Annotated in this window: 55 protein-coding genes, 2 tRNA genes and 1 rRNA gene; 4 read left to right on the forward strand and 54 right to left on the reverse strand. The window is 43.5% G+C overall.

What is annotated here, in order from left to right:
* Nucleotides 1-366 precede the first annotated feature (366 nt).
* The 15 genes from lysS to spoIIE form a co-directional block, all read right to left on the reverse strand.
* Nucleotides 367-1854: a lysine--tRNA ligase gene (gene lysS / locus P6709_RS18905; protein WP_278242470.1), complete on the reverse strand. Its 1488-nt coding sequence runs from the start codon at nt 1852-1854 to the stop codon at nt 367-369.
* 425 nt (nt 1855-2279) lie between these two features.
* On the reverse strand, nt 2280-2801 hold the full coding sequence (gene folK / locus P6709_RS18910; RefSeq protein ID WP_278242471.1) for a 2-amino-4-hydroxy-6-hydroxymethyldihydropteridine diphosphokinase: 522 nt from the start codon (nt 2799-2801) through the stop codon (nt 2280-2282).
* Between the two features lies 1 nt (nt 2802).
* Nucleotides 2803-3165: a dihydroneopterin aldolase gene (gene folB, locus P6709_RS18915; RefSeq protein WP_278242472.1), complete on the reverse strand. Its 363-nt coding sequence runs from the start codon at nt 3163-3165 to the stop codon at nt 2803-2805.
* Nucleotides 3158-3985, reverse strand: a complete 828-nt coding sequence (folP, locus tag P6709_RS18920) for a dihydropteroate synthase (protein WP_278242473.1) — start codon at nt 3983-3985, stop codon at nt 3158-3160. The genes folB and folP overlap by 8 nt, the downstream gene beginning before the upstream one ends.
* A gap of 2 nt (nt 3986-3987) precedes the next feature.
* Nucleotides 3988-4848 carry an aminodeoxychorismate lyase gene (gene pabC / locus P6709_RS18925; protein ID WP_278242474.1) on the reverse strand — a complete coding sequence of 287 codons (861 nt, stop codon included), beginning with the start codon at nt 4846-4848 and terminating at the stop codon, nt 3988-3990.
* Complete coding sequence (pabA, locus tag P6709_RS18930; protein WP_278242475.1) at nt 4845-5441, reverse strand: aminodeoxychorismate/anthranilate synthase component II; 597 nt, start codon at nt 5439-5441, stop codon at nt 4845-4847. Before pabA ends, pabC begins: the two co-directional genes overlap by 4 nt.
* Nucleotides 5438-6856: an anthranilate synthase component I family protein gene (locus P6709_RS18935; protein WP_278242476.1), complete on the reverse strand. Its 1419-nt coding sequence runs from the start codon at nt 6854-6856 to the stop codon at nt 5438-5440. The genes pabA and P6709_RS18935 overlap by 4 nt, the downstream gene beginning before the upstream one ends.
* A gap of 204 nt (nt 6857-7060) precedes the next feature.
* Nucleotides 7061-7987: a cysteine synthase A gene (gene cysK, locus P6709_RS18940; protein WP_278242477.1), complete on the reverse strand. Its 927-nt coding sequence runs from the start codon at nt 7985-7987 to the stop codon at nt 7061-7063.
* Nucleotides 7988-8152: 165 nt separating this feature from the next.
* Nucleotides 8153-9061 carry a peptidyl-prolyl cis-trans isomerase gene (locus P6709_RS18945; protein WP_278242478.1) on the reverse strand — a complete coding sequence of 303 codons (909 nt, stop codon included), beginning with the start codon at nt 9059-9061 and terminating at the stop codon, nt 8153-8155.
* 2 nt (nt 9062-9063) lie between these two features.
* On the reverse strand, nt 9064-9942 hold the full coding sequence (gene hslO / locus P6709_RS18950) for an Hsp33 family molecular chaperone HslO (RefSeq protein WP_278242479.1): 879 nt from the start codon (nt 9940-9942) through the stop codon (nt 9064-9066).
* The gene (locus P6709_RS18955; protein ID WP_278242480.1) at nt 9939-10727 is read right to left on the reverse strand and encodes a type III pantothenate kinase; all 789 of its coding nucleotides are present in this window, start codon (nt 10725-10727) and stop codon (nt 9939-9941) included. Before P6709_RS18955 ends, hslO begins: the two co-directional genes overlap by 4 nt.
* A 346-nt stretch (nt 10728-11073) precedes the next feature.
* Complete coding sequence (gene ftsH / locus P6709_RS18960) at nt 11074-13107, reverse strand: ATP-dependent zinc metalloprotease FtsH (RefSeq protein WP_278242481.1); 2034 nt, start codon at nt 13105-13107, stop codon at nt 11074-11076.
* Between the two features lie 123 nt (nt 13108-13230).
* Nucleotides 13231-13779 carry a hypoxanthine phosphoribosyltransferase gene (gene hpt, locus P6709_RS18965; protein ID WP_278242482.1) on the reverse strand — a complete coding sequence of 183 codons (549 nt, stop codon included), beginning with the start codon at nt 13777-13779 and terminating at the stop codon, nt 13231-13233.
* A complete protein-coding gene (gene tilS / locus P6709_RS18970) occupies nt 13773-15191 on the reverse strand; it encodes a tRNA lysidine(34) synthetase TilS (protein ID WP_278242483.1) in 1419 nt (472 codons plus the stop codon). Before tilS ends, hpt begins: the two co-directional genes overlap by 7 nt.
* A gap of 93 nt (nt 15192-15284) precedes the next feature.
* The gene (spoIIE, locus tag P6709_RS18975; protein WP_278242484.1) at nt 15285-17732 is read right to left on the reverse strand and encodes a stage II sporulation protein E; all 2448 of its coding nucleotides are present in this window, start codon (nt 17730-17732) and stop codon (nt 15285-15287) included.
* Between the two features lie 582 nt (nt 17733-18314).
* Here spoIIE and P6709_RS18980 point away from each other — a divergent pair.
* Both P6709_RS18980 and P6709_RS18985 read left to right on the forward strand, forming a co-directional pair.
* Nucleotides 18315-18391: transfer RNA gene (locus P6709_RS18980), tRNA-Met, on the forward strand.
* Between the two features lie 4 nt (nt 18392-18395).
* A tRNA-Glu gene (locus P6709_RS18985) sits at nt 18396-18467 on the forward strand.
* Between the two features lie 34 nt (nt 18468-18501).
* Here P6709_RS18985 and P6709_RS18990 read toward each other — a convergent pair.
* From P6709_RS18990 to ispE, 20 genes are all read right to left on the reverse strand, one after another.
* Nucleotides 18502-18732: a hypothetical protein gene (locus P6709_RS18990; RefSeq protein ID WP_278242485.1), complete on the reverse strand. Its 231-nt coding sequence runs from the start codon at nt 18730-18732 to the stop codon at nt 18502-18504.
* A gap of 25 nt (nt 18733-18757) precedes the next feature.
* Entirely contained in the window at nt 18758-18970 is a 213-nt protein-coding gene (locus P6709_RS18995) for a hypothetical protein (RefSeq protein ID WP_278242486.1), read from the reverse strand.
* 426 nt (nt 18971-19396) lie between these two features.
* Nucleotides 19397-19843, reverse strand: a complete 447-nt coding sequence (locus P6709_RS19000) for a S1 domain-containing RNA-binding protein (protein ID WP_278242487.1) — start codon at nt 19841-19843, stop codon at nt 19397-19399.
* Nucleotides 19844-19950: 107 nt separating this feature from the next.
* Nucleotides 19951-20370 carry an FtsB family cell division protein gene (locus P6709_RS19005; protein ID WP_278242488.1) on the reverse strand — a complete coding sequence of 140 codons (420 nt, stop codon included), beginning with the start codon at nt 20368-20370 and terminating at the stop codon, nt 19951-19953.
* Between the two features lie 58 nt (nt 20371-20428).
* Nucleotides 20429-20977 carry a spore cortex biosynthesis protein YabQ gene (gene yabQ, locus P6709_RS19010; protein ID WP_278242489.1) on the reverse strand — a complete coding sequence of 183 codons (549 nt, stop codon included), beginning with the start codon at nt 20975-20977 and terminating at the stop codon, nt 20429-20431.
* Nucleotides 20974-21255 (reverse strand): sporulation protein YabP, encoded by a 282-nt coding sequence (gene yabP / locus P6709_RS19015; protein ID WP_278242521.1) that lies wholly within the window; start codon nt 21253-21255, stop codon nt 20974-20976. The genes yabQ and yabP overlap by 4 nt, the downstream gene beginning before the upstream one ends.
* 103 nt (nt 21256-21358) lie before the next feature.
* Complete coding sequence (locus P6709_RS19020) at nt 21359-21625, reverse strand: RNA-binding S4 domain-containing protein (protein ID WP_278242490.1); 267 nt, start codon at nt 21623-21625, stop codon at nt 21359-21361.
* Nucleotides 21626-21640: 15 nt separating this feature from the next.
* Complete coding sequence (mazG, locus tag P6709_RS19025; RefSeq protein WP_278242491.1) at nt 21641-23104, reverse strand: nucleoside triphosphate pyrophosphohydrolase; 1464 nt, start codon at nt 23102-23104, stop codon at nt 21641-21643.
* A gap of 34 nt (nt 23105-23138) precedes the next feature.
* Nucleotides 23139-24722: a putative polysaccharide biosynthesis protein gene (locus P6709_RS19030; protein WP_278242492.1), complete on the reverse strand. Its 1584-nt coding sequence runs from the start codon at nt 24720-24722 to the stop codon at nt 23139-23141.
* A gap of 182 nt (nt 24723-24904) precedes the next feature.
* Nucleotides 24905-25441 carry a stage V sporulation protein T gene (gene spoVT / locus P6709_RS19035; RefSeq protein ID WP_278242493.1) on the reverse strand — a complete coding sequence of 179 codons (537 nt, stop codon included), beginning with the start codon at nt 25439-25441 and terminating at the stop codon, nt 24905-24907.
* Nucleotides 25442-25871: 430 nt separating this feature from the next.
* On the reverse strand, nt 25872-29420 hold the full coding sequence (mfd, locus tag P6709_RS19040) for a transcription-repair coupling factor (protein WP_278242494.1): 3549 nt from the start codon (nt 29418-29420) through the stop codon (nt 25872-25874).
* Between the two features lie 411 nt (nt 29421-29831).
* On the reverse strand, nt 29832-30062 hold the full coding sequence (locus P6709_RS19045; protein ID WP_278242495.1) for an anti-sigma-F factor Fin family protein: 231 nt from the start codon (nt 30060-30062) through the stop codon (nt 29832-29834).
* 61 nt (nt 30063-30123) lie between these two features.
* Complete coding sequence (gene pth, locus P6709_RS19050; protein ID WP_278242496.1) at nt 30124-30690, reverse strand: aminoacyl-tRNA hydrolase; 567 nt, start codon at nt 30688-30690, stop codon at nt 30124-30126.
* 102 nt (nt 30691-30792) lie between these two features.
* A complete protein-coding gene (locus tag P6709_RS19055; protein ID WP_278242497.1) occupies nt 30793-31431 on the reverse strand; it encodes a 50S ribosomal protein L25/general stress protein Ctc in 639 nt (212 codons plus the stop codon).
* A 262-nt stretch (nt 31432-31693) separates the two neighbouring features.
* Nucleotides 31694-32653, reverse strand: coding sequence for a ribose-phosphate diphosphokinase (locus P6709_RS19060; protein ID WP_278242498.1), 960 nt, complete (start codon nt 32651-32653; stop codon nt 31694-31696).
* Nucleotides 32654-32664: 11 nt separating this feature from the next.
* Nucleotides 32665-34038, reverse strand: coding sequence for a bifunctional UDP-N-acetylglucosamine diphosphorylase/glucosamine-1-phosphate N-acetyltransferase GlmU (glmU, locus tag P6709_RS19065; protein WP_278242499.1), 1374 nt, complete (start codon nt 34036-34038; stop codon nt 32665-32667).
* A gap of 244 nt (nt 34039-34282) precedes the next feature.
* Nucleotides 34283-34573, reverse strand: a complete 291-nt coding sequence (gene spoVG, locus P6709_RS19070) for a septation regulator SpoVG (protein ID WP_041054567.1) — start codon at nt 34571-34573, stop codon at nt 34283-34285.
* A gap of 290 nt (nt 34574-34863) precedes the next feature.
* Nucleotides 34864-35241 (reverse strand): RidA family protein, encoded by a 378-nt coding sequence (locus tag P6709_RS19075; RefSeq protein WP_278242500.1) that lies wholly within the window; start codon nt 35239-35241, stop codon nt 34864-34866.
* A gap of 21 nt (nt 35242-35262) precedes the next feature.
* A complete protein-coding gene (gene purR / locus P6709_RS19080; RefSeq protein WP_278242501.1) occupies nt 35263-36111 on the reverse strand; it encodes a pur operon repressor in 849 nt (282 codons plus the stop codon).
* Nucleotides 36112-36173: 62 nt separating this feature from the next.
* Nucleotides 36174-37043, reverse strand: coding sequence for a 4-(cytidine 5'-diphospho)-2-C-methyl-D-erythritol kinase (gene ispE / locus P6709_RS19085; protein ID WP_278242502.1), 870 nt, complete (start codon nt 37041-37043; stop codon nt 36174-36176).
* Between the two features lie 141 nt (nt 37044-37184).
* Here ispE and P6709_RS19090 point away from each other — a divergent pair, with 141 nt between their 5' ends.
* The gene (locus P6709_RS19090; protein ID WP_278242503.1) at nt 37185-37571 is read left to right on the forward strand and encodes a hypothetical protein; all 387 of its coding nucleotides are present in this window, start codon (nt 37185-37187) and stop codon (nt 37569-37571) included.
* On the opposite strand, the gene P6709_RS19095 is transcribed toward P6709_RS19090, so the two are convergent.
* The 8 genes from P6709_RS19095 to metG form a co-directional block, all read right to left on the reverse strand.
* The gene (locus P6709_RS19095) at nt 37554-37730 is read right to left on the reverse strand and encodes a small, acid-soluble spore protein, alpha/beta type (protein ID WP_278242504.1); all 177 of its coding nucleotides are present in this window, start codon (nt 37728-37730) and stop codon (nt 37554-37556) included. The genes P6709_RS19090 and P6709_RS19095 overlap by 18 nt on opposite strands.
* Before the next feature lie 105 nt (nt 37731-37835).
* The gene (veg, locus tag P6709_RS19100; RefSeq protein ID WP_278242505.1) at nt 37836-38099 is read right to left on the reverse strand and encodes a biofilm formation stimulator Veg; all 264 of its coding nucleotides are present in this window, start codon (nt 38097-38099) and stop codon (nt 37836-37838) included.
* Nucleotides 38100-38245: 146 nt separating this feature from the next.
* Complete coding sequence (gene yabG / locus P6709_RS19105) at nt 38246-39103, reverse strand: sporulation peptidase YabG (protein ID WP_278242506.1); 858 nt, start codon at nt 39101-39103, stop codon at nt 38246-38248.
* A 266-nt stretch (nt 39104-39369) separates the two neighbouring features.
* On the reverse strand, nt 39370-40254 hold the full coding sequence (gene rsmA, locus P6709_RS19110; RefSeq protein WP_278242507.1) for a 16S rRNA (adenine(1518)-N(6)/adenine(1519)-N(6))-dimethyltransferase RsmA: 885 nt from the start codon (nt 40252-40254) through the stop codon (nt 39370-39372).
* Nucleotides 40247-40807 carry a ribonuclease M5 gene (gene rnmV, locus P6709_RS19115; RefSeq protein ID WP_278242508.1) on the reverse strand — a complete coding sequence of 187 codons (561 nt, stop codon included), beginning with the start codon at nt 40805-40807 and terminating at the stop codon, nt 40247-40249. The genes rsmA and rnmV overlap by 8 nt, the downstream gene beginning before the upstream one ends.
* Nucleotides 40808-40942: 135 nt before the next feature.
* On the reverse strand, nt 40943-42268 hold the full coding sequence (locus P6709_RS19120; protein ID WP_278242509.1) for a G5 and 3D domain-containing protein: 1326 nt from the start codon (nt 42266-42268) through the stop codon (nt 40943-40945).
* Between the two features lie 245 nt (nt 42269-42513).
* Nucleotides 42514-43278 (reverse strand): TatD family hydrolase, encoded by a 765-nt coding sequence (locus P6709_RS19125; protein WP_278242510.1) that lies wholly within the window; start codon nt 43276-43278, stop codon nt 42514-42516.
* A 435-nt stretch (nt 43279-43713) separates the two neighbouring features.
* Nucleotides 43714-45699, reverse strand: coding sequence for a methionine--tRNA ligase (gene metG / locus P6709_RS19130; RefSeq protein ID WP_278242511.1), 1986 nt, complete (start codon nt 45697-45699; stop codon nt 43714-43716).
* Nucleotides 45700-46275: 576 nt separating this feature from the next.
* Between metG and P6709_RS19135 the strand changes: the two genes are divergently transcribed.
* The gene (locus tag P6709_RS19135) at nt 46276-46563 is read left to right on the forward strand and encodes an AbrB/MazE/SpoVT family DNA-binding domain-containing protein (protein ID WP_278242522.1); all 288 of its coding nucleotides are present in this window, start codon (nt 46276-46278) and stop codon (nt 46561-46563) included.
* Between the two features lie 86 nt (nt 46564-46649).
* On the opposite strand, the gene rsmI is transcribed toward P6709_RS19135, so the two are convergent.
* The 11 genes from rsmI to rrf form a co-directional block, all read right to left on the reverse strand.
* On the reverse strand, nt 46650-47540 hold the full coding sequence (rsmI, locus tag P6709_RS19140; protein WP_442905373.1) for a 16S rRNA (cytidine(1402)-2'-O)-methyltransferase: 891 nt from the start codon (nt 47538-47540) through the stop codon (nt 46650-46652).
* The gene (locus tag P6709_RS19145) at nt 47518-47808 is read right to left on the reverse strand and encodes a GIY-YIG nuclease family protein (protein WP_278242513.1); all 291 of its coding nucleotides are present in this window, start codon (nt 47806-47808) and stop codon (nt 47518-47520) included. Before P6709_RS19145 ends, rsmI begins: the two co-directional genes overlap by 23 nt.
* Nucleotides 47792-48535 carry a tRNA1(Val) (adenine(37)-N6)-methyltransferase gene (locus P6709_RS19150; protein ID WP_278242514.1) on the reverse strand — a complete coding sequence of 248 codons (744 nt, stop codon included), beginning with the start codon at nt 48533-48535 and terminating at the stop codon, nt 47792-47794. The genes P6709_RS19145 and P6709_RS19150 overlap by 17 nt, the downstream gene beginning before the upstream one ends.
* Nucleotides 48536-48655: 120 nt before the next feature.
* The gene (yabA, locus tag P6709_RS19155; RefSeq protein ID WP_278242515.1) at nt 48656-49027 is read right to left on the reverse strand and encodes a DNA replication initiation control protein YabA; all 372 of its coding nucleotides are present in this window, start codon (nt 49025-49027) and stop codon (nt 48656-48658) included.
* Between the two features lie 13 nt (nt 49028-49040).
* Nucleotides 49041-49868 (reverse strand): PSP1 domain-containing protein, encoded by an 828-nt coding sequence (locus P6709_RS19160; RefSeq protein WP_278242516.1) that lies wholly within the window; start codon nt 49866-49868, stop codon nt 49041-49043.
* Nucleotides 49861-50865 carry a DNA polymerase III subunit delta' gene (gene holB / locus P6709_RS19165; protein ID WP_278242517.1) on the reverse strand — a complete coding sequence of 335 codons (1005 nt, stop codon included), beginning with the start codon at nt 50863-50865 and terminating at the stop codon, nt 49861-49863. Before holB ends, P6709_RS19160 begins: the two co-directional genes overlap by 8 nt.
* Nucleotides 50866-50896: 31 nt before the next feature.
* Nucleotides 50897-51226, reverse strand: a complete 330-nt coding sequence (locus P6709_RS19170) for a cyclic-di-AMP receptor (RefSeq protein WP_278242518.1) — start codon at nt 51224-51226, stop codon at nt 50897-50899.
* 103 nt (nt 51227-51329) lie between these two features.
* A complete protein-coding gene (gene tmk, locus P6709_RS19175; RefSeq protein ID WP_278242519.1) occupies nt 51330-51971 on the reverse strand; it encodes a dTMP kinase in 642 nt (213 codons plus the stop codon).
* Nucleotides 51964-53400 (reverse strand): aminotransferase class I/II-fold pyridoxal phosphate-dependent enzyme, encoded by a 1437-nt coding sequence (locus tag P6709_RS19180; RefSeq protein WP_278242520.1) that lies wholly within the window; start codon nt 53398-53400, stop codon nt 51964-51966. The genes tmk and P6709_RS19180 overlap by 8 nt, the downstream gene beginning before the upstream one ends.
* Before the next feature lie 119 nt (nt 53401-53519).
* Nucleotides 53520-53681 (reverse strand): sigma factor G inhibitor Gin, encoded by a 162-nt coding sequence (locus P6709_RS20585; RefSeq protein ID WP_426873455.1) that lies wholly within the window; start codon nt 53679-53681, stop codon nt 53520-53522.
* Between the two features lie 207 nt (nt 53682-53888).
* Nucleotides 53889-53957 (reverse strand): 5S ribosomal RNA (gene rrf / locus P6709_RS20590); the annotation flags it as partial.

A 53957-nucleotide genomic window follows, 5' to 3' on the forward strand; every position in this document is an offset into this window, starting at 1 on the left:
TTGATAAAGCTCATTGTGTTTCTTGTAATTCTTGTACTAACGTTGACGTTTTTGGTTGTTTAGTTTTCAAGGTTCAAAGTGTTTCGTTTGTGTGTTGCTCTCTCAAGCGACTAGATCATCTTACCATTATTTCAGTATCGATGTCAACAACTTTTTTAAATTGTTTTTTGTTCGCGTTGTTTTTCTTAGCAACGAATAATAATATAACATGCGGCAAACAGCGTGACAATAGTTTTTTTAAAAAAACTAGAATTAATTTTAAAAGCCTTGTAAACCTTTTGTAAATCTCACTATAAATTCTTTGTTCTATGATTCTGCCAGATCGAAAAAAAAGAGGGCCGCCACTTGGGCAGCCTTTTTTTTGTCTTAATCCCGATGACGCATAAGAGGAAATAACAGAACATCGCGAATCGATGGTGAATTGGTCAGCAGCATCACCAGGCGATCCACTCCAATTCCTAATCCGCCTGTTGGAGGCATACCATACTCCAGCGCTTCAACAAAATCATCGTCCATTTCATGTGCTTCATCATTTCCAGCAGCTTTTTCTGCAAGCTGAGCTTCAAAACGCTCACGCTGATCGATCGGATCATTTAGCTCCGTGAAAGCATTCGCGTACTCGCGGCCTACAATGAATAGCTCAAAACGGTCGGTAAAGCGTGGATCTTCAGGATTTTTCTTAGCCAGTGGAGAGATCTCAACCGGATGGCCGTAGATAAAGGTTGGCTGAACAAGTGTTTCTTCTACCTTTTGTTCAAAGAACTCATTTACAATGTGGCCGTATTCCATAGATTCCTTTACTTCGATGCCATGTTCTTTCGCAAGAGCATGCGCTTCTTCTGCAGTCATTTCGCTCCAGAAGTCAACGCCAGTTACTTCTTTAATCGCATCTACCATGTGAAGACGGGTCCATTTTGGAGTAAGATCCACATCGTGGCCGCCATATGGTACTACGGTAGTGCCAAGCACTTCTTTCGCTACATGTGCTACAAGGTTCTCTGTCAGGTTCATAATGTCATGGAAATCAGCGTACGCTTCATACAATTCAATCATTGTAAACTCAGGGTTGTGTCGGGTAGAGACCCCTTCGTTACGGAAGACACGGCCAATTTCATAGACTTTTTCCATTCCTCCGACAATCAGACGCTTTAAATGCAGTTCGATCGCGATACGCAGATAAAGCTCCATATCTAATGCATTGTGATGGGTAATGAATGGACGGGCTGCTGCTCCCCCTGCTACTGAATGAAGCATAGGTGTTTCCACTTCCAGATATCCATTGTCATCCAGGTATCGGCGCATGGACTGAATAATCCGGCTTCGCGCGATAAATGTGTTTTTGCTTTCTTCACTCGTGATAAGATCCAGGTAACGCTGGCGGTAGCGCTGCTCAACGTCTTTTAAGCCATGAAATTTTTCCGGAAGCGGACGAAGAGCCTTGGATAGGAGCTCAAAGCTTGTTACTTTTATGGATAGCTCTCCTACCTTGGTTTTGAAAACTGTTCCGCTTACTCCAACAATGTCTCCTAAATCCGATGTATTAAAAAGCTCATAGGCTTCTTCACCAATTGCATCTTTTCGAACATATAACTGAATTTGACCCTGTAAATCCTGGATATGGGCAAAACCTGCTTTACCTTTTCCGCGCTTGGTCATGATGCGGCCTGCTGCTGAAACCGTTACTGGAGTTTCATCGAGCTGCTCTTTTGTAAACTCACTGTATTGAGTTTTTATATCATTTGAACCGTGCGATCGGTCAAAGCGTTTGCCGAATGGATCGTTTCCTTTTTCACGGATCGATTCCATTTTTTCGCGGCGTACGCGAAATTGGTCATTCATTTCTTCGTGACTCATTCCGTTCACTCCTCATTTTTATTTTCTATGGATCAAGGTCTTAGACCGGATTCACAACTACTTGTCTATTTTACACAATATGCAGAGTGGGTACACCCCTAAAGTCTCTTTTGGTGAATCTCTGTGTCGAAAAGAATGAGAGATGAACCCAGTAACAAAACAAATTCTTGGTTTTTTCGACAAATCTCTTCTATATAAAGAGGCTGGGACAAAAAAGTGTCTCAGCCTCTTTGACCGGCTCGGTTCGCTGCGCTTCAGGTGGACGCTTTCTGCAGGGACGGCTGGAGTCGCCGCCCTCCGCTCCGTTCACCTCTTACTATTTATAGACACTACCTCGTTCTTTAAAATTGAGCTTTGACCCAAGCTCTTTCAGAAACCTTTAATTGCAAGTCTTGAACTTTTCTACCTTCATTTCATTATGCACATTAAAGCAGTTCTTCTAAAAGAAGGCTGTGATTCTTTTTCCAAAGCCTTACTCCCGCATGATCAGAGAGTGTTTGCTGCTGTTGCTTTAACGACTTTTTTAAACCTGGGTGAACCAAATTCGGGCTGATTTCAAGCAAAGGAATTAAAACAAAGCTGCGTTCATGCATTCGCGGGTGGGGGATCGTCAGCCGGTCTGATTGGATCATGTCTGCATTAAACAAAAGGATATCAAGATCAATGGTCCGTGGGCCCCACCTAACCAGCCGTTTACGCCCGAGATTCTCTTCTATTAGCTGACACAGGTTTAATAATTCTTCAGGGTTCTTATCTGTTTCAATTTCAGCAGCAAGATTTAAAAACGCGTTTTGCTCTGTTACGCCGACCGGATCTGTTTCATAAATGGAAGAAACCCGCGATACCTGAATTCCTTTTGACGTTTGCAATTGACTTAGTGCCTCTTTCAGATTAAGAAAGGGCTCACCCTGATTTGAACCTAATGATAAGTAAGCAATCGATGTCATGTCAGCCTCTGCTCCTGGTGATTTCAACCGCAACAGATTGATAGTGACCGCGTATTGGCGGATCCGGCTTAATCACTTCAATCGTACATTGAACCAGTTTTTCAAATTGTCCCAGCAAACCCGATGCAATACGGTCTGCTACAGACTCAATCAGCTGATAGGGCTCCCCTTCGACTACCTCTTTGCATAAAGTGTAAACCTCTCCATAATTAATGGAGTCCTCCACATGGTCTGAGTGTCCCGGCTTTCGCAAGTCGAGTTCCAATATTACATTGACCCGGAACCGCTGTCCCAGTTTATTTTCCTCAGGAAACACACCATGATAGCCGTAAAATTCCATCTCATTTACTTTGATTTTATCCATTGCTTTCACCCTTTCCCATCAATGCATCCATCACTTTAGCCATTCTTGCAATTTCTTTTACATCGTGAACCCGCATAATATGGCATCCTTTTTGAATACCGAAACAGACTGTTGCTCCCGTTCCTTCCATCCGCTCAGATGCCGGCAGGTCGAGGATATTTCCAATCATGGATTTGCGGGAGGTTCCGAGCAGCACCGGGAACCCCATCTCTACTAACCGGTCCAGATTTCTCATCATCTCAATATTTTGCTTATGGGATTTAACAAAGCCGATGCCGGGGTCCAAAACAATTTGGCTGTCCTGCACTCCGGCGTGCCTGGCGATCAGAATGCTTTCATTTAAGTCCTCCCATGCTTCTTTTAGAAATGAGTCGTACTGGCGATTGGTGCGGTTATGCATCAGGACGATCGGCACCTGGTGCTGTGCAGCTACAGCTGCGATTTCCGGATCCCGCTTAGCTCCCCATACATCGTTGATGATTGAAGCACCGGCTTCGACCGCCGCTTTTGCAGTGGACGCCTTGTAGGTATCAATGGAAATAGGCACATCCACTTCTTTCACGATGGCCCGAATCATTGGAACCACACGTGCGATTTCTTCTTCAGCAGAAACCGGCTCATGTCCAGGACGTGTGGACTCGCCGCCGATATCAATCATATCCGCACCCTGCTGTACCATTTCTTTCGCTCTTGCGACCGCTCTTTCCCGTTCATCAAATTGTCCGCCATCTGAAAAGGAGTCTGGTGTGACATTCAAGATTCCCATTATGGCGGTTTTTTGAGATAGATCGAGTGTTTTATTTCTGCAGTGTAAAATCATGCTCATCCCTCCTTTCCTAAATCCTCTATGCGTATCAGGGAAGATGTCTGGTTTTGATACTCTCGCTTTAAATAGACAGTCCATTTTCTTGCTGATCTAGGAAATGAAGTATGATCAATTGCGTGCAGCGGGACAATTTCCTGAATAGAGTTCGTCACAAATACTTCATCCGCCTTCAGCACATCTTCTTTCCTGTAAAAGCCCTCTTCCACCTTGAGCCCTGCGTGTTTTGCAATCGCGATAACCGTTGCTCTCGTAATTCCGGCTAAAATACCGGTTGCAAGAGAGGGCGTAAACAGGGTCTTTTGAGTAATCCAGAACAAATTGGAGGTCACGCCTTCTGCTGCAAAGCCATCAGCTGTTAAAAAAAGGCCTTCAGCCCCATCGCTTACCTCTCTCCTTGCTGCAATATTATTAAAATAATGATGGGACTTTAATCGCTGCGACGTTTCCGGAGTATTACGGGAAATCGTCAGCCATTCGCCTTTTTTCTCCGTCACTCCACTAACAGGAAGCTGCTTTTGAAAGAGGATAATGGCCGGTCTTTTATAAGGGTCCGGAAAAAGACCGATATCACGGACTCCCGCTGATACATTAAGACGAAAATAGCCGTCTTCTCCCCCGTTTGCTTCCCTGAGTGCTGTAACCATTTGCATCACTTCATCAATAGTAAAGGAATCGTCGATCTGCATTTCCTTTAACGCGAGGTTTAGCCGGTCCACGTGGTCGCCAATCAAAAAAGGATGTCCCTCATACGTACGGAACGTTTCGAAAACGCCCATTCCATAGAGAAACCCATGGTCAAAGGGAGAAATTCTTGCGTCTTCCGCTTCTAAAATGGTTCCGTTTTGCCATATTTTCATGTGGCATCCACTCTCGGTTTGAACGATTTGTAGGCAGTCAGGAAATTGCGCAGCAAAACCTTTCCATGCTCCGTCATAATCGATTCCGGATGATATTGCACCCCTTCTACAGCAAGAGTACGATGGCGAAGCCCCATGATCTCCCCTTTATCTGTCCACGCTGTGACGATTAATTCTTCAGGGACCGAGGATTTTTCAACAATCAAAGAGTGATAGCGGGTGGCAGTAAACGGGTTGGGCAGCTTTTGATAAACGGTTTGATTATCATGATAAATAAGAGAGGTCTTCCCGTGCATTAACCGCTCTGCCTGAACCACATTTCCGCCAAACACCTGGGCAATCGACTGATGGCCAAGGCATACACCAAAGATCGGAATAATTCCGGCAAACGTATGGATTGCCTCAAGGCTGATCCCTGCTTCATTCGGGCTGCATGGCCCCGGAGAAATCATTAAATAACTGGGGTTCATTTCGGAAATGTCTGCAATCGAAATCTCGTCATTTCTCCGCACGACCAGTTCTTCTCCAAGCTCTCCTAAAAATTGCACCAGGTTATACGTAAATGAATCGTAGTTATCAATCATTAAGATCATGTTGTCATCTCCTTGCCTTCTGCCAGATCGTTTGCATGCCATAGTGCCTGCGCCTTCTTTAACGATTCTTTATATTCACGCTTCGGATGGGAATCTATGACCACACCCGCTCCAGCTTGCACATGCCCGACTCCATTTTGAGCAAGCATCGTACGGATCACGATATTTAATTCCATATCTCCATTAAAACCAATCCAGCCAATCGATCCGGTGTAAAGACCTCTTCTGACTGGCTCAAGCTCTTCAATAATTTCCATTGTTCTAACCTTTGGCGCACCCGTAATGGTGCCTCCAGGAAAAACGGCTCTGATTACATCGGCTTCATTGTAGGAAGGATCAAGCTGTCCACGTACATTCGATACAATGTGCATGACATGTGAATACCGCTCAATGACCATAAATTCATTTACTTCCACCGTCCCGTACCGGCTGACACGGCCGAGGTCATTCCGTTCAAGATCAACAAGCATGACATGTTCCGCCCGTTCCTTTTCGTTTTGAATTAGTTCATTCGCGAGTCTCTGGTCTTCTTCTTGATTTTCCCCTCTTGAACGGGTGCCGGCGATCGGTCTTGTACTAAGTTCAGTTCCTGATTTTTTAATTAATAGCTCCGGAGAAGCTGAGACGATTTGCTCATCCGGCATATGAACATAAGACATATACGGTGAAGGATTAAAGGTACGCAATTCCTGGTAAATGGAGAGCGGCTCTGCAATCAGTTTTTTGGACTGGCGGACCGATAAGTTCACCTGGAACACGTCTCCTTGCGCAATATATGTTCGAATGGCTTCCGCCGCTTGACTGAATCGGCCTTCATCCATTGAAAACTCGAGTGGTGATGACTTTTCTTCCCCCACGTTTCCGCCTGCCTTACCCCTGTTTTCCTGATTTATTCCTTCTTGCCATGAAGCAACCCATTGGTCAAGCATTGTATCCCGGCCCTCACCTTCTTTATGCAGCACCATAAAATACAGGAGGTTGGTTTGATGGTCGAACACAAGCCATTGATCAAAAATCATAAAATAAAGATCCGGCAAGCCATGGTCGTTAACTGCGATTTCAGGCAGCTGCTCGATCGAACGGACATAATCATAGGAAATGTACCCCATAGCCCCTCCTTGAAAATCTGGCAGAGAAGGTACAGGCTCATGCTTATAGGGCTTCATCCAGTCAATAAGGAGGTGAAGCGGGTCTCCTTCAAGTGTTTGTTCGGTTCCCTGCTCATATACGGTTAATTCGTTTTTTTCTCCCCTTGCCCAGGCAAACGGACGGATGCCTGCCATGCTGTAGCGGCCTCCTCTTCCGCTTTCTAAAAAAATATGCCGATCTTCTTCAGAAGACTGACAGGTATATGTAGTAAAAAACGCTTCGTGCGTAGTGTGTATGGTTCGGTACGATAAAGTAAATGCACTCATTTTTGTGTCACTCCTAAAGTCTGGTCTATCTTTTATCATACACGATCCAGGCGATTCAATCACCGGAAACCTCATGAAACGAGACGATCTGAGATGAATGTACATGGAGATATTTTGATTTTTCCATACAAAAAAACAGGCCATGCTATACGGCCTGTTTTTGTCACATCTATATAGTCAGATCCAGCTTGCTCTCAGGATCCTTTATTCCTCAAATTGATACAAAGGTGTGCTTAAATAACGCTCTCCATTACTTGGGATAATCGCCAGCACTTTTTTGCCTTTTCCTAATTCCTTCGCTACTTTAAGCGCTGCATATATAGCGGCTCCAGATGAAATACCACCAAGAATCCCTTCCTGACGTGCAGCTTTTCTCGCTGTTTCAAAGGATTGTTCGTTCGAAACCTGGATGACTTCATTGTACATGTCTGTGTTAAGGATATCGGGAACAAATCCTGCTCCAATTCCCTGAATCTTATGAGGGCCTGGCTTTCCTCCTGATAAAACAGGTGAGTCCGTTGGCTCTACGGCGTAAATTTTAATGTTCTCATATTTTTCACGAAGCACTTGCCCTGCTCCTGTAATCGTTCCGCCTGTGCCAATCCCTAAAACAAAAGCATCCAGCTGGTCACCCATTTGTTCAACAATTTCTTTACCTGTTGTACGGCGGTGCACTTCAGGGTTTGCTTCGTTTTTAAATTGCTGCGGCATAAAGTATCCTTTTTCATTGGCTACTTCCTCCGCTTTGGCAATGGCGCCCTTCATTCCCTCAGGTCCCGGTGTCAGCACAAGCTCTGCACCATACGCCCGGAGAAGGTTGCGGCGTTCCATACTCATCGTTTCAGGCATAACGAGTACGGTACGGTAGCCCTTTGCAGCTGCAATCATCGCAAGTCCAATTCCGGTATTTCCGCTTGTAGGCTCAATAATTGTGTCGCCGGCCTTGAGATCGCCTTTTTCTTCTGCTGCTTCAATCATAGCAAGCGCAATCCGATCCTTTACACTGCTGCCTGGATTCATATACTCCAGCTTTAGATAAATCTCAGCTGAATTGTCATCTGTCATTCTGTTTAACTTCACAATAGGTGTTTGTCCTACGAGTTCAGAAATATTATTTGCAATGCGTACCATATCCACACTCCTAATCCCTAGTAATATAATCGGCATTTCGTTATGTTCCAAATTTACCAACTTTTCAGAATGATTTCAACTATTATGTACTAATTATTTTTCGCCCTAGTCACAATATGCTAAAAAACACAGAGATAGAAGCACTCAGCCTCTATTCTGTGTTTTTTATTCAGTGGGACCGTAAAACCATGTGATCGGCATTTCGTCCCAAAAAGATTCTGCCGTTACCGGAATATTTAATTGTTCAAGTGCAAGTTGCCGTTCAATACGGTCTTCCACTTCCTCAAAAGTAAAGGACACTCCTTCGGTGGTTTCATGTAAATACACAATGACATAACCCTGATCCGTTTGAATCGGACTTGACCACTCTCCCTGGTCCAGCGAACCAGCTGCCTGAATGATTCCTTCATCTACAGAGGTCGAATCCTCAGGAATATATCCATACATGCCCCCCTGGCTTGCAGTCGCAGCATCAATGGAGCGTTCTCTGGCCAATGCCTCAAAGGAAGAATCGTTCGACAGTTCCTGCATTACCTGCTGCGCTTCCTCTTCCGTTGCGACGACAATTTGAGAAAGACGGTACATCACAGGGACTGAGAAAAGAGACTGATTTTCATCAAAATACTCTCTTCGCTCTTCCTCGGAAAATTGCACTTCAGAAGTAATCAATTTTTCTAAGATCAGCTCCGTTTTAAGCTGTTCCTTCAACACTTCTTCATTTGGCAGAGAAGCCTGATCATTCATATTTAAAACAGAACGCAGCAGGGAAAACTCCTGATCCAGTTCTTCCTGTGAAATGGAGATATCGTATTTTTCCGCAGATTGCTCCATAACACGCTGATTAATTAATTGCTGGAGAACTTCTTTTCCATACCGCAGTTCAATGGCATGCAGCCATTCCTGTCTTGAAATTTCTTCTCCATCAACCGTCGCAACCGTTTCAGAAAGGGAATCCGAGTCAGGAGCTGTCATTAAAATGATCAATGTAATGATATTAGTTAAAAGTAAAAATCCAATAATATAAACGAGTGGCTTTGCTTTAAGACGCCTGTTTCGCAGATCGGATTTACTCACAGTTATTTTGCCTCTGCTAAAAAGCCTTCTAATTCCTGTTTGTCGTAGAGATATGTTTCATGGCAAAAGTGACATTGCGCTTCTGCTTGACCGTCTTCTTCAATCATATCCTGAATTTCATCTTTTCCAAGACTGATGATCGCGGTTCCGAAGCGTTCTTTTGAGCATTTGCATGAAAAAGAAACAGGCATTTCATCGAGTACACGTACATTTCCTTCTCCAAGTACAGTATCGAGGATTTCTTCAGGCGACAGCCCTTCCTGTATCATTTTAGAGACAGGAGGAATTGAATTAAGTCTTTTTTCAATGGTTTCAATTGTTGATTCATCTGCTCCCGGCATTAACTGAATGATAAAACCGCCTGAAGCTAAAATCGTGTTGTCCGGATTCACTAAAACCCCTACCCCAACTGAGGATGGGACTTGTTCAGACGTCGCAAAATAATACGTAAAATCTTCGCCAAGTTCACCGGAAACAAGCGGCACCTGACCTGTAAAATTTTCACGCATGCCTAAATCCTTGACCACTGTTAGTGATCCTTCCGTTCCCACTGCACCCCGTACATCCAGTTTTCCTTGAGGATTTAAATCCAGATGGGTTTGAGGATTGGTCACATAGCCTCTTACCTGACCTTTTGCATTACTGTCAACAAGGATCAAGCCGATCGGACCGTTTCCTTCCACTTTTACGGTGAGGTTATTATCACCCTTCAGCATTGCACCCATCATGACACCTGCTGTCATTGCACGTCCGAGTGCTGCAGAAGCGGTTGGCCAGGTGTAATGGCGTTCCTGAGCCTCCTGTACAGTCGCTGTTGTATTTACTGCATATGCGCGGACATGATCGTTATAAGCTAATGCCCTTACCATATAATCTCTCATTTTGCATTCTCCTTTCCATCTTCCATATTCCGTTTATATATTAATTGCAGCCCTTTAAGCGTTAAAAAAGGATCTACATGATCAATCACATCAGATTCCTTAGAAATTAAAGAAGCAAGTCCTCCTGTCGCGATGACTTTTACCGGTCCGGATGCTTCTTTTTTCATGCGGGAAACAATTCCTTCCACCTGCCCCACATACCCGTAGACGATTCCCGCCTGCATCGCTGTCACTGTGCTTTTCCCTATAACATGATCAGGACGGGCAATTTCAATACGCGGAAGTTTCGCAGCCTTTGCATACAGGGCCTCAGTAGAAATACCGATTCCAGGAGCAATGACTCCCCCCATATACTGACGGTTTTCATTTATATAACAATAGGTGGTGGCTGTCCCAAAATCAACAATAATGAGTGAGCCGCCGTGATCCTGAATGCCTGCAACTGCATTCACAATCCTGTCCGCGCCCACTTCTTTGGGATTATCATATTTGATATTCAACCCTGTTTTCATACCAGGGCCCACCACTAATGGCTTAAGATCGAAGTATTTCTGGGACATTCTTTCAAGAGGGAACATAATAGGCGGGACTACAGAGGATATGATAATTCCATCAAATTCCTCAAATGAAAGTCCTACATGTTCAAATAGATTTTTTACAAGCATTCCATATTCATCTTCCGTCTTATGACGATTTGTTTCAATTCGCCAATGATAAAGAAGCTGATCATCCTTATATACACCCAATACCGTGTTTGTATTCCCAACATCCAATACAAATATCATGTTTTTCACCATTCCTACAGAATTATTAACACTTCAAATATCATACCATAATTCGATGTGAAATCTATTGAAGTGCACTGAATTGGCTATGAAAGACGGTCGTGTTCATTCAACAAAAAACGGGGCTGGGACAATTGTGCCTCAACCGAGCTGTACGCTATTCAGTGAAGAAGGTTTCCCCACAGATATTCAATTTTTGTGTCGAAACACCGGATTTCTGCCTTTTTGTCACATCCTGTTGAAATGAAGGTAACTCAAAATAGCAGCCATTCAACAAAATTGGCCGTCTTTGCTTTAGTGTTTTTAACTAAAAAACAGACGCCGTAGGTACGGCGCCTGTTACATATTACTCTTTATCTTTTCGTTCTTCTGTCGGACCTGGGTTCTTTGGAGGTTTAACATCTTCCTCAGTAGGCTGATTCCCTCTAAATTCCTTTGGTCCTTTTGAATCTTTTAATAGTTCTTCTGATGATTTTTCAGCAGGCGTTTCCGCTGTATCATCTTTTGAACCTGTCGATTCGTTTTGATCATCTTCATTTCCATAGTCACGCACAGGAAGCGTTCCATGATCAACAAGATGTTTAATTTGACCTGCATCAAGAGTTTCAACTTCCAGTAATGTTTCCGCGATTAACTCCAGTTTATCGCGATTTTCTGTAAGTATGGTCTTCGCACGGTCGTAACACTCTTTTATGATGGATTGAATTTCAATATCAATCTCATAGGCAATGCGATCCGAATAGTTTTGTTCGCTGTTAAAGTCACGGCCAAGGAATACCTGTCCTTGAGACTGACCAAATTGCAGAGTACCGAGTTTTTCACTCATACCAAATTCAGTAACCATTCGGCGTGCAATTCCTGTTGCCCGCTGGAAGTCATTCGAGGCACCTGTTGATGCTTCACCAAAAATGATATCCTCCGCAACGCGTCCGCCAAGAAGGCCTGTGATTTTATCCAGAAGCTCAGGACGTGTCATAAAGTAACGGTCTTCTTTTGGAAGCATAACGGCATAGCCGCCTGCCTGTCCCCGGGGAACGATTGTTACTTTGTGAACCATATCCGCTTCGTCAAGCACAACCCCAATAATGGTATGGCCTGATTCATGGAAAGCCACAATTTTTCGCTCTTTTTGAGAGATGACGCGGCTTTTCTTAGCCGGACCTGCGATCACCCGGTCTGTTGCTTCATCAATATCTGCCATATCGATGGACTTTTTATCGCGTCTTGCGGCAACAAGCGCTGCTTCATTCAGAAGATTCTCAAGATCTGCCCCTGAAAAACCTGGTGTACGCTGCGCAATCGCTTTTAAGTCGATATTATCGCTTAACGGTTTATTTCGTGCATGTACTTTTAAGACTGCTTCACGACCTCCAAGGTCCGGACGGTCAACGGTAATTTGACGGTCAAAACGACCTGGACGAAGAAGGGCAGGGTCAAGGATATCCGGACGGTTTGTTGCAGCAATCATGATGATGCCTTCATTTCCGCCGAAGCCATCCATTTCTACAAGCAGCTGATTCAGCGTCTGTTCACGCTCGTCATGTCCGCCGCCCAGTCCTGCTCCACGCTGACGTCCCACTGCATCAATCTCATCAATAAAGATAATACACGGAGCATTCTTTTTCGCGTTTTCAAATAAATCACGTACACGGGATGCACCCACACCGACAAACATCTCAACGAAATCAGAACCTGAAATCGAGAAGAACGGTACACCGGCTTCACCGGCTGCTGCACGGGCAAGCAATGTTTTACCTGTACCCGGAGGACCTACTAAAAGGATCCCTTTAGGTATACGTGCGCCGACATCCGTAAATTTGCGCGGGTCTTTAAGGAAATCGACCACTTCCACAAGCTCCTGCTTTTCTTCATCGGCACCCGCTACATCTTTAAAGCGGACTTTTTTCTTTTCTTCTGTATAAAGCTTGGCTTTACTTTTACCAAAATTCATGACGCGGCCGCCGCCGCCTCCTTGTGCCTGGTTCAATAAAAAGAAGAAAAGGATAAAAATGATAACGAAAGGAATAATTGTCGTAAGAAAAGTGACCCATCCGCTCGTTTCCGGTGCTTCAAGTACATTAACGTCGGTCGTTCCTGCTGCTACCTCGTCAATGGTTTCAAGCACGCTGCTTTCTAATGGAATGTTGGTAACGAAATACTCGTCTTCCGCATATCCACTTTTTTGTCCGACTACGTTATAAACGCTCCGGTTCGGTTGAATATCAATTTCTGTAATCTCACCATTTTCTAGTGAGTTGATGAATTCACCGTATGTGAGTTCCTGGTCGGGCTGGTTTCCACTGTTGAATAAACCAACAATCCCAATGATTACCAGGAATACTAATAGATAAAATATCGTGTTACGAAATATCCGGTTCATCCCTTACCTCCTCCCCACGGTTAAAGAAACTAATACCAATAGTACCATAGTGAAATAAAGCATGACAACCATTATGACCCGTGGCTGCACACTTTGCATACGGCGCTTTCGGATGAGAACTCATCACTCAGCATCCGTATAAATTTCTGGCTTTAAAATACCGATATATGGGAGGTTTCGGTAGCGTTCCGCATAATCAAGTCCGTATCCTACAACAAAAGCATCCGGCACAATAAAACCAACATAATCAGCTTTGATATCTGCAACACGGCCTGATGGCTTATCGAGCAGTGTCACAATTTTAATTGACTTTGCCTTGCGGTATTTAAACAGATCGACTAAATAGCTCAGCGTAAGACCGCTGTCGATAATATCCTCAAGGATGAGAATGTCCCTGCCCTCTACCTTCGTATTTAAATCCTTAATGATCTTAACTTCTCCGGAAGAAACAGTAGAGTTTCCGTAGCTGGATACATCCATGAAATCCATCTCCAGATAGACATCCATACGTTTAATCAAATCTGCCATAAATGGAAGAGCGCCCTTTAAAACGCCGACAGCAAGCGGATAGGAATCTTTATATTCCTCTGTCAGCTCGCTTCCAAGCTCTTTAATTTTTTCCTGAAGCTGCTCTTCTGTATACAATACTTCTTCAATATCCTGATTCAACACGAACTATGTCCCCCTAGAAGATCCTTATAATGAATTAAAGTACATGCACGGTTTCCGTTTGACGGCTTCTCAACACCTTGTGCAGTGCGCAGCCCCGGAATCCAAAGCACCCTTCCGCAAGCATCTGTAACAATTGGCCATTGGCCGCGCAGATCCAGCGGTATTTTTTCGTCGATGAATATTTTTTTGATTTTTTTTGAACCATTCATCCCTTTGAGATGGATGCGGTCGCCGTCTTTTTTAGTGCGGACGGTCAACGGCCACTCTACCTCTGAGGGGTTCAGCCAGCAAAAATCAGCGGTTTCATCTAAGTCTTCCACCAAACCTTCTTTTGCAATCACTTTTCCTCCTCCCGGAAGAACAATTGCTTCATTTTGATCCAATCGATAGCAATAAGGCAAAGCTTGAGCGGATGGAACAAAATGAAAGGTTACAGTTGAATACGACCGTTGAACCAGCAAGCCTTTGGGCAAATGGAGCTCTCCGGATGGATGCTTTTGCTCCATTAGCTTTCTGACAGAAGCCGTATGGGCGGAAGATAATGACGTGGGTACTTTTGCATAAAGATAATTCAATATTAGATGAATCATTCTCCTTTGTAAAGGAGGAGCTTCCTTACACCAATTCTTTCGCTCTATCTTCATAAATTGAACCTGCTGTTCAATAATTCGTTTTTGCAATCGGTCTTCTGCCTGCTGTAAAAGCCAGTCCTCATCCTCTTTTACCTCTTCAGTGTAGCGTTTAATCTGCTCATTAAGAGAAGGGTTTTCTTCTTTTAATAATGGAATAATATGATGTCTGATACGATTTCTTGTGTAGGAATCCTTTGCATTGCTCGGATCGATCCGATACTCGATGCGATAGTGTTCACAATATTGTTCTATTTCTGCTTTCGTTAGAGCAAGCAGCGGTCTTACAAGAACTCCACCTGCAAAATTGCGTTTTGCCGCAATGCCTGCACGCCCTTTCATCGTAGATCCGCGAACCAGGCGAAACAGGACGGTTTCTGCCTGGTCATCCCCATGGTGCCCAAGGACCAGCTTGGATGCGCGGATTTCTGTCATGACCTCCTTTAGGTAGTCGTAACGGACGGCTCGTGCCGCTTCTTGCAACCCTGTGCCCTCCATCTCCATTTTTTTCTTTACGTCCAAAGAAGCACGGTGGCAGGGAATTCCCTGCTGCTCGCAATATGCTTCTACGAAATCAGCATCTTTTTTTGATTCCTCTCCTCTCAGCATATGGTCCACATGCGCCACTTCTATGTTGAGGCGTTTTTTTGCATGATGAAGCAAATAATGGAGAAGAGCCATCGAGTCCGGCCCCCCTGAAATCGCCGCGATGACTTTATCTCCATCACTAAATAGCTGATGCTCTTCTATATAGGAATGAATTTTATTTAAAATGTCTTTCATACGCTTTCACCTTTTCCGGTCCTCTTCAACGAGTTCTCTCTCTATTGTATCAATTTTCCCCTATCACCTCCTACTGATTCAATTTTTCTCATTTTATCCCGTCTTAATAACGGCAGGGATCGCCGCCCATTTTGGCAATTCATGCTGGAGCTGTGCGACCATTATCGTCATATCATCCTCGATCTCCCCTCCGGATGTTCGCACGGCAGCCTCCATTAAAATATCCGCCACTTCCTGTGGATCGCTTGTTCTCAGCTCTGAAATTTGCCGTTTGATCCATCTTTCCGGATTTTCTATAAAGCGGGGACCATCCAGCACCCCGTCACTTAGCATAATCAATAGATCTCCTGCTTTTAACTGGTCTTCTAGCACTTCCATATCCAGTTCACTGAAGAATCCCATCGGAAGATTGCTGGCTTCAATCGTTTTCACTGTTTTCCCCCTCTTAATATAGCTTGGCACAGAGCCTACTTTTAAAAATTTCGTCTTCGCATTTTGCAAATCAATCATCGCCAGATCCACTGTAGAATACATATCACCGGTGCGTTTTACAGTTAAAATAGAATTAACGGATTTGATCGCAAGCTCCTCCTCTATTCCTGCCTGCAGCATCTGCCGCAGCAATTGGATGGTTTCATCGCTTTCCATTCTTGCTTTTTCTCCATTCCCCATTCCATCACTGATGGCTATTGCATATTTCCCCCCATGTAAATGAACTGCGGCGTGGCTGTCACCTGAAATGAGCCCTCCTCCATGAGCTGCATGAGCGATCCCCACACTCACCTTAAATGCTTTAGACGATCTGAATGTCACCACCATTCCCTCATACGGGGAAGGGATCTCGACTTTTTGATGAACGACAATGGTTTCTTTTAAAATGGATGATAGCATCGGGGCAATGAGCTTTTCGCATTCCCCGTGCTTTTCTACAAAAGGCAGCATCACATCCACATCAATATGACCATAATCCAAACTGTGAATGTCCACATTATCTACATGTATGCCAAATTCAATCAGGGCATGAAGCATTTCCTCCTCCTGCTGGTCATGTTTTTGCGTTTCCCGCTGAAGATCTGACGCGAAATCCTTCATAACAGCCGCCAGTCCCTGGAGCTGATTGGACACGAATTGGTTGCTTTCCATCATTTGTTTTTTCATTTGCAGTTTTGCCGCCCGGTCCGCATACTCCTCCTCAAAAGCCAGCTCAACCTGTTCTGCTTTTACACAAAAGCCCTGCCATTGCTGCGGCGGCTTATGATCATCAGGATTCGCTAATTCCTTCATCCAGTCGTAGGTTCGATCAAAGTGGGTGGACCAGCAATAATCCTTCTTAAAGCACTTTTGACAGGTGCTTTCTGTCACTCTGCTTAATGTATTATCAAGAGAAACAGCGGTAACGGCTGTTTCGGGATCTTTTTCTGCACACTCAAAGCTTTTGGCCAGCATTTCAAACATTCCTGAAAATTTTTCTACTTTTTCAGCAGTCGCATCCCGCACATTCCGCGCATACAGCTGCTGATCGAGCTCATGTTCGACCGACCCGGGGATATTCCGGGAAATCGCAAAGACAAAACGCTTTGGCGTTAAAAAGACGGCAATGGCCGCAATGGCCGACTCATATAATGAAAATTCAAGCTGCGCCCCCTGGTTCATAAAGAGTCCCATTAATAAGGTAGCCATCATTAATCCAAGAACCACACCGGTCCCTTTTCCGCTTTTCATTAGCCCGCCTAATAAACCGGCAACAGCCAGGACGGCCACCTCAGGCAAATGAGCCACAGAGGATAAACAAAAAACCAGTCCTGTTACGATGCCGACTGTGGAGCCTACCATTGCCCCGGCGGCCAGAGCTGCAATAATCACAATATATCGCGTCAGGATATGATCCATAGCGAGACCGCCTACAGTGAAACCAATTAGCCCGGTGGCGACGGATGCCACGACTATAGCAATCGCCACCATTTCTTCCGGGGCGTATGTTCTTTTACGGGTTTTTGTAAGCAGCTGGTATCCCTGTAAAAATACGAGCGTCAGGATTCCGGCAAGTACCGCTTCAAATGCCACCATCACCCCGTCCACCCAGGTGAAAACTTCAGGAAGCTCTATACTTAAGTAAATACTCCTCGCTACAATGACGGAACTTGCCACCGTTCCTGCAAGAATATAGCGGTTGGTTTTCATTTTTTGCCTGACTGCCAAAGAAGCAAGATAGAACAGCATAATGGTAGATAGTGTGTAAACCCCCTGCCAGATCCCAAGGGATGAAGCACCTGCTACCAGACCAAGCATGACGATGATTGATTTTTCCTTGCTCACTGCAAATATGACAGCGAACATCGGCAAGGCGAAAGGAGTAAACTGTGACAGAAACAATGCTCGTCCAAGTAAAAGACTGACTAAGATATGAAGGATGCCTTTGTGAACCATCCAATGAACGAACAGCAGGCTGATTGTGTTCTTCCACTTCGGTATTTTTCGTTTGGCCTGCATTAAAGAAATTGAATTCGTCACTTTCATGTTTACCTCATGTACATTCTCCATTTACTCCACTCCCTAATATTTCGTTGTTGTTGCGAGTAATTATAAAAGACAAAATGAAGAATAGTTTGTCAAAATACAGAGGCGATTTTAAAGTTTCTTTCGACTTATTTTGAAAAAAACTAGCTATTCGGGAATCATTTCTGCCTTTCGCCTATTAATTTTCTGAAAGCAAGTCGAAGGCTCGTTCTTTTTCTCGGAAAGTCAGGGATAATATATTTACAAATTGGGGTTGCGCCGGCAGAAAAATGAGTATAGTAAACGTTAGCTGGTTTTCGTCCATCCATTGTGAAGTTTTCTTGCTGATTCTTCTTTGAGAAGCAGTCTGCTGAAACCCGCTGCTATTTAAGCTTTTGTCCACAAAGAACCCTACAATGGGTAACATGCTCTGTTAGGTGACCAAAACCATAGGTCCGTTTTGTGGAGCGAATGAAGCGGCAGTAGCGTAATTCATCTCTGAGCCCGGATTTGAGCAAAATAATTCAAAAAAACATTGACACTTTTTCAAGCGCTATGTATTATATAACTTGTGCTTCATTTTGCTTTCTGTGTTTATCAACACAGTAAAAAGCATGTTTATCCAATGGCGGCGTAGCTCAGCTGGCTAGAGCGTACGGTTCATACCCGTGAGGTCGGGGGTTCGATCCCCTCTGCCGCCACCATATAGGCCCGTTGGTCAAGCGGTTAAGACACCGCCCTTTCACGGCGGTAACACGGGTTCGAATCCCGTACGGGTCATAAAAAAACACATCAGCCTTTGGCTGATGTGTTTTTATTTGGTTGAAATGGTTTTTGGAAGCTTATGATGCTCTAATTCTACTTTTAATTTTTCAGTCTCCAGCAAAAAGTTTTCGTGCCGCAGCTTTTCTAATTCAATCTCTCCTTCAAGAATGGACTTTTTGATTACAGATTGACGTTGGAAATAATATCCAACAATTACAACGATGGGAATAGAAAGCGACATCACAACAGCGACTAAATCTGTTAAAGCATCTGCATTCATAGTATTCCTCCTTTATTCCGGGTGTTTAAGACAACCTTTTGTGATCAGAATCAGAATGATGGCGATGATCTAATTGAAGTCTCAGCTTTTCTGTTTCAAGCAGAAAGTTTTCATGCTTTAGTTTTTCCAGTTCATATTCTTCCTTTATGGCTTTTCGTTTATTTTTAGCTTGTTTCTGTAAGTGATCTGTAATGATTCCGGTAATCGCAACAGCTCCAATAATCATAAAAAAAGTCAACTTCTTTATCCTCCTTCCAAAACGAATAGAAAATCCTAAATCAGCAGTGTCGATTATGTTTTATCCCATATACGTATAGCAGCACCATTTGGTTTCGGATATTATCACTATTTTCAGAAATCTACTCGGACTGTCAGGTCTCAGCCCTTCTATTCAATCTAGCAGCTCTTTCTTCAACGTACTCACTTATGTACATAAATACAACAGAGATGCGCAATATTCCTTCTTTATATTGGGTTCAGCAAATCCATCGTGCTTACACGACCTCCACTTGCCACTCAAAACAGGTCGATTGAAGCGGAGTCTTCCAGTATTTTTTTCATAAAAAAAAAGAAGCCGGCTCGGCGCCGGCTTCCTGGTTCGCATTGTATTGTATCGACAGATCAAGATTATTGATGCCATCTACCATACGAATTTGACAGCTAATTATCCTTTTTTTGCACCTTTTCCGCCTCGTTTTGATTCTGTGTGACGCTTCAAAGATGTCAGGCGATCCTCACTATCCTTCAGGAAGCGAGCCATTTTCTGCTCAAATGTTTCTCTTCCTACAGGTCCGCCGCTATTGCTGCTGCGGCCGCCTCGCTGGTCATTTCCACGGTTGGGTCTTGGACGTTGCTGTGTTTGCTGCTGCGGTGGTTGATCCTTTGCTTTACGGATGGACAAACCAATCTTGCCGTCCTTTTCAACATTTAAGATCTTCACTTCTACTTCGTCGCCTACTTTAAGATGTTCGTTGATATCCTTGACATAGTTATCCGCAACTTCACTGATATGCACAAGTCCTGTTGAACCCCCAGGTAATTCAACGAAAGCCCCGAAATGAGTGATGCCTGTCACTTTACCTTGTACCTTGCTGCCTACTTCGATTGACATAAAAAAAATGATCCTCCTTAGAAAAATAAAAAATAGACCTTACTTATCATTATAGCCAACATAAAAAAAGAGTGTCAACATAGCGACACCCTATATTGTAAATTATTCTATTCAGAATCTTCTCCATTTGCTCCATTATCCATACCAGACGTGCCTTTGGAGTCTTCTGGAATATTAAAAATTATTTCTCCTTCATCCGATAAAAAATAGTCCCGTCTGGCTAACTTGGCTATGTAATCATCGTCATTTAGCTTTTCGATCTCTTTATTGAGCTTTGTTTCATCCTTTTTCAGCTGAACAACCTGCTCTTCTAATTGCACCTTTTCTGCTTTCTTTTCATCGAGAACATTTGCCCGTGTCACCATGGATGAAATAAGAAGCCCGCCAAAGACCACCGCAAATACTATGAAAAATGATAAGCGTCTCATTAGTCTTTTTTTGTGCATGACTCTGCGCTGCTCAGAGTGTTTTTGCTCGGCTGCATATTGATTCTCAAGTGATGTTACATTTTTGCGTGGGTTTCCCATAAGCGGATGCCTTCCTCCTTCTGTTCATCTCGTGCACATTGTGACGGATCCTGTTTCTTTATTCCCTATTATATAACAGATTAAGCCACTTTTTTATCTTTTTTGCAAAAAAAGATTGTTTATTTTTCAAAAATTGGATAAATGGCTGAAAAGGTCTTGTCAAAATCTTTCCGATTACCAAGAAAATTCGACATATTCCGGAAAAGAGTGTTTGAAAAATGGCCCGTATTAATTTAACTATCCAAAAAATCGGAGTGAAGATCAAAGCCCCAATGATCAGCGTCAGCATCCGCACAATCCACTTCACGATCCGGTCGATAAACGAAAGGATCGCGACAAATGATTTTTTAATTAATGCTTCGTAGCCTGCAAATCCGCAAATGATGGAGAGCAGTACGTAAAATCTCCACTCTCCTCCATTGACGTTAAACAATAGCAGGAAAACGAGTAAAGCTTGTACACACCAAAAAACGCCATCTGTCAGCCACCTGAGTCCGCCTGTTTTTCTTCGAACAATATACCGGTCGTAGAGTGTCAGGTTCAGACCGATCACCAGGCCGGCTGCCAGCATCGTCGACATGACCTGAAGCTGAAGATCCAGAATCATCGAAACAGCTTACTGAACAGCCCTTTCGCTTCCTGCGGGCCTGGTTCATCAATATAAAGTAAGTCGTCAATTTTTCCTTTTAAAGAAACATGACCTTTGTCTACATCAAGATTCACCATCTGCAGATTTTTTCCCTTGATTGATAAGAACCCTTGCACCGTTTCAAGTAAAAATTCCTCATTATCAAAGCTCTCCACTTGTCTTACCCCAGTGATTGAAAGAGTCTGCCTCTTGCTCATTATAATTTCATGCTCGGGCTTATCCACCCTCGGTTCCATTGAATAAGACACTCCATCCACCCCGCTTTTAAGTTCAAACTGTTACTTAGCACATTTTATGCGCGGTTGACGGGATGTATGACGCTCATTCGGAATTCTTTTTTTATTCAGCAGATCCGACTTTTTCTTCTTTGAGAATGGTGTACATCATCGCTGCTTCTTCTTTGCGGGTTGTTTCCTGGAGGCGGTCAACGGAAACCATTACGACCCGCTGTCCAAAACGAATCATCATTTCGTCCCCGGGTTTCACTGTTGAGCTTGCTTTTGCAGGCTGGCCGTTTACTAAAATACGCCCCTGATCTGCCACTTCTTTAGCAAGCGTTCTGCGTTTAATTAATCGGGATACTTTTAAAAATTTATCTACTCTCATTTTTTCCCCTGCTTTCTATAACCCTAGATTTTTCGCTTCTTTCCAGTACTCGTCTAGCTCAGCTAAAGTATAGGAATTAAATGTTCTGCCTGATTCGAGAACTTTTTTTTCAACGAAAGAAAATCTGGAAATAAATTTTTGATTTGCACTCACCAGCGCCTCTTCAGGATAGATGTCGTGGAAGCGGGATACATTGACCAGGGCAAAAAGGACATCCCCGAATTCTTTAAAACTCGCTTCTTTGTTTCCATTCGCTACCTCTTCCTGAAACTCCTGCCACTCTTCTTCAAGTTTATCCCAGGCACCTGAGCGGTCATCCCAGTCAAACCCTGCTTTAGCTGCTGCTTTTTGCAGTTCAACCGCCTGCATAAGTGCCGGCATTCCAGAGCCTTTGCCTTTTAAAAGAGATGGAGCTTCCTGCTGCGTGCCTTTTTCCTGCTGTTTGATGGAATGCCAATTTGATCTGACATCATCAGCCGTTTTGGCTTCTATGTCTCCGAATACATGCGGATGACGACGGATCATTTTTTCTGTAAGCGTTCGGATGACATCCTGAATCGTAAAGTACCCGTCGTCCTCTCCAATTTGAGCATGCAGCATCACCTGCAGCAGCACATCACCAAGCTCTTCTGTGATATGATCAATATCTTTTTGATCTATCGCTTCCAACAACTCGTATGCTTCCTCAATTAAGTGTTTCTTTAATGATTCATGCGTTTGCTCACGGTCCCATGGACAACCATCCGGACTTCTTAGAACCGCAATGATCTGGCGAAGCTTGAAGAATTCTCCATAGGTTTGCTCCTCTTTCACCGGTGCAACATAAAGACTCGTTAAATTGCTCAGTTCCATGCCATGATCGAGTTCATACAGCGGGACTGTTTTTACATTCTGACTGCTGCTCCCTGCTGCTGTTACGATCGTTACCGGATAGTCGTCCGGGTATTTTTCCATTAACGTCAGTTTTACTTCAGACGCCATAAAGGCATCGTACACCTGACCGATGATGATGTGCTGATCCATATGGAGGTCGTCCGATTTTAACGCGGTGCCGTCAAGCAGCTGAAATCCTTCAATGGGGTCGATGCCGACTGCGGTGAACAGCGGATCCAGAAAACTTTGTCCTCCAAGCACCTCTACTGTCAGTACGCCTTGTTTTTGCAAATCGAGTAAAAGCTGAACCGTCTGCTCAGCTACAAAAGGATGACCCGGCACCGCATAAAGCACCGGCTCATTTTGCGCTTCTTCCACGAGGCGGTTGACGATGTCCTTATACACTTCCTCAAATTGATCATGAGCCTCATACACATGGTCAAATGACGAAAAACGGACTCCCTCTGCTAAGAGATCATTAATGACAGGATGATCCATCGTCCTCGCCATCACTATTCCTGCGTTTGTCAGCTTTTTATAGATACCCAGGGGCAATTGATCCAGATCTCCTGCTCCCAGTCCGATAATCGTAATTGGATTTGGCATATGCACTGTCTCCTTCTTTTAAAAAAGTTCTATTTTACGGCAGGGGACCAAAAACTCGTTCAAGCTTGCTGCCGAGCGGGATTTGCCGAACTTCCGCTGCAGTAAAAAGTCCCTTCCTCCATACAATTTTGAAAAACAGCCAGACTCCCGCTGATACAGTAATCAGGCAGGCGAGGGAGGCCATTGACCGGCTTCCTGTCCAATCTAAAGGCAGAAGCAGGATAAGTTGAATTCCGGCAGACATGCCAGCCAGACCTGCGATGAGCCTTTTATAAAATACAGGGTACAATAAAGGACCTACACGTCTGCGAATTTGCCGGATCACGACTGTCATGACAAACACCAAAGAAAGAACGGTTGCAGCCGATGCTCCAAGCGTCCCAAAGGACGGGATGAGCAGCTGATTAAGTCCGTATTTAATGACTAAGCTTAAAACAATCGACCAGGCGGCTACATGCACGTCGCCCATCCCCTGCAAAATAGCACTAATCGTTAAAATAACCGATGCAAGCAGGACGGATACCATATAAAGCGCCAGCACCCGGGAACCTTCCGCATCCTGAAAAAGCATCGTATTGAGCGGCTGAATAATATTTATCAATCCCGCAGCAGCTGCAGCTCCAAATAACAGACCCACTTTAACCGACAGTCTCGCCTGCTCCTTCACTTCTTCTGTCCTTTTCGACTCATAGGCAGATGCAATAATTGGGACAATGGCAAGAGAGAGTGAGGTCGCCACCACCACACCCATTTGCAGCATCGGCTGTCCTCTGTCATAGATGCCCTTCAATCCCTTAGCGGCTTGTTCTCCGATTCCGCTTTGAACCAGCAAAGAATAGACATTTAGAGCGTCCATCAGCTGATACAGCACCAGCATCATGCTGCCCATGCCAATGGCTGTGCCCGTTACAGTAAGCTGACGGATGATGCTTCGATCGCTTTTTTGAAAACCAATCCATTTAAAAGAGCTCCAGCTGACCCCTTGCTTACGCAGAAAGAACAGAAGAACAAAAACACCTGTCGCAGCTCCAGCCAGGGATCCGAGGACCGCCGCTTTTCCTATCGTATATAAAGAGGCTTCCATTGCCATCAAAATGATCGATAATCCTAAAATAAACAGGACCCGGACAAGCTGTTCCGCCGTTTGCGAGAAGGCCGGCGGCACCATATAATAGTTTGCTTGAAACCACCCTTTTGACACGGATAACAGAGGCATGAGCAAAAAAGGGTAGCTCATGAAAGCAATCAGCCCAGACAGCAAAGGATCGCCCATCCATCCTGCAATCAGCCCTGCGCCGGCACGAAGCAGTGTAAAAAAAACAAGCCCGACTAACGTTAAATAAAGAAAAGAGATGTGGATCACACGCTGCACTTCACCTGGAGACGAGCGTTCCCGCCGCTCTGCGATCATTTTCGATATCATAACAGGAAATGCATATGTACACAAAGCAAGCAAAATGCCGTAAAACGGATAAACCTGCTGAAAAATATAAAAACCGGTGTCACCTACAATATTTTGAAAGGGCACGCGATATAAAGCACTTAGTATTTTCGTGAAAATGGCTGCCAGCGTTAAAATGGCCGCTCCTTTCATCATATCGCTTGAAGAATGATTCATTCTCGTGGCCACTGCCTTTCTGTTTCAATTCCCATACCGTTCATTATACCAAAATCCGTGAATATTGTCGTTTACCAGAAATCGCCTCTTCAAGCGGATCCACCCTTAACACAACAAAAAAAGCACAATGAAATCTGTGCTTTTTGGTACACGCATACCTGCTTTTTCATAAAGGGTTTGCTTTAGTTTTCCATCTGACGACCGAGGAAGCTTGCGGCTGTCTCAGAGGATTTCTTTTCAACTTCTCCAAGAGTTCCTTCTTTAGAGAAGATAATCACCGCACCGATCGGATCTCCTGACGAAACAATCGGAGCAATGGCATAAGATGCCGATTCTTCATCCTGATGTTCGATTACGGCAAGCTTTGTTTGTTTTTCAGACAAAATGCTTTTGCGAGCAGACATGACTTCTTCGATTCCTGTTCCAATCCGACGATTCAGGTACTCTTTTTTCGATACACCTGAAATGGCCACAACATTATCGCGGTCACAAATCAAAACCGGGTGACCCAGGCTGTCATGCAGCGCCTCTGCATATTCTTTCGCAAAATTGCCTAATTCATTAATAGGTGAATATTTCTTTAAGATGACTTCTCCTTCGCGGTCGACAAAAATTTCGAGGGGATCTCCTTCTCTAATGCGAAGCGTTCTTCTAATTTCTTTCGGGATAACCACCCGTCCTAAGTCGTCAATCCGTCTGACGATTCCAGTTGCTTTCATACATGGTGCCTCTCTTCCTCTTAGCGAATTTTGATTGTCCTTTATTCCACTCATTGGTACTTGCTGTTAGTATTAAATAAACGGACAAATTTATACCGGTTCCACACAATTTCTCCAAAAAAAGTATTTCTTTCGGGGTAAAACAAATTGTGCAGTATCGCCTATTATTTCCAATAACTCGAAACTTAAAACATAAAGAAAGAGCTTGAGACAAAAGTGTCTCAAGCTCTTTGACCGGTTCGGCTGCGCTTCATGCGGACGCTTTCCGCATGGACGGCGCTTGGCCTCTCAAGGCCTTTGCCCTGGTAGTCTCAAGCAACCGTCGAATCCTGCAGGAGTCGCCACCTTCCGCTCCGCTCAATCCTCGTTTTTAAACTTTTTTGAGTTTAGTCCCAGCCTCTATATGACCAATAGTAGCAATACTCCTCATTTAAGCTGTTTCTTTTATCGCTTCCGGCAGACGGCAGATTATGTCGTGAATCATATTCACCCATTGATCCGGTTTTTTATTACGAAGCTGTAGACTGACGGTTAACTTGTTGTCATTCATGCCGAGTCCTACATCTCTGCCATGGCGATTGCCGATCTCAAACGCTTTTGCTCCATCAATCTGGGCAGTCCCTGCTTCACTTATTTCAAGCTTCACAGACTCCTTTGTCTGATGGATGGCCTCTAAACCAATTAACTGGCCGTAGGCTTTAATTTCTGCGATTTGAAACAAGGTATGAACCTCTGTGGGATAATCTCCAAACCGGTCAATCATTTCATCTTTTAACTCTGATACTTCGTCCACTGTAGAAGCGCCTCTGAATTTTTTGTACATCTCTATCTTTTGATGGCCATCCGGAATATACGAGGACGGAATGTAGGCGTCCTGCTTTACATCCAGATCAAGCTCCACTGCTGGTTTTTGACGCTTTTCTTCATGAGAGAAAGCAGGAAGCTGCTCTTTACGCTCCTCGATTGCTTCTTTCAGCATTTGAGAATACAAGTCAAACCCAACAGAATCGATAAATCCGTGCTGCTGAGAGCCAAGCAGATTGCCAGCTCCCCTAATGGTCAGGTCACGCATGGCTATTTTAAATCCGGAACCAAGCTCCGTGAACTCTTTAATGGATTGAAGACGTTTTTCCGCCACTTCAGTGAGCACTTTATCTTTGCGATACGTAAAATACGAATAGGCAACCCGATTGGAACGGCCGACTCGTCCGCGAAGCTGATAAAGCTGTGACAGTCCCATTCGATCCGCATCAAATACAATTAGTGTATTTACGTTTGGAATGTCGACGCCTGTTTCAATAATGGTTGTAGTCACCAGCACATCATATTCTCCCTCGAGAAACTGAAGGATGACAGACTCAAGCTCCGTTTCCGTCATTTGACCGTGTGCAACGGCAACTCTGGCATCTGGGACAAGCGTTTGGATTTCATCCGCTTTTTTCGTGATATCCTCAACCCGGTTGTATAGGAAGTAAATTTGACCGTCTCTGGCAAGCTCACGCTCTATGGCTTCGCGAATCAGCGGCCCGTTATATTCCATTACATAGGTTTGCACTGGGAACCTGTTTTCCGGTGGTGTTTCGATAACTGATAAGTCCCGTACGCCGAGCATCGACATATGAAGGGTACGCGGAATTGGAGTCGCCGTCAGTGTTAACACATCGATATTCGTTTTCAGCTGTTTGATTTTCTCTTTGTGCGTTACGCCAAAACGCTGCTCTTCATCGATAATCAGCAGTCCGATATCACGATACTTAATATCCTTAGAAAGCAAGCGGTGTGTCCCAACTACTACATCTATAGTTCCTGCCTGCAGCCCTTTCATGGTTTCCTGCTGCTGCTTTCGTGTTCTAAAACGGCTTAACAGCCCAATATTAATCGGAAAATCCTGCATTCTCTCCATCATCGTTTCATAATGCTGCTGGGCAAGAATCGTCGTTGGAACGAGGATAGCCACTTGTTTGCCATCCATTATCGCTTTAAACGCTGCACGGATTGCGACTTCTGTTTTCCCATATCCAACATCTCCGCACAACAGCCTGTCCATCGGACGCTCTCTTTGCATATCTTTTTTGATTTCTTCAATTGATCGCAGCTGATCGTCCGTTTCCTGATAAGGGAAAGCCGATTCAAATTCCTGCTGCTCATTTGTATCTTCTGTAAACGCATAGCCTTTTGCCGTTTCGCGTTCAGCATACAGCTTGATCAAATCGTCTGCAATATCTGCCACTGAAGACTGAACCTTGCTTTTTACTCTCTTCCATTCCGTACCGCCGAGTTTATACAGCTTAGGTTCTTTTCCTTCAGAACCTACGTACTTTTGGACAAGCTCTATTTGATCAACCGGAACATAGAGCTGATCATTTCCCTGGTAGCGGACGTTTAAATAGTCCTTGTGAAGGCCATTAATTTCAAGTGTTTCAATCCCCAGATACTTTCCGATCCCGTGATTTACGTGAACGACATAGTCGCCTACCTTCAGTTCGGAATAGCTTTTAATCCGTTCCGCATTTGAAAGCTTTTGCTGGCGCTTTTTCTTTCTGGTTTTCTGTCTGAAAAGCTCTTCTTCTGTCATGACTGCAAGCTTATGCATGGGCAGTTCGAAGCCTGACTGAAGAGTGCCGCTGACAATTTGCACTGCTTGCGGAATCAGCGGCTGACCATCTTGAACAATCGCTGCGTCAATTTCATAATCAGCGAGCACCCGCTCAAACTTCTGCAGCCGCTGGCCATCCGGAGCAAGCAGGACAACCGTATACTTACTGTTCTTCCAACGTTCCAGCTCTGCTTTTAACACATGCATCTGCCCATGAAAGCTTTGCATTGGCTTACAGGAGAACGTATGAATCTTTTTAGGATGAATAATCGGAATTTGACGGGTGAACAACGAAAAGTACACTTTTTTCAGATTGCTTTTTGCAAGAATCTGAGCAAGACTATGGGAAACGGATACATCATGCAGAATCTTTCCCTCTTCAAGCAAAGAAACATACCAATCCATTTCTTCTTTTTCTAATGTCTCATCCATTTCATAAATCCTGCTTATTTCATCAAATAGCACTAAGCCGTCATCAGGCATGTAATCTAGCAAACTGGCTTCTTCTTCATAGGCCAGAGAATGATATTTAAATAATTCATCCGGCTTTTGACCATTCTTAAGCATACCCGCTTCATACTCGACCTGCTCTGCCATCGCTTCCTGAATAGAAGGTTTTTTCACCTTTTTCAAGCTGGCTTTTAACCGGGCCGATAATTCAGCTGCCACACGCTGCAGATCCTCTTTTTCCATAATGACCTCAGTCGCCGGACCAATTGTTACATCATCGAGGTTTTTAATTGAACGCTGATCCTCTGCAGAAAACGTTCGGATCGAGTCAATTTCTGTATCAAATAACTCAATTCGGACAGGATCAGGCGAAGTTAATGGGTAAATATCGATTATTCCTCCGCGAACACTGAATTCCCCGGGACGCCCGACCATATCAGCTCGCTCGTAGCCCATTTTTAATAGCGCAGAAAGAGTAGAGTTCACTTCAATTTCATTTCCCAGAGACAACGTAAACTGGCTCATTGTCCACTTGTTTTTCGGAGGAACAATCTTACGAAGACCCGCCATCGGCACAATGTACAGCCCCGTGCCTTTTGCAGCGAGATGATTCATCGCATCCAGCCGCTGTGCGAGAAGCTCCGGACTGGCAATACTCATCTCTGCAGCAATCAATTCATTCGCAGGATATAAGAAGACCTCATCCTCAGCGATAAACTGAAGCATATCCTCATACAAACGCTGCGCCTGAAGTAAATTATGCGTCACGACCATCACAGGCCGGTTCAGCTCCTTAAACGCCCCCGCCATAAACGAACTTCGAGCCGACCCCGACAAACCGGAAATCAGCTGCTCACGTGCACCCGTATCTATATCATCAATCACAGACCTTATCTCAGAATCATTCAACAACCCACTCAACAAAGCACTCAAAAAGCCTCTCCTCCTATTAATAAAAGCGTAAGGCGCTCGTTCAGCTCCGACAAGCATAAGGCGCGGTGGCCAAGCAGGCATGAACTTTGCCTGCTGGGACAGCGTGACTTATGACCTCGAGGAGCTAGCGCCTGAAGCTGGATAATATAAAAGCGTAAGCAGGCGTCTAGGGGCGACAAGCATAAGATGTCCTGCACCATAGGCGATCTTTGCCTATTGGGCTGGGCAGCTTATGACCTCGAGACCCTGCCTGCTGGAGCTGGATAAAGTAAAAGCGTAAGGCTCCTGCAAAGCAAAATGATCTATCAAACATGACCTTCGCCTCTCGGTCATAGCCTGAAAAGTATCTTATCCTTTACTAGCTTCCTGTCAGACAGTGAAAACGCCTTGGATGCGCCCATCCAAAGCTGCTTACTGTATAAATGAATCCAATTCGTGGTAATCAGGATTTCGTTCAAGGGACTCCTGACAGTCTTCACAAATTGTCTGAATCTCTACATGACCTTCTTTTGTATAGGATACCATGCTCTGTCTTTCTTCATTTGACAACTTATGAATGCCAAGCTGTTCTGAGTTAACGGAGTGAGTATCCAATTTCCCGACTGAATTTCCACAATGCCGGCACTGATAGTGAATCGCCACTTTTTTCAGCTCCCTTCATGCAACCTTATATTGTAGTATAAGCCGCATGGAGAGGAGATATTCATTCGGTTCGATTAAATTCATTCATCACTTCTAGAAAAGGTTTGTCCAGCCACTTTTCACATGCATCCGCACTTTTTGTCACGGCTTCTTGAATAGCAGGCCATTCCTCAGCTGAAAATTTGCTTAGGACATAATCAGGTACTTTCATTCCTTGAGGCGGCCGGCTGATGCCCATACGGATTCTGTTAAAATTTTGCGTGCCTAAATGGGCGATTGTACTCTTAATTCCATTATGACCTCCAGCGCTTCCTTTTTGCCGGAGACGCAGGGATCCTGTTGGCAGATCGAGGTCATCATAGATCACCAAAAGATCTTCAAGCGGTATATCATAATAATCCATAAGTGGACGAATGCTTTCGCCTGATAAATTCATGTAGGTAAGTGGTTTAAGCAGTATGATTCTTTCACCATTTCGGTGAACAGTGGAAAATGCACCTTTGAATTTACTTTGCAAAAGAGGGGCATTCCAACGGGAGGAAAGCTCATCAATTACTTCAAAGCCTATATTATGCTTCGTTTTATCGTACGTTTTTCCCGGGTTTCCCAGGCCAACAATCAATTTCATCTTTGAAACACCTCATCAATAAGTACAGTCAAAAAACCTGCTCACACCTATCATAAACCATTTTGGGCGTAACCTCCAAGAAAGGTTACGCCCCAAAATAGATTATTCTGCTGATTGCTGCTCTGGTGATTCCTCTGATTCGTCAGTAGAAGTCTCTTCGCCTTCTTCTGATGCCTCTTCAGGCTCTTCCTCTACTCGAGGTGCCAATACAGAAGCGATTGCTTCGTCATCTTCATGGTTGATGGTTACATTGTAGTTTGAACGGATATCCCCTACTGAAACGGCATCGCCAATTTCCAGCTTGCTGATATCTACTTCAATATATTCAGGAATATCGCTAGGTTTAGCTGAAATAGACAATTCATGAAGTGTTGTTTGGACAACTCCGCCTTCATTGGTTCCTGCTGCCTCACCTGTCAAATGAACCGTAACGTCTACGTCTAGCTCGGAAGACATATTAACAGCCAGGAAGTCAGCGTGGATGATTTCATCTTTTAAGAAATCGGATTGGTAGTCACTTAATACTACCTTCTGCTTGTTTCCTTCGATATCCAAATCAATAATTCCGTTACGTCCAACTTCACGGATCGTCTTAACTAAGTCAATTTCATCTACGTAAACAGATGTATTCTCAACTTTATATCCGTACACGACAGCTGGAAGCTTGCCTGCATTTCGTAATTCTGTGATGTCTGATTTTTTAAAACCGCTGCGTTTAGTCGCTTTTAATACTGAGCTCATAATTAATCACCTTTCAGTTTGTAGTATCGTATGGATTAACCTATTCTTAAAGTTACCCCTGTTAGCGTCCTCTTAAACCTTAACCTAAGTAATGAGATGCGTTTTATTATATAAACCTTTACTAAACTTCATTAATTTTTTGATTAGTGATAAAACCTAACGAATATGGAATTTTTTTATATAAAAATATTATGCCCTTTTTAACAAAAATAAAAACTTCAGGAAAACCGGCTTTAGACCGATTTCCTGAAGTTTCTCTTTTTTAATCAAAAAGCATGCTGACGGATTGCTCCTCATACACACGAATAATGGCTTCTGCAAGCAGGTTGGCAACAGATAGCTCAACAATCTTGCCGCCTTTTTTCTCTTCGCTTAAGGCAATGGAATTTGTGACAATTAATTCTTTTATTGGGGAGTTGTTAATCCGCTCAATTGCAGGGCCTGAAAGTACAGGGTGTGTACAGCTTGCATACACTTCCTTTGCCCCGCTTTCCATTAAAGCGTTAGCAGCAAGTGTAATAGTGCCTGCTGTATCGATAATGTCATCAATTAAAATCGCCGTTTTCCCTTCTACGCTTCCGACAATATTCATGATTTCAGCCACATTTGGTTTCGGGCGGCGTTTATCAATGATGGCGATCGGCGCTTTCAGGCGCTCCGCTAATTTACGCGTACGTGTTACACCGCCATGGTCAGGAGAGACAATGACAATTTCATCGGGATTGAAATTCTTTGCGATAAAATAATCAGCAATGATTGGCACTCCGCGAAGATGGTCAATTAAGATATCAAAGAAGCCTTGAATTTGCGGCGCATGCAAGTCCAGGGTGATGACACGTGTAGCACCGGCAGTCTCGAGAAGATTCGCAATAAGCTTTGCTGTAATTGGCTCTCTTGCCCGGGCTTTGCGGTCCTGACGAGCATAGCCATAGTATGGCATAACAATATTTATGGTTTTAGCGGAAGCCCGCTTTAACGCATCTACCATAATCAGCAATTCCATCAGGTTTTCGTTTACAGGAGTTGAGGTGGATTGAACGACAAAAACATCGCATCCACGAATACTTTCTTCAATATTAATTTGAATTTCTCCATCACTAAAACTTGTTACCGAGCATTTTCCAAGCTTTGTTCCAACTGCAGCTGCAATATCTTTTGCCAATTCCTCGTTGGAGTTCAAGGAAAAAATCTTCAATTTTGAATCTTTATATTCTCTAGACATGATAGCCTCCATTAATTTTTTGAGTGAATTTTGCCCGCATAGCCTTCTTTGTTTTCCTGACGCGCTCTTGCAATGGACAGCGCTTCACCAGGTACATCCTTTGTAATCGTTGAACCGGCAGCGACATAGGCGCCTTTGCCTATCTTCACCGGTGCTACAAGATTTGAATTGCAGCCGACGAAAACGTTGTCCTCGATTGTAGTCAGGTGTTTCTTTTTCCCATCGTAATTCACTGTAATGGAGCCGCAGCCTATGTTCACATCAGAACCGACTTCCGCATCTCCAATATAGCTTAAATGAGAAGCTTTACTTGCTTTACCGAATGAGGCCTTTTTGATCTCGACAAAGTTTCCGATCTTCACTTCATCGCCAATCGATGACTGAGGACGGATGTGGGCGAAAGGACCAATTGTTACATCAGATCCAACTGCACTGTCGTGTACGACAGACTGCTTAATCGAAGTCCGGTCTCCAATTGAACTGTCCTTAAATTCACTGCCAGGTCCCACTACGCAATCTTCACCAATTGTCGTTTCACCCAAAATAACCGTACCCGGGTAAATCACTGTGTCCCGGCCAATTACCGCTTCATTTGAGATGTATGTGTTTCCAGGATCTATAATGGAAACACCGCTGCGCATATGCTTTTCGTTAATCCGTGCTCTCATAAGCCCTTCTGCCTGAGAAAGCGCGACACGGTCATTCACTCCAAGCGTTTCACTTGCCTCGGCAGTTTGAAATGCGCCGATTGTTTCTCCTTCGGTCTGAAGAATTTCAATGACATCTGGCAAATAGTATTCCCCTTGCACATTATCATTCGATACATTTTCAAGCGCTTTAAATAATGCACGATTATCAAAGCAATACGTTCCTGTGTTGACTTCTTTGACGCTTCGTTCTGATTCATTGGCGTCTTTATGCTCCACAATCCGTTTTACAAGACCGTTTTCATCCCGGATAATCCGGCCATAGCCATCCGGCTTTTCCTGATGAGCTGTCAAAATGGTCGCTTTCGCCTGTTGCTCCTCATGATGCTGAATTAGAGAAGACATCGTTTCAGCCGTAATCAACGGCGTGTCCCCGCATACGACCAAAGTGATTCCATCTTTATTTTGTAAACGATCTTTCGCCTGCATTACGGCATGAGCGGTTCCGAGCTGCTCTGCCTGCAAGACAAATTCTGAACGATCGCCAAGCTGAGCTTGAACGAGTTCAGCACCATGACCAACAACGGTTACAATTTCATTCATATTTGCATGTTGTACTTGCTCCAATACATGCTCCACCATAGGCTTTCCGCATACTGGATGCAACACTTTATATAACTTAGATTTCATACGGGTACCTTGACCCGCAGCTAAAATTACCGCATATCGATTCGACATTGTCGGTCCTCCAGTCAACATTTTTCCACTTCGAATATATATTAAAAACGCCTTTATTTCAAGGAAAGCAGCGATTTCAGAACAATCTGTCATTCTTTTGTCATATAATCTGGTCAATCTGGTGAATTAATCTAGTGAATATGCCTTTTTACTGTCTTTTAGTATTTTGTTCCGCCATAAAAAACTGCACCAAAATGACAGAAGCAGGTCCAGTCATCCCGGTGCAGTTTATTTAGCTTGTTATTTATGCTCCAGCCTCTTCTAACTGAGCTTCCTCTGCTTCACCCACACGCAAGTATTCTTCAAGAACAGATTCCTGAATCATTTCTCTTGTTCCGGAATTAATTGGGTGTGCAATGTCACGAAATTCACCATCAGGCGTTCTTTTGCTCGGCATGGCAACAAACAAACCATTGTTGCCGTCAATTACCCGAATATCATGAACCACAAATTCATTATCAAGAGTTATGGAGGCAATGGCTCTCATTCGGCTGTCTGTTTTAACACGTCGTAATCTCACATCTGTCACTTCCACTAATTACCACCACCTTTCTCCTTATATGACGCACTATTCATTAATTCTTCATAATACTGTCATTTTCCTACTTAAAAATGAAAAAAGTAGAAAATATTTTCAGATCTAGGTGCTTTTTATCGTGCATCTTATAATTGGGTTGAATCATAAAGGAAGCTTTCGACAATATAAGATGGTTGAATGATACATCAATATACAGCATGGACTCTGTAAAATTTGCATAGAAAAAAGAGGCTTGGACAGGTGTCTAAGCCTCTTTGACCGGTTTCTCTTCGTTTAAAAAACGATGTTTACTGCTTTACTAATGCTACGACCTCAATTTCAATGTCAGCGCCTTTAGGAAGCTTAGAAACCTCTACACACGATCTTGCCGGACGATGATCTTGAAAGTATTCACTGTAAATTTCATTCACCGCTGTGAAATTTTCAAGGTTTGTTAAAAAGACGGTCGTTTTTACAACCGTAGAAAATGTTGCACCTGCTTCTTCAAGAACCGCACGAAGGTTACTAAAAACCTGATGGGTCTGCTCTTCAATCGTTCCTTCGACTAACGTTCCTTCCGCTGTGAGCGGGATCTGCCCTGAGCTGTAAAAAAGATTATTTACAATAACACCTTGAGAATACGGACCAATAGCCGCTGGAGCTTGATTTGTCTGAACAAACTTCATTTCAATTCCTCCTAATCCATTCTATTCCTTTTTTTCACCTAAAAAGGATGGAACCTGATCAAAATAATTGCCTGTTTCTACTCCAATCGTTTTCCCTTTTTCATCTACACCAGTCAGATTCAATAAGGAAATCCAATTATCAATAAGCCGCTCTTCACCGTATTCAGATTCAATAAAGATTCCTACGCCTGCTACTGTGGCTGAAAATTCCTCTAAAAGATTTTTCATTCCTGCAGCTGTACCGCCTGCACGCATAAAGTCATCCACAATCAAAACGCGGGAGCCTTGAGCCAGGCTTCTTTTGGACAGCACCATGGTCTGAATTCTCTTGGAAGACCCTGAGACGTAATTTATGCTGACAGTTGAACCTTCTGTAACTTTACTGTCACGCCTAACGACGACGACCGGCACCCCGAGATACCTTGCTACCGCGTGAGCGATCCCGATCCCTTTTGTAGCAACCGTCATAATCACGTCAATTTTCTGGTCTGCAAAAGCAGCTGCAAAGAGCTTGCCGACATGATTCATTAAATGAATATCTCCAAGAATATCCGTCATATATAAATACCCGCCAGGCAGCAGACGATTCGAATGAGACACGTGGGTGCGTAAAGATTCAATCAACTCTTTTGCGTACTCTCGTTTAATGCCAGGGATGTACTTTACACCACCCGCTGCACCAGGTACGGTTTGAAGCGTTCCCACACCGCGCAGTTCAAACGTGTCTTTCACAATGACTAAATCCTCACTTATAGAAGATTTAGCCGACTGAAATCGATCTGCAAAAAATGTTAGTGATACAAGTTCTCTTGGATGTTCCATTAAGTAATGAGTCATATCAATAAGCCGTTCACTGCGTTTGACCTTCATTGCCGTTTACTACCTCCCAAAACCCGAATAATGTATAGTAACTATATCATTATTATACGGATTCAAGCAAGGGGGTTCCGTTCACCCAATAAGCGGACAGCAAAAACCTGATCGCAAAATCCGCGAAGGCCATTGTAAACCCTCTGGACCTTTGATTCATACTCCACAATCCCAAATACCGTAGGCCCACTTCCGCTCATTAAGACCGCATCAGCCCCGAAGCGCTCCATTTGATCTTTAATATGTGCTACTTCAGGATGCATGTTTAATGTAACAGCCTCAAGCGCATTGCCTAAATTGGCACACATCGCTTTAAAGTCCTGATCATAAATCGCCTGCACCATGGCCTTTGTATCCGGGTGTTCAATCCGATCCGTCTTTAAATTCCGATATACATCAGCTGTCGAAACCCCGATAGACGGTTTCGCCAGAATCACCCAGCATTTAGGGGGACAAGGAAGCTCCTGAATGATCTCTCCTCTTCCGGTCGCAAGCGCCGTTCCTCCATAAACACAAAATGATACGTCTGACCCGATTTCCGACCCAATTTCAGCCAGTTCATCAAGCGTTAAATTCAATGACCACAGCTGATTTAAACCGCGCAGCGTCGCCGCCGCATCACTGCTTCCTCCTGCCAGGCCGGCTGCAACAGGAATTTGCTTTTGAATCGTAATCGAAACACCCTGCTTTACCTTATACCGCCGCTGCAATAAATCTGCCGCCTTATATGCAAGGTTACGGTGATCGCCAGGAACAAACCGATCATGAGACAAAATAAAAATTGAGCCATCCCGTACAATCTCCAATTCAATCCGATCCGCTAAATCTACGGTTGTCATCACCATTTCAACCTCATGAAACCCATCAGGTCTCTTACCCAGCACATCCAGCGACAAATTAATCTTCGCAGGTGCCTTTACCATCATCTTCAACCTACTTCACCTCAATCATCAAACAGTTCAATGAAGCTATTGTAGCATAAATGAAGAAAAGTGGAAGCAGGCGTTTAGGGGCGACAAGCATAAGACGACCTGCTCACATAGGCGCTTTCTGCCTATTGGGCGGGTTGGCTTATGACCTCGAGACCCTGCCTGCTGAAACTGGATCAAGAAAAGTGGAAGCAGGCGTTCTGCCCTGACAAGCACAAGGCGGTTCGCGAGGAGGGCGTTCTTTACCACCGCAGCGAATCGACTTGTGACTCGAAGGGCTGCCTGCTGGAACTGGATCAAGAAAAGTGGAAGCAGGCGTTCTGCCCTGACAGGCATAAAGCAATCTGGGCACTGAATGTTCTTTCATCACCTTTAAAAACACCCGCCTCTCCCCATACAAAAAACCAGCAGAGTTTCCTCTGCTGGTTTGCGGCTGATACCTGTTTGTATTTGATGAACCTGCACGCACCCAAGCTGTCGTTAACGAAAAATGGACATGATTGTAAAAATATTTTACTGTTTTTTCGCTAGCTGTGTTTCAGCCATTTCGATGGCTCGTTTCACCATGTTACCGGCATCTCGTGATTTTATCCCGCCCCAGCCTTCCTGCTGGACCGTATCGTAAAACCCGAGTTCTTTGGCGATCTCTTCTTTGAGTTGATCAGACATGATGCTTCTACGTCTACCCACGTCGGTTTTCCCCCTCCGTCGGTAACAGCCATCTTTACTATGTACAAAATGAAAGGAGCTATGCATTTGAGAAAAAATAAAAAAGCAGTAAACGACTGTCCACTGCTAGCTTACGTTAATTGCTTCAGAACCTTCATCAATAAAGGTTAATTCCACAGATTCAGTTAGTACATCGGTGTAGCTGTACGATACCCGTTCAAAAGCATGCTCATCCTGATCGAGTTCCACGATAAAGATGGACGGATACGTTTCAGTAAGAACTCCTGAACGCTCGATTGTCTTGCGTCTTCCACCATTGGCTTTTAACATTAGACGTTTTCCGAGATTTAAATCAAGTGCCTTTTTAATGTCGGCTAAAGTTTTTGGCATTTCGCTTCCACCTCACTGGTTTTAGTATAACACAATGTTCCTGCGAGGTCAAACAAATAAATTATTTTATCAATATTTCAATATGAATGTCAATGTTTTTTATTTTGCAAATACCGCTGTTTTTCGTCAGCAGGTCGTATTTTTCCTTATTCTGTGTACATTTCCGCCCGATAAGGAGTTCCTGTTCTCAGGACACCTTTTGTTTCTACACCGCCAATACCGTCTTCATCTGCCAGTGTATGCTGTAAAATGTCTTCCATAAATACAGATTCTTTAAAGGAGGTATAACTCACTTTTCCTACTGTATAAACAGGGTCAAGTGCATGAATATTTACACGGAGCGGCGAACTGGCAAAATTCGCTCCAGCATGAATTAATGATTCGAAATGCGATTGGCATGCGCCAGCAAAAATGACAAGCTGATCCAGGCTGGGCATTTTTCTTCTTGCCGTTTGCACGGCTTTCACGAATGCCGCTGAGTTTCGGTAGGAATTAATATCGGTTTTTTTTCCACGGGAGGGAAGATAAGCATCGTGCCCTGTAAGAACCAAAATTTGCGGCTGGTATTTCTCAATGAGTGCTGCTACGCGCTCAGGCATCTCCTGCTCCTGGCAATGGATTCCGACTACAGGTACACCCAGTGAGGAATAAGCATCGATACACTTATTTAAATATTGAGGATCTCCATCAAGGTGAAGTACTTTGCCTGGTAAATGAAAAGATTGACTAGAGGAGGAATTGTTTCGCTGCTCTTTTTTCTTTGTGTCATTTTTAAAGGAATGAAACGATTCCTCCTCTTGACTTCTCCACTCTTCTTCTATGCGCTCAATATCTTTTTCTGTCATCAGTGTTAGATCCGCTACTGGCGCATCTGCCACTAACCGGATGTCAGAACCAAACAAGATCGCCACTTCTTCTCCATCCCGCTCTACCACGTCCACTACACGAAACAATACATCACATCCGTAAGATTTCCGTCCAACTAACTGGTTGATCCATTCCATGCGGCGGCCTCCTGTCTCCCTGACCTCTCTTTACTTTATGCAGGAAGCTGCCTATGGGTGATTGGATTATTGAATCAGGCTGACAGGGATGGATCTTCATAAGCAGGCAATCCATTTTTAACAAGAATTATAAGAAGTACTTACTTATAATGTCATTAATTTTTAAAAATAAACCAAATAAAAAGATGCATTCGCGAAAACAACTCTCTCGTGAACACATCCCTGTAACGGATGCCTTATTAACATCCGGTGATTTTTAATTTTATTCAGGCTTGCTTAAAAGCTGGATATAAGGCGTCGGAAAGCGCCCCAAATTCCGGAATTGACAGACTTTCCCCTCTTCTGGCCGGGTCGATTCCGGCAGCTGACAATGCGCTGAGAATGCTTTCTTTTTTCGCTTTCCCGTTCGGCAGCTGACTCGTCAAATTATTTAAGATGGTTTTTCTGCGCTGAGCAAAGGAAGACCGCGTTACCTGGAAGAAAAATTCTTCATTCATTACGTCTACTGCAGGTTTTTCCCGCTTCATCAGCTTTATAACAGCTGAATCAACATTCGGCTGCGGCATAAACACTGTTTTAGGGACGACCATTACCGTGGATGCCTTTGTATAGTATTGTATCGCTATGGACAAAGAGCCGTATGTTTTAGAACCTGGCTTCGCCGCGATTCGGTCCGCTACTTCTTTTTGCAGCATCACCACCAAGCCGTGGATCGGAAGATTTTCGGTGAGCAGCTTTAAAATAATCGGCGTCGTTACGTAATATGGAAGATTCGCGACAACCATTACTTTTTCAACATCTGCCAGCTCTTCTTTAATCGTCTTTTCCACGTCAGCTTTCAAGATATCGGAATGGAGAACTTTGATGTTATCGTACGGAGACAAAGTGTCCTCTAGAATCGGCAGCAGCCGCTGATCAATTTCAAAGGAGACGACTTTCTTGGAGGCTCTTGCCAGGTGCTCGGTCAATGCTCCAATACCCGGTCCCACTTCAATCGCCCCGTCTTCTTTTGTCAGGCCGGCATGATCCACGATATTTACTAATATGTTTGGGTCAATTAAAAAATTCTGACCGAGGCTCTTTTTAAATGAAAATCCATATTTTTTCATAATTTCTTTTGTTCTGATGGGTGTTGCAATGTCTTTAGTCATGTTGTTCCTCCTGTAGTATACGTGACATCTCATGGATGAACTCATCTTTTGATATTTGGAACATCAGAAGGCGATTATACAGCTGTTTTCCATTTGAATACCCGATATTAAGCCTTTTTCCTAAGAGTTCTCTGCGGGCTTTGGCTTTAGGCCCGCCGATTAGTCCAGCTTCAATAAGCTCTTCTTTAGATATCTGCTCAACAGGCGCTTCCATCATAGTATGAGCATGCTTCAACGCTTCCCGAATGGTGTCGGCGGAGGCGTGTTCGACTCCAAGCCCTCTTCCCTTTTTTCTTAGAGCATCCTGCCGGTCAATAAAAGCATGCTTGCAGCCTGGTACATATTCCTGCACAATTTGACGAATTCTCTGTCCTGGATAGTCGGGATCCGTTAAGACAATGACGCCGCGCTTTTCCTGAGCATGCTTAATCTTTTCCAAAACACTTTCATGGACCGCTGAGCCGTTTGTTTCTATTGTATCGGCATTTACTGCCCTTTTTATCGCAGTGGTATCATCTCTTCCTTCTACGACAATAATTTCTTTAATTTTCATGTGTTCCTCCATAAATTCCTTGTTTCTTCTATTGTATAAGGAGCTCGTTTTTTGTATCTTCTTAGTATAAATCAATTTCTGCGAAAACACACAAAAAACAGGAAGATTTCTCTCCCTGTTCCATGGCATTCTGTTCTATGGCAAAATTGTAATTTTCACCTGTCGATTTCCCCAGCGATACGCTTCTTCTTTACTTGGGATAAAGACATCAATCTTATTACCTTTAATTGCTCCGCCCGTGTCTCCAGCTACTGCAAGTCCATAGCCTTCCACATATACTTTTGAACCAAGCGGAATAACAGAAGGATCCACAGCGATTACTTTCATCCCAGGATTTGCTTTTAAATCAATTCCTGTGGCTGTGATGCCTGAACACCCATTGCATGAAGCTGTATAAGCTGTAGATGACACCGTCAATTCTTTTCCACCCTCGGGCTCGTCAGTTGAAGTGTTAACGGCCTGAACAGCAGTTGTAGTTGCAGCAGGCGCAGAAGCGGCTGTCGCAACAGTCTGGACGGGCTGTGAAGCTGACTCTGTTTTTTCAGATGATGCCTGCACTGCTTCCGTTTCACGTGGAACTTCAGCCACTACTGTTTTGGTTCCAATGGATACAACCTGATTAATACTCTCTTTAACTACTTTTTCAGATGCAAGTTTGCGTGACACTTCTTTTCCATTTTCAAGAACAATATCATAGGTCTTTTCTACAAGGCCTTTTTCGCCTTTTTGAACCACTTCTTCTGCCCCGGACGTAAGATCTGAATCTTCTCTCGTCTCTACAGCGAAGTTTTTGGATTCTTCCACCACATCGGTGACTTTTTCAACACGGACAATCTTCACTGATGCTCCTTGCGATAGTTTCGTATCGAGAGCAGGTTCAATGCGGTCGTCTTTATCCAGCTTTATATCATGCTGCTTTAAAAAGTCAGCGACGGTGATCGAAGTCGACCATGCCTCTTGTTCTTTTGTGCCGTCAACGAGTGTCCAGGCAAAAGCCTGCTCCAGTGTAATCGCCATATCTTCTTCAATATCGGCAGTTAACTCATGAGAAAGACTATCTTTTTCGTTTACTTGGATATTTTCTTTATCCAAAAATTCTTTAATGGTATCAGCAGTGGTCTTTACCTGCCAGGTTTGTCCGCTGATCGTAAGCGATACTTCCTTTGCCGCTTCCCACTTCACCTTCATATCATGGTAAACCGCTGAATCTCCTGACGGATTCAGATAATCCTTAGAATCTACCTCAATCTCTAACTCTGCAAATATATCTTTTACATGATCTGCATTTGTACGAACAAGCTGCTCTTCACCGTTTACAGAAAGTGAAACAGTCTTTTTCATTCCTTCCTGGAAGAAAAACGTAACAGCCAGTACAAAGACAGTAATAGTAATTAGACTATAGACCCAGTTCCTTTTGTTTACAGACCTTTGATTCAGGTTTTTCACGTTATTCGATTGCATGAAAAACTCCCCCTCTACTCCGAGTGATTATAAAGACGTTTGTTTTGACTTGTCAACCTTGAAATCTATGACTTGCTGCCCTGCACAGGTGATTTATGTCCCATTATGCATAGAGGCATATGGCTTGAAAAGATTTTCTTTTCGACAAATCCAGTCTTAAACTCGAAGAATCATTGGGCATTTTGTCGCGCATACAATCGAATTGCCATGAAGTTTATCCAATAACCGCTTCTAATTCAGACAGTTTATAGCTTAAATATTTTTTTAGCATTTTGTGTCGTTTGATTTCCTACTTCTTCGTAGGAAATGCCTTTTATTTCAGCAATCTTTTCTGCAACTAATTTTACATATGCAGGCTCATTCCGTTTGCCTCTGTATGGATGAGGAGCAAGAAATGGAGCATCTGTTTCAATAAGCAGATGGTTCAGATCAATGCCTTCTGCGACTTCTTTTGGCTTTTTTGCATTTTTGAATGTAACGGGTCCGCCTAAAGAAATCATAAAGTTCATGTCAACGCATTGCTGTGCTATTTCGAGGCTTCCGCTGTAGCAATGCATGATGCCTCCTACTTCAGAAGCATTTTCTTCCCGTAAAATGTCCACTACGTCCTGTGTTGCATCACGATTGTGAATGACGATCGGCAGCTGAACACGTTTGGCAAGCTGAATCTGTTTGCGGAATACATCTTGCTGCACGTCTTTTGGCGACTTGTCCCAATGGTAATCAAGACCCATTTCACCAATCGCTACAACCTTGGGGTGCTTCGCAAGCTCTTCAATCCAATTAAGGTCTTTTTCTGTCATATCTATTGCGTCAACCGGATGCCAGCCAACAGCAGCGTAGATAAAATCATGCTTCTCTGCAAGCTCCATCGCTTTGTGAATGGTTCCGGTATCAAATCCGACCACCGTCATCCATTCTACATCGTTTTCCATTGCACGGCTGATGACTTCATCGATATCATCTTCGAATTGATCTGCATTTAAGTGGACATGTGTATCAAATAACATTTGACTCTCTCCTTTAGCAGCAAATTTAGTTTATTAAAAATTCCTGTGACATGCATCACAGTTATGTAACAAACAGATAACAAGTTCGTCACATTTTTAATTTGATTGTCTAATGATGTAAAGGGAAAATATGGTAATTGTTAAAATTTACTCTTAATGAAAATATATTTATATAGTATTATTCAAGGAGAATCCCATGATACACCAACACTTCATTTGCCATAAACTATTCTGATATACCCCATTCACATAAACTCTTGTTTATGAAACAAAGTGCCTATATATCGACTGAATTACTCATTTTTTAGTCTAAACGACACAATAAATGATGTCGTAATATTACTGTCACCTTTGCGTAATAATTGAAACAGGCATAAATAAACGGAAAAGGAGTGGCTCTGCAAATGGAGAGCCGCTCCTTCATCCAATCCCTATTTATTTTACGCGGGCCCCGTTTTGAAGGGATGCCGCTACTTCGGCAAGAGCCAGTACACCATCTTTTTCACCGGCTAAGATCATTCCTTGTGATAGTTCGCCTCTTAGCTTAACAGGCTTTAAATTCGTAACACAAATGACTTTTCTACCGATCAGATCCTTTGGTTCGTAAAATTTAGCTATGCCAGAAACCACTTGTCGCTTTTCAAAGCCCAAGTCCAGCTGTATTTTCAGCAATTTGTCCGTTTTTTTAACCGGCTCTGCGTCCGTTACCGTTGCAACACGAAGGTCGACTTTCATAAAATCATCAATTGCGATCTCTTTTTCAATTTCCACTGGTTCTTCTTTAAAAGCTGCTGGTGCCGATCCCGTCATTTTTTCCTGGATATAAGCAACTTCTTCTTCTACTTCAAGACGCGGGAAAATCGGCTCTCCTTTTTTCACTACCTTAACACCTTCTGGAATCGCTCCAAAATTCTGCAAGCTGTCCCAGGTTAAATGACGCTCATCTGTCAACTGCAGCTGGTTTAAGATAAATGCTGGTGTTTGAGTTAAAAATGGCTGCAGCAAAACTGCAATTCGGCGAAGTGTTTCGGCTAAATGATTCATAACATTGCCAAGCTCGTCTTTTTTCGCTTCCTCTTTCGCAAGAATCCACGGCTGTGTTTCATCAATGTATTTATTAGTTCGGCTGATCAGCTGCCAAATGGTTGAGAGAGCAACGGAGAATTCCATTTTTTCCATGGCATCCTCATACTTATTGACCGTCGTTTCATTCAACTCTTTTAACTGCCGGTCAAATGGACCGTCGGAGCCTTTATAGGTTGGGATTTCGCCATCAAAATATTTATTAATCATGGCCACGGTGCGATTCAGCAGATTTCCAAGATCATTGGCTAAATCAAAATTGATTCTTTCAACAAATCCTTCCGGAGTAAAAATCCCGTCCGATCCAAATGGCACTTCTCTTAGTAAGTAGTAGCGAAGCGCATCAAGTCCGTAACGGTCAATCAGGGTAACGGGATCGACGACATTCCCTTTGGACTTCGACATCTTGCCGTCTTTCATCAGCAGCCAGCCGTGAGCAAAGACTTTTTTCGGCAGCGGCAGATCAAGCGCCATCAGCATGATTGGCCAGTAGATTGTATGGAAACGCACGATTTCCTTGCTCATCAGATGCACATTAGCCGGCCAGAACTGCTTGTACTTTTCTTCATTTTCCGACCCATAGCCAAGAGCCGTGATATAATTCAGCAATGCATCAATCCACACGTAAATCACGTGCTTGGCATTACCCGGAACCTTCACGCCCCAGTCATATGTTGTTCGGGATACTGCGAGATCTTCAAGTCCCGGCTTGATAAAATTATTCAGCATCTCGTTTTTACGCGATTCAGGCTGTATAAATTCCGGGTTCTCCTGATAATACTTCACTAATTGATCTGAATACTTCCCCATGCGGAAAAAGTAAGATTCTTCTCTTACCTTCTCTACCGGATGGCCGCTGTCCGGGCTGTTGCCGCCAATGACGGTTCCATTCTCATCCAGCTTCTTATTTTCAAGCTGGGTTTCCGTATAAAAAGTTTCATCAGGAATCGAATACCATCCTTCGTATTCACCCAGATAAATATCACCCTGATCTAAAAACTTTTTAAACACCTTTTCTACAATTTCTTCATGACGCTTTTCAGTCGTACGAATAAAGTCATCATAAGAAATATCCATCTTGCCCCAAAGTTCCTGAATTCCTTCGACAATTTCATCGACATAAGCCTGAGGAGAAATTCCCTTTTCTTTTGCTTTTTCCTGGATTTTCTGACCATGCTCATCCGTACCAGTCAGATACATTACATCAAAGCCACGAAGTCTTTTATAACGTGCCATCGCATCACCAGCCACTGTTGTATAGGCATGACCGATATGCAATTTGCCACTTGGATAATAAATAGGGGTAGTAATGTAAAATGTCTTATTAGACTGACTCACCGAAAATCCTCCTCACGTTCCTTCTCATTTACCGTCAGAAAACCAATACTGACGCGCATTCATATGCTAAAAAATATAACCGAAAACGACGGTGAATGCAACCTGTTGAAATGGAAGTGAGAAGCAGTAGATCGATGCGGACCAGCCTTTCTTCTTCGCTTCTTTTCAAACAAAATGTATATTTTTACCCAGACTTATTGTAGTCCTCCATCTAAAGACAACTTTTAACAGAGCACGACAAGCCTATGACATATTTAATATACGTTAATTTCCATTTATGTCGAACTAAATTCTTCAAATGAATATTTTGTCGAACGCTCTAATAGTTTGAATTAAAACTATTTTATTTACACTTACATATATTTCATGATATAGTGAATAATGTAGTAGTAAATTATTGTTAAACTATTTCGGCGCTTGTAATTTCGGGCTTTCTTATGAGATTAATTTAATAAAAGTTTCTAAGATTTATTTATTGACGTATATGGGAAACGTTGGTATGATGTTAGCACAGAGAGAAATTTGTCGAAACTTGACGAAGAGGGTATGTATAATCAAAACCATTTTGAGAGGGGAATTTTTATGAAATCAACAGGAATCGTTCGTAAAGTAGATGAATTAGGCCGTGTGGTCATTCCAATCGAGCTTCGCCGCACATTGGGAATTGCAGAGAAAGACGCTTTGGAAATTTATGTGGATGATGAGAAAATCATTCTTAAAAAGTACAAGCCAAGCATGACTTGCCAAATTACTGGTGAGGTTTCAGATGACAACCTGAAACTGGCTGGTGGAAAATTAGTACTTAGCCGCGAAGGCGCTGAATTGCTTATTAAAGAAATTCAAAACAACCTTCAAGACGCTTAATTGCTGAAATGAATATGATGAGCCTGTTCAAGCAATTTCTTGAACAGGCTTTTTTTTATGTAAATAAAGAAAACAAGCGGGGCCTGTTATCGCTGTTCCCCATCGACATGGTAAGACTGATAAATGTCTCTTTTGGATTGTCCTCTATCTTTGGCTGTTTCCTTAATAGCGGCTTTAGAAGAAAGGCCCTGCTCCTCCATGTAATGAGCAACATGCTGTTCGATGGTTAACGTCTCCCACCAGTCAGCGCCTTCTGCCTGCCAATCTTCCGCGGGGGCTCCTTCAACCACCAGACAAAATTCTCCACGAAGCTCATTATCCTCTGCCCATGCCAGTCCTTCTTCAATCGTCCCTCTTACAAATTCCTCAAACTTCTTCGTTAATTCTCTTGAAATAACGATTTGACGGGCTGCTCCAAGGAAATCCACCATTTCTTTAAGCGTATCCTTCAGACGGTGAGGAGATTCATATAAGATAAATGTCGAAGGAATGGTCGCCAGAAATTCAAGTTGTTCCCGCTTTTCCTTCTTCCCTCTTCCTAAAAATCCATAATAATAAAATGGCTGGGGGACAAGACCGGAGGCAATTAAAGAGGTTAAAGCAGCATTCGCACCAGGCAGCGGCACAACATTCATTCCCTGCTTGAGCGCTTCCTTCACCAGTTCAAATCCTGGATCGGAAATGCATGGCATACCGGCATCACTCACAAGGGCTACCTGCTCTCCCCTGCGTAATCGCTCCAGCAGTTTTTCCCCGCTCGTTTCTTTATTATGCTCGTGATAGCTGACCACATGAGTTGTTATTTCGAAATAATTACAGAGCTTTTTGGTATTTCTCGTATCCTCCGCTGCAATTACATCTGCTTCTTTTAATAAACGAATGGCTCTGAACGTCATATCTTCTAAATTACCAATGGGGGTGGGCACTAAATAAAGTCTGCCCTCACTCATTTCTTTAAAGCTTTGCTGTGTCGAAATCACACTCAACCCTTCTTTCCCATAGAAAATGATCCTTTTGCTTCCGATTAAGCTGTTTAAACGCGTATTCCGCCTGCATCGCTTCACGCTTGGATTCAAACCCTTCCCAGTAATACAGGGTGACAGGGGTGCGTGTACGGGTATATTTTGAAGCGATTCCTTCATTATGCTGCTGAAGTCTGCGCTCTAAATCAATCGTATATCCGCCGTAATAAGACTTATCTGCGCAAAGCAGCACATAGAAAAAATGATTATGTAAGGCTTCCATATAAGATCTCCTTTACTTCTTCTGTATATTCCCCATTATCCTGATACACATAAAGAGGCGGCAAAATCTTAGTGTCTGCTTTCCCATCTTTCGTTCCTTCTATTAAAATGGTGTTCGCTTCTTTTCCCATTCTCGGATAAACAAATTGAATGCGTTTCGGTTCCAGCCGGTATTTTCTCATGAGTGTCACTAAATCCAGCAGCCTTCCTGGGCGGTGAACAAACGCTGCCTTTCCCCCCTGTTTTAACAAATCACTGCTGACTTTGACTGTGTCTTCAAGGGTGCACATAATCTCATGTCTGGCGATGGCAAAGTGTTCATTCGTATTTTTTTCTTCTTTTGATGGGGTTAAAAAATAAGGAGGATTGCATGTGACGACATCATGCTTTGCCCATCCTAGAGCGGGCACCACGACTTTTAAATCTTCATGCACCATCTCAAGCCTGTGTTCAAGTCCGTTATGAGCAATGCTTCTGACTGCCATGTCATACAGTTTTTCCTGAATCTCCACACCTGTAATCTTTCCTTTTGTCCGGGTGCTTAATAATAATGGAATGACTCCGTTTCCTGAACAAAGATCCACAAGACTTCCTTTCTGTATTGGCACCTGTACAAAACGAGCCAGTAAAACGGCATCCAAAGAAAACGCAAAAACAGAAGGGCTTTGGATAATCGTCAGGTCCTCCGCCAATAAATAATCCAGTCGTTCGTCTCCCGTTAAATTCATGCTGCTGCACCTCCCTGATACAAAAAAAAGAGCGCTGCGTTTGAACCCGTTTATACTTTGGGCATTTTCAGCACAAAGATCTAAACAAGGTCACAAACGTTCGCCCCCATTTTGCATCTATTATTTTTTGTTTAAAAATGATAGACAAAATAAACAATCTTCATCTTTACGCGGGCTCCCAAAATGGATATTGCAAATATGGAACCCTTCCTGGTAAAGGCGGGCAAGATTATCATAGCCTTCCCCTATATCTGATACCTGTGCTTCTTCTGACCCGCTTTCTTTTCCGCTTCCGCTGACTCTGCCTGCTTTTTTACGAGCTGTCTCAAGCTGCTCGAGCCTTCTGCGCAAGTGATCATTCTCAATTTGAAGCGAATGGTTCTCTTCCATCATTTCAGCCAGATGCTGTTTTAATTCACCCAGCTGCTGGTACAAGTGACCAATTTGCTGCTCCATATTGCTGACGGAATCAAAGAACTCCTTCTTATCCACGAACCCCACCTCATTACTCTGTGGCTTGAATTGTAGCGATCTCGTTATTCATTATTTCTTCAAGCGTGTATTCCAGCGTACGGTCCTGACCCTTCATTTCAATCTGAAGAACCCGTTCGAGCATATTTAAGCCGATTACTTTCCCTTTTCCTTCTGGAGTATCTACAAACTGTCCAAGGTCCGGCATTTCTTCTTTGGCTGCTTCATACTCATCGTTTTCGTACTTTAAGCAGCACATTAAACGACCGCAAAGACCAGAGATTTTCGCCGGATTCAATGACAGATTTTGATCCTTTGCCATTTTAATGGACACCGGTTCAAAATCTCCAAGAAAAGTGGAACAGCAAAGCATTCTTCCACATGGTCCAATTCCACCAAGCATCTTGGCTTCATCGCGAACACCAATCTGTCTTAACTCGATTCGTGTCCGAAAAACAGACGCTAAGTCTTTAACCAGGTTTCTGAAGTCCACTCGACCGTCTGCCGTGAAATAAAAGATCACTTTATTTCGGTCAAACGTATATTCTACATCTACAAGCTTCATATCTAAATCATGCTCACTGATCTTGCTTGAACAAACCTCGTAAGCATGAAGTGCTTCATCTTTATTTTCCTGAACGGACAGGCGGTCTTTTTGATCCGCTATGCGCACGACCTTCTTCAAAGGAAGTACGACATCGTTTTCATCAACTTTTTTTACGTCTACTACAACTTTACCATATTCGACTCCCCGAACCGTTTCAACAATGACATAATCGTCTTTCACAATTTGAAGCTGGTTCGGATCGAAATAATAAATTTTGCCCGCTTTTTTAAAACGGACTCCTACTACATCATACAAGTGCAGATCCCCCCTGCAATTTAAGCATCAGCTGCTCCATAAGCAGCTGTGTATTCATATTTTGGTGTAACTTTCTCTTGGCTTCCAAAATGGTGGTCAATTGATCCGACAATTGCTTCGTCGACGTCTGAAGCGCATCTTTTTGAAACACTTCAAGCTGATCCGGGTAAGAAAGGTGGTCATGCTTGTCCGTTTGGATGTAAAGGAGGTCCTTATATATATGAAGAAACAAATCTAAAGACAATTCGATTTGATCTTTCTCTTTAAAATGCGGCAAAAATTCCCCTTGAAGACGCGTCATTGCTTCAAACGGGTGAATCTTCAGCGCTTCGTATAATTTTAACATGATTTTTCTTCCTTGTACAAACCACTCATCCGTACTTAAGCGAATCGCCTCTTCTTCCTGGTTCGTTAATTTTGAAAGAAGAGCAGCCATAGTAGGATGAACCCCCTGTTCCATCAGGCGTTCTTTAAAGAAAACAGGGGTCAGAGATTGAAATGGCACATGCTGACATCTTGAGAGAATCGTTGGCAGCATTTGATGCATTTGCTCCGTAATTAAAATCGCAGTTGTAGAAGGATGCGGTTCTTCCAGGAACTTCAGCAAAGAGTTCGCAGCCTGAGATGTCATTTTGTCAGCAAAAGTAAGAATGTAAACTTTTCGTCTGGACTCAACACCGGACTTGCTGAACTCCTCCTGAAGCGCTTTAATCTGATCTTTTTTTATCGATAAACCATCAGGCTCCAATAAGTGGATATCAGGATGGTTACCGCTTTTTATCCTCATACAGTGATCACATGCCATACAGGGAACACCGTGATCAGGATTCAGGCAAAATAATCCCTGAGCTAAAAAAACAGCCATTTCCTTTTTGCCAGTGCCTCGTGCGCCTTCAAATAAATACGCATGCGCCACTCTTCCTTTGGACAGACTGTTTACCAGCATTTGAGCAGCGAGCGGCTGCCACTGCTGTAATTCATTCCAGTTTGCAGCCATACTAATCCCTCATCCACATTTTGTATTTCTTTTAAAATTGATGGAATTGTTCGATTGGAAGAACAAATACGGTTGCTCCTCCTACCTCTACCTCCACCGGGTAAGGGATGTACGAGTCCGCATTGCCTCCCATAGGTGATACCGGAGCCACCATCTGTTCTCTTGAACGGCAGCTCTCATTAATCACCTGGAGTGCTTTGTCCACTCGTGTATCTTCCGTACCAATCATAAAAGTTGTGTTTCCTGATTTTAAGAATCCACCCGTACTAGCAAGCTTTGTAGCACGAAAATTATTTTTCATCAAAGCAGTTGATAACCGGTTGCTATCTTGATCCTGTACTACTGCCACGACCAGTTTCATGAATTCCACCCCCTCTTTGTCAAATGTAGTTAGGTTCATTTCTTTCTATTATAACAAGAATGAATAAACTTTACTAAATCATTCTTATATCTCACTCATTAGCCTATGTCTGTTCCACAAAAGGGGTGAGAGCAAGCAGAGCGTCACGGCAAACATTTTCTACAGGCTGATCCGCATCAATCACTTTGATTCGGTCAGGAAAGCGCTCTGTTAGAAGCTTATACCCTTCATACACCTTTTCATGAAAGGACAAGGCTTCTAAATCAAGCCGATTAATTTCCCGTTGGCTGTTCTGTGCGATCCTGGCCATTCCTGCTTCAGGCTCTATATCAAAAAACAAGGTGCAGTCAGGCATTTGATCCTCAATGGCAAATTGATTAATACTCCAGACCTCATCGATTCCCAGTCCCCTTGCATATCCCTGATAAGCAAGGGAGCTGTCAATAAACCTGTCACATAATACAATCGTTCCCTCATTTAAAGCAGGAAATACCTTTTCCACCAGATGCTGACGTCTCGCAGCTGCATATAACAGCGCTTCCGTCCTGCTGTCCATTGTTGTATGGTCGGGATCCAGAATAATGCCTCTTATTTTCTCAGCGATTTCGATACCACCGGGCTCTCTTGTAAGAAGCACGGAATGTCCCCGGCTGATCAGCTGCTGCTCGATCTCTTTAATCACCGTCGTTTTTCCTGCGCCCTCTGGTCCTTCTACTGAAATAAATAGTCCTCTTTTCTTACTCATTCCGTTCCTCACAATCCTTCACTACCTTCATTTCTTTTTCTTTTACACGCTGCTCCCCTTGAAAGCGCATATCCGTAGAGCTCCAGTTGATCAGCTGATCTATTTTCTTTTCCGTCAGCTTTTCACCTGCAATCACAAATGGCACTCCCGGAGGATAGGGGATAATCGAGGCCGCCGCTATTCTTCCACATGAGGCATGAAACGGGATCCATTCAAAAGGCGCAAGTTCTGCCTCTGCAACTGACATTGCAAGCTCCTTAACTCTGTTTTCAGGGCTGGTTATCATGCTAGGCGGCAGCAGACTGTCTGCCTGCTGATCTAATGCCCCTTTTAGTGCCTCAATCGTGCGGTCAAATTCTTCAGAATAAAACATTCCCTCTTTTAGAAGAGGGAGGATCAGCAATACCTGAAGAGGATCCGCCAACTCAGGAAAAATCCCTTGTTCTTCAAGAATCTGCTGAAGCTCATAACCCGTCATGCCGCTGGCTCTTAAAATAAGTTTTAACGGATCATCCGGTTCAATAACTGTAATATACGGCAGCTTTTGAAGACTGCTGATAAAATTTTTTCTCTCATTTGAAAAGTGATCAAGATCCCGTGGCCCATATCCGGCCAGATAAGACCGTGCCCCGTCCAAGGATGCCATAATTAAATAGGAGGGACTGCTGGATTGCAGCATGCCTAACGCTCTCTCTACTTTCAGCCTGTCAATCCTGTTAGTACCAATATGTAAAAAGGAGCCCATGGTTAAGGCAGGGAGCGTTTTATGTGCGGAATGAACAACCATATCCGCGCCTGCAGCTAGACTGGACGATGGAAACGGGCTGCCTGCCGTAAAATGTGCACCGTGTGCTTCATCGACCAGAACCATCAGCTGTTTTTTCTTTGCCAGAGAAATAAGCCCCTCCAGATCACTTGTATGGCCATAATAAGAAGGATAGGTCATCACGAGCGCCTTAGCCTCGGGATGACGTTGCAGCGCCTCAGACAGCACCTCCTGTGAGATTCCTTTAGGGGTCAACGTCACAGAGTCCACCTCAGGTTCTAAAAATACCGGTTTTACCTTACTTAGCGAACAGGCATGAAGAATGGATTTGTGACTGTTGCTTGCGATAAAGACCGTGTCCTCTGCCTCACAAGCAGCCAGCAGCATCGTCAAATTCCCCACAGTGGAGCCGTTAACAAGAAAATAGCTCGACATCGAGCGATAATGACTGCGAAGAAGCTCCATTGCCTCTTTAATCACACCATCAGGCGCATGCAGATCATCAAGAGTAGAAAGCTCCGTAGCATCAAAGCGTCCTGCAGCAGAAAAAAGATCCCCCGGGTCGATCCTGCCATTTTTATGACCTGGAACATGAAAGGAAACGGGTTTTTTCTTTTTAAATCTATGCAAAGCCTCAATTAAAGGCATTTTCTTTTGATTCATTTTCTTCACCTGTCTTTACGTACAATTGTATCATCTAACGGCCGGTTAAGGTATCTGATCCAATATAAAATAGCCAAACATGGGTGTTTGGCTATCCTTCATACCTTTCTTTTATTATATTAAGCTTGTGTATCCCTTCTTAAAATATAGACCCAGCGATCATAGGTCTGATCATCAGTATCCATTTTAATTAGTGATTGTTCACACCAGGAACAAATGAGTTTGTTTTGTAATTGAATTCCTCTTTTATATCGTCTGCGGCAAGCTTGGCACACTCTCATCCCACTCCACTCCTCCACTTCTCGATGGTTCTTATCATCAAGTATGGACACGATTAATTGAACCTAATCCTAACTATAGTATTCAGTATAAAAAAGAATGTGCCTGTCTTTTCATCTCTTTTTCTCCGTCTGGCAATTACTCAGTTGAAACCTGATTATTCCTGAAAATAAAAAAGCCATTCCCAAAGGGAATGACTCATTTTTAGTGCCTAGCGACGTCCTACTCTCACAGGGGGAGACCCCCAACTACCATCGGCGCTGAAGAGCTTAACTTCC

Source organism: Jeotgalibacillus sp. ET6, from assembly GCF_029667115.1.
Classification (GTDB): domain Bacteria; phylum Bacillota; class Bacilli; order Bacillales; family Jeotgalibacillaceae; genus Jeotgalibacillus.

Coding starts and splice junctions, on each gene's coding strand:
- lysS (WP_278242470.1), bottom strand. CDS start 1,854: ATGAGTCACGAAGAAATGAATGACCAATTTCGCGTACGCCGCGAAAAA.
- folK (WP_278242471.1), bottom strand. CDS start 2,801: ATGACATCGATTGCTTACTTATCATTAGGTTCAAATCAGGGTGAGCCC.
- folB (WP_278242472.1), bottom strand. CDS start 3,165: ATGGATAAAATCAAAGTAAATGAGATGGAATTTTACGGCTATCATGGT.
- folP (WP_278242473.1), bottom strand. CDS start 3,985: ATGATTTTACACTGCAGAAATAAAACACTCGATCTATCTCAAAAAACC.
- pabC (WP_278242474.1), bottom strand. CDS start 4,848: ATGAAAATATGGCAAAACGGAACCATTTTAGAAGCGGAAGACGCAAGA.
- pabA (WP_278242475.1), bottom strand. CDS start 5,441: ATGATCTTAATGATTGATAACTACGATTCATTTACGTATAACCTGGTG.
- P6709_RS18935 (WP_278242476.1), bottom strand. CDS start 6,856: ATGAGTGCATTTACTTTATCGTACCGAACCATACACACTACGCACGAA.
- cysK (WP_278242477.1), bottom strand. CDS start 7,987: ATGGTACGCATTGCAAATAATATTTCTGAACTCGTAGGACAAACACCT.
- hslO (WP_278242479.1), bottom strand. CDS start 9,942: ATGAGAGATTATATGGTAAGGGCATTAGCTTATAACGATCATGTCCGC.
- P6709_RS18955 (WP_278242480.1), bottom strand. CDS start 10,727: ATGATATTTGTATTGGATGTTGGGAATACAAACACGGTATTGGGTGTA.
- ftsH (WP_278242481.1), bottom strand. CDS start 13,107: ATGAACCGGATATTTCGTAACACGATATTTTATCTATTAGTATTCCTG.
- tilS (WP_278242483.1), bottom strand. CDS start 15,191: ATGAAAGACATTTTAAATAAAATTCATTCCTATATAGAAGAGCATCAG.
- spoIIE (WP_278242484.1), bottom strand. CDS start 17,732: ATGGAGAATGTACATGAGGTAAACATGAAAGTGACGAATTCAATTTCT.
- P6709_RS18990 (WP_278242485.1), bottom strand. CDS start 18,732: ATGAATGCAGATGCTTTAACAGATTTAGTCGCTGTTGTGATGTCGCTT.
- P6709_RS19000 (WP_278242487.1), bottom strand. CDS start 19,843: ATGTCAATCGAAGTAGGCAGCAAGGTACAAGGTAAAGTGACAGGCATC.
- P6709_RS19005 (WP_278242488.1), bottom strand. CDS start 20,370: ATGGGAAACCCACGCAAAAATGTAACATCACTTGAGAATCAATATGCA.
- yabQ (WP_278242489.1), bottom strand. CDS start 20,977: ATGATTCTGGATCTTCAGCTTCAGGTCATGTCGACGATGCTGGCAGCC.
- yabP (WP_278242521.1), bottom strand. CDS start 21,255: ATGGAACCGAGGGTGGATAAGCCCGAGCATGAAATTATAATGAGCAAG.
- P6709_RS19020 (WP_278242490.1), bottom strand. CDS start 21,625: ATGAGAGTAGATAAATTTTTAAAAGTATCCCGATTAATTAAACGCAGA.
- mazG (WP_278242491.1), bottom strand. CDS start 23,104: ATGCCAAATCCAATTACGATTATCGGACTGGGAGCAGGAGATCTGGAT.
- P6709_RS19030 (WP_278242492.1), bottom strand. CDS start 24,722: ATGAATCATTCTTCAAGCGATATGATGAAAGGAGCGGCCATTTTAACG.
- spoVT (WP_278242493.1), bottom strand. CDS start 25,441: ATGAAAGCAACTGGAATCGTCAGACGGATTGACGACTTAGGACGGGTG.
- pth (WP_278242496.1), bottom strand. CDS start 30,690: ATGAAATTGATTGTTGGCCTGGGAAACCCGGGAAAAACGTACGATAAA.
- P6709_RS19055 (WP_278242497.1), bottom strand. CDS start 31,431: ATGAGCTCAGTATTAAAAGCGACTAAACGCAGCGGTTTTAAAAAATCA.
- P6709_RS19060 (WP_278242498.1), bottom strand. CDS start 32,653: ATGTCTAGAGAATATAAAGATTCAAAATTGAAGATTTTTTCCTTGAAC.
- glmU (WP_278242499.1), bottom strand. CDS start 34,038: ATGTCGAATCGATATGCGGTAATTTTAGCTGCGGGTCAAGGTACCCGT.
- P6709_RS19075 (WP_278242500.1), bottom strand. CDS start 35,241: ATGAAGTTTGTTCAGACAAATCAAGCTCCAGCGGCTATTGGTCCGTAT.
- purR (WP_278242501.1), bottom strand. CDS start 36,111: ATGAAGGTCAAACGCAGTGAACGGCTTATTGATATGACTCATTACTTA.
- P6709_RS19090 (WP_278242503.1), top strand. CDS start 37,185: ATGACCTCGAGACCCTGCCTGCTGAAACTGGATCAAGAAAAGTGGAAG.
- veg (WP_278242505.1), bottom strand. CDS start 38,099: ATGCCAAAAACTTTAGCCGACATTAAAAAGGCACTTGATTTAAATCTC.
- yabG (WP_278242506.1), bottom strand. CDS start 39,103: ATGGAATGGATCAACCAGTTAGTTGGACGGAAATCTTACGGATGTGAT.
- rsmA (WP_278242507.1), bottom strand. CDS start 40,254: ATGACTAAAGACATTGCAACACCCATCAGAACAAAAGAAATTATGAAA.
- rnmV (WP_278242508.1), bottom strand. CDS start 40,807: ATGAAAATTAAAGAAATTATTGTCGTAGAAGGAAGAGATGATACCACT.
- P6709_RS19120 (WP_278242509.1), bottom strand. CDS start 42,268: ATGCAATCGAATAACGTGAAAAACCTGAATCAAAGGTCTGTAAACAAA.
- P6709_RS19125 (WP_278242510.1), bottom strand. CDS start 43,278: ATGTTATTTGATACACATGTCCACTTAAATGCAGATCAATTCGAAGAT.
- P6709_RS19145 (WP_278242513.1), bottom strand. CDS start 47,808: ATGGAAGCCTTACATAATCATTTTTTCTATGTGCTGCTTTGCGCAGAT.
- P6709_RS19150 (WP_278242514.1), bottom strand. CDS start 48,535: ATGAATTTAACGGGAGACGAACGACTGGATTATTTATTGGCGGAGGAC.
- holB (WP_278242517.1), bottom strand. CDS start 50,865: ATGGCTGCAAACTGGAATGAATTACAGCAGTGGCAGCCGCTCGCTGCT.
- P6709_RS19170 (WP_278242518.1), bottom strand. CDS start 51,226: ATGAAACTGGTCGTGGCAGTAGTACAGGATCAAGATAGCAACCGGTTA.
- tmk (WP_278242519.1), bottom strand. CDS start 51,971: ATGAGTAAGAAAAGAGGACTATTTATTTCAGTAGAAGGACCAGAGGGC.
- P6709_RS19180 (WP_278242520.1), bottom strand. CDS start 53,400: ATGAATCAAAAGAAAATGCCTTTAATTGAGGCTTTGCATAGATTTAAA.
- P6709_RS20585 (WP_426873455.1), bottom strand. CDS start 53,681: ATGAGAGTGTGCCAAGCTTGCCGCAGACGATATAAAAGAGGAATTCAA.